Origin of the sequence: Photobacterium aquae (assembly GCF_001029445.1) — a bacterium.
Lineage (GTDB): Bacteria > Pseudomonadota > Gammaproteobacteria > Enterobacterales > Vibrionaceae > Photobacterium > Photobacterium aquae.
Window position 1 is genome coordinate 230,687 of record NZ_LDOT01000023.1, and the last position, 52,719, is coordinate 283,405.

Genomic DNA, 52,719 nt, shown 5'->3' on the forward strand with positions numbered 1-52,719 from the left:
AACACCGATCATGATCGCCATCATTGCTATATTGCTTGCGTTTAATTTAGTTGGGAAAGAGGCGGAAAAAGGGCTACTGGCAACGTGGAAGAATGACCCAAGTAACGTGGCGAGTGATTTGGTTTATATAAATCAACGCCCGTTCTCCGCCCAATTTTATTCGCAGGGCAAAGCTGAGCAAAAGAATCTGCCGCTGGAGGCAATACTTAACGAACAGCAGCGGAGTAGTTATTATGTTATTGAAAAAAATAAAGTTCCTGAAGGTTTCATTTGGGATAAACAGCGCTGTGATTTGATCTCTGAAAACCAGAAGCGCCAGTTGGTACACTGTAACCCACCATCTTCGTATGTTCAGGCTGTTTCCCGTAGTCGCTCAGAGGCGGAGCAAGAAGAATTGTGAGCCATGTCAGTTGTTGCTTTTTTGAACTGTGACGGGGTGATAATGACCTTGCAAAAAGTATGTGATTATATAAGCCGTTAATTTTTTGGCTTGGAGCACGACTATGTTTAAGGAAAAACTGGGTATTCCCAAAGATCACAAGTTGATACGCACTGATATGAAGTGGGATGAGGGAAAAAAAGTGGATGTCGATACTTTTTGGTATGACGAGAGGGATGTCAGCGATGATATTGTCGCTAAATATATCATTAAAGTGACTAAGTATATTTATCCTCCTAAAAGATCAGATGTTACGTTTCAAAAATATACGGCTGATAGTTTGAACTTGTTGGCGACGGGTGATTTACCCGCGTAATATTGTTATTAACTACATGGCTTTTCATGAAAAGAGTGGTATTCGTATCACTCTTTTGCTTTTGTTACGAATAGTTTGTGATAGCAGTCATGAAATGCGCAGAGCGTATTATTTGTTCAGTTGTATATCTTAATCATGAAGACTAATATATTGAATTGAAACCATAAATGGAGTTTAAGTTCGAGATGATTCCTCAAGATTCAACGTTACGTGTCGTGCGACCTACAGATAATTTAAATAAAATCGCTTTAATGTACAGCAAGGCGTTAGGCTTTGAGATGTTAAAGCAATTTAAGGATTATGATGGTTTTAATGGTGTAGTTCTCGGACATAAAAAGCACGCTTATCATCTAGAGTTTGTTGAAAAAATTGGTGTTGAAGCGGGTAGAGCACCCTCTACTGAGCATTTGCTGGTTTTTTATGTTGATTGCAGCAGGGTGTGGGAACGTTCTTGCCGTAATATGATTGATGCTGGTTTCACCGTGGTTGAATCTAGCAATCCATATTGGGAACAAGTCGGTAAGACATTTGAAGATATCGATGGTTATCGGGTTGTTCTACAAAACCGAGATTGGTCACTATAAACACAGTAACGTTTAATTGTGATAAAAAAACCCAAGCATGCTTGGGTTTTATTTGTTTCCGTTTAGTTGGCTGAAATAAGCTGAGCGAAACAGCAATACAAAGCCTTCTTGCGTTAGGTCTTTAGCTGTTAGGTCGGCTTCATCTAAACGACGGTAGCATTCGTCAAGCGCTCTGATCACCGCTTCTTGTTCATTGGTTTTAAGTTGTTCTGCAAACACGATAGCCTCATTTGTAAAATGTTCAATCACTTTGTTAAATCTTATTTGTAATTTACATGAGCGATATTGAACGAAGTCTGAACAGTATTCCTACGTATTGCTAATTCGAAGTAAAGTATATTCATTATTGGCGAAGACTCTGTCAGCGTACTGTAATTCTTGAACGTATGAGTGTGAATTGCGATAGGGTGCAAAAAAAAGCTATTGTGTTATTTGTTGCACCCAGAATATTGCGGTTAAGATCGTATTATTTTATCTTTATGTATTAATTCTATATTGATAATCTCCATTAATATTTATCGGTGAGATTTTCTAGTTTTTTTATAAAATCTTGTATTTGTGCTTCGTTATTGTTGTGAAATTCTGCTTTGGTTTGGTTGATAACTGAGTCTGGGTCTTCATTCATAGTGTGGAAGTGATAGGCATTATGAAAGTGGATATCTAAGCTGACATGGTCATCCGATAAGCTCACAGAGTATCCGTCATGGCTTTCTGTACATTTGATGTCATCAAGTTGCTTACCAAACTCAATTTCCTGTCCCTGAGTTTTAATCTTCTCATAGGCTGTTAGCAACATTTTGATATCAACACTATTTTTCATCTCAACCTCCGACATGCTAAGACCAGCGTCAAATGCTAGGTGGTAACCAGCTTTAAATCACAAAACAGCTTAATAGTACGCGAGTTATTTATACCTATATTAACTGTAGGTGTTTAACCGCTACCTGCAAGTGAAGTTACACAATGGTTAATCTAGATCAAGAATTTAGCATCGCTACGACTGGGATGACAGCGTGAGTCAAGGTGCGGTTGCACAAGGAAGAAGACGATTAGCTCACAAATCTGATGACGTACAGAGATTGAAGTGATAGAAATAATAATCCCTAGTTAAACGGAATTTTGACATGTTTAAGCAACTTGCAGAGGCGCAACCCGATCCTATTTTATCTTTGGGTATTGCGTATCGTGATGATCCCCGCGACTGTAAAATGGATTTGGGCATAGGTGTATACCGCAATAGTGAGGGTGTAACGCCAATCATGCGAGCGGTACAACTTGCACAGCAGCGGGTTGTTACTCATCAGACGACAAAAGCCTATGTTGGTTTATCCGGAAATGAGCAATTTAACCAAGCTATGATGGATTTGTTGCTAACCGGTACATCAGCCCATGAGCGCGCTGCCGCGGTGCAAACTCCTGGTGCAAGTGGTGCCCTGAGAATGCTCGCTGATCTTATTTATCTGGCTAAGCCCGAAACGACGGTGTGGATTTCCAATCCTAGCTATGTGAATCACAAACCTGTTATGGAGGCCGCAGGACTCCAGGTTCGTTATTATCCGTATTTTGATCCTGAGACCAAGCAGGTTGATAGCCAAGCAATGCTAGAGGTATTGGCTGAAGCGGGAGATCAGGATGTGGTCTTGCTGCATGGTTGTTGCCATAATCCGACAGGTGCAGATATTTGCTTTGAAGATTGGCAGTCAATAACTGAGTTGGCAAAGAAAAACGGATTTATGCCTTTTGTTGATATCGCGTATCAGGGATTTGGTGATGGCCTTGAGCAAGATGCTGCTGGGCTGCGCTATATGGCTGATAACATCAATGAGATGGTGATAGCCGCCTCGTGTTCTAAGAATTTTGGTCTTTATCGAGAGCGAACAGGGGTTGCTATTGTTGTGGGTGAGTCGTTGGCCGAGGCACAGAAAGCCAAGGGACGGATCCTTAATATTGCACGGTCTACATATACCATGCCGCCTGATCATGGTGCAGCACTTGTTGCTGAGGTACTGGGTGACGCTGAGCTTACGGCTGAATGGAAGAAGGAGCTGCTGGAAATGAATCAGCGGTTAATCTGTCTACGTCAGGGGTTGGTTGATACCATTAGGGCAAAAGGATCTCATCAGTTTGATTTTATAGCAAAGCACAAAGGCATGTTTTCTATTACGGGATTGACGGCAGAGCAAGTCAAGAGATTACGTGATGAATTTGGTGTATATGCAGTTAATGACGGTCGTATCAATATTGCAGGGCTACAGGAGGAGCAGTTGGACTATTTTGCAGACGCTCTTCTTGCTGTCACCCAGTCGTGACACCATAGTTATCTGTAAATGATAAGGTAGTTTCGTTTGCTAGAGATGATATGGAGTGTAGTTAATCCTTGCTCCATTTTTCGAGTAATTCTCGTAACTCTTTGGTTTGATACGGCTTGCATAAAATATCATTCATGCCTGCAGCAAAACAATCGTCACGCTCAACTCGTGTGGTACCGGCGGTTAGAGCAATAATTGGCTTGTTATAGCCCGATTTACGTAGTCTTTCTGTGGCTGTGTAGCCATCCATTATTGGCATGCGGCAGTCCATAAGGATAATGTCGAATGTTTGGTGCTCAATATAGGATAGAGCTTCTTGCCCGTGGTTGGCGATAGTGGGCTTTATTCCAAATTTGCTAAGCATCAGATTGATAATCATCTGGTTTGTTTTCAGGTCTTCCACGACAAGGATATTGAGTTTGTCGATGGGGAGGGCTGTTAGGGCCTCTTTGTCATTAACTTTGGCTTCGTGTACGTGTTTAGCCAAAGGAATTGAAACAGAGAATGTTGAACCTATTCCCATTTTGCTTTCGACAGAGATGTTACCACCCATTTGTTCGGTCAGTCGCTTGCAAATCGCCAGTCCCAGTCCGGTTCCTTCATGATTGCGTTGGCTTGAGTTGTCAACTTGGGTAAAAGGTTCGAATAAACTTACGATTTTATCCTCGGGAATACCGCAACCAGTGTCGCTTACAATGAAGCATAGTTGGTTATCTTGCCATCGTATTTTGATTGATATGGCTCCTCTTTCAGTAAATTTGATAGCATTGCTGATTAGGTTGACAAAGATTTGCTTGATACGGTCTTCATCACCGATTATCCACCGAGGAGTCTCCTTGGTGATGTCCATATTGAGTTCAAGTTGCTTCTCGTTGGCTCGATGCTGAAAGATGTCATGTAGCATCATCATCATTGTGTGACTGTCGAAGGGTTTATTAGTGAGTTCAAGCATCCCGGCATTGATTTTACTATAGTCGAGTAAATCATTGATAATTGAACGAAGTAACTCTCCGGAGTGGTTGAGAGTTGATAGTAGTCGTTGCTGGTGGCTGTTTAGGTTCGTATCCGCCATGAGTTCGGCAGTACCGAGCAATCCGTTCAATGGCGTTCGAAGCTCATGGTTTATCATCGCGAGAAAGTCGCGAGTTGATTTTTCTGACGCTTCAGCCTGTTCTCTTGCTGTAATGGCTTCTTCAAGTTTAAGTTGGCGATCAATAGAGGATCTAATCATATCGCTAAACAGTAGCATTTGCTTTCTGATTGTTTCGAGCCAAGTACCTGATGCTTTGATTCTTGTGGCCAAATAACCATGGACGATGTCGTTTTTGTCTAGAGAAAGCCATAGTATCTTTTCGTTTTCATCCCAGATTTCGCCAAGGTTTTTTAGGTTTGGTGGACTTTGCCAAATCTGTTGGCGGCCTGAGGTATGGCATACGTTTAGGCTAGCTACACTTGGGCATTCAAGCCTGATACTACACGCCCGTACAAAGCGGCTATCTACAAGTGCATTGGTGAGTTCTTCAATGAGTTGATTGTTAGGTGAGTGTTTAATAAAACGTCTGCCAAATTCCAGTAGCAAATTATCGACCTTGGCTTGGTAGGTGAGTAGTTCTGAGTCGTTTTCAGCTTTGGCTTTGACTTTTTCAAGACTTTTTTCAATGACTTTATTTGCTTCAAAGAGCTCGAGGCTTTTCGCTTCTAATAGCTTTTCCGCATTGCGTCTTGCGTTGCGCTCACGGCTAATTTTCTTTTGCAACAGCTCAATTTGACGATTATCCATAATAATCCTCAGACTAGGTTAATAGTAAACCGAACATGTTTTTTATCTGGAGAAATAGCCGTCATTGTGATGTCGATGTTTTCGTCAAAATGTTTGGCGCAGCCTTTGATAAGACCGAAGCACACATGTGACATACAGCGAGCAGATTTATAATCCATGACCATTGATGTGGCGGTGTGGGATAGAAAATCAAATTTAGGTGGAGTTGCATCGGGATAGAGTTTTTTAACTTCAGTATGGATATGCTCTTCAACTCGCTTGATAAAGCCAAAGGTGTTGTCTGGGTTGTCGTTGATCTGGGGGAGGCTATTGAGAAGGCGTATAAAGACAGCTTCGCCGTATATTTCTTGCAGTGACTCGGCAGAAATATGGGTTATTTGGGAGAGGGCTACGATCAGTTTTACGAGATCTCGGTGATCATAGCTACCGACAGCGGTGTAACTCCCTTCGTCTGCGGTATCATCAAGCATTTGTTGGCAAACTTCCAGCCCAAAGTTATCTTCAATAATATCAAGAAACTCAGTAAATATGATTCCCTTCATTAGGTATCCCTATACATATTCAACAGTAAATAAAGTATGGGAAAAAAAATAAATATGGTCAAAAAAGGACACAGAACAAGATGTCACGAAGAAAAAGCTTGATGGCTTGAGCTTACAATAAGTAGCAGGACATCTGTGATGAAAAGAGAGGGGACAGGAAAACAAACTGGTAAGAGATGGTCACTTACCAGTTCTATAAAGATCTAACCGTGATGTGATTAGGCCGCGTTTTTTTCAATATAGACGCTGGAGTGATGGCAGCGGCTAATCAACGCCTGGTGCATATCTTCAATGAGTTGAGCTTGCTGGGCAATAGGCAGAGCGTATACATCTGCGATCAAATCACCATGTTGCTCATCGTGGAAAATCATACCACAGGCTGCGGGCTTGCCGTGGTAAAAGCCGACATACAATTCAGCAGGAGATTCAGGCTCAAACATGATTTGAGTGAGGTACTCAATCATTGCTTCCTTCTCAGTCTCATCTTGCCATTGGCTTGCCAGTACAATGGAATAACGAATGGTTAGCGGGTGGCAGTCAACCGGATAGATAGTAATGGCTGATTCAGATTGAGAGGGGTGAGCCTTGGAAGTATCGAGAGTGACACATTCACGGGGCTTGGATAAGTATATCGACAGGCCTGTTTGGCTTAACGGTGTTGGGAATTGTGCCTCAGTAATGTGGCTTGCCATCCAGTGATTTTTTTTGTCTACGATATTTTCCATCTGACCATACTATCTATCGTTGTTTCCCACACCATACCCCATTTTTCCGGTAGAAGGTATGGGAAAAACAGCAATTGGTTAATTAATGACTCATTATGACCTCATCGCTGGCAACGCGATGACGGTCGCTGTAAATTCCGTCGTCCGCTCGCTTGCCACAACTGATGATCATGGTTATTTCGGCATCTTTATGCAAGCCGAGTAGCGCTTTGGCCCGTTTTGAGTCGAAACCTTCCATCGGGCAGGTGTCATATCCTTCAGCTCTCATTGCTGTCATGAAAGTCATGGCTGCTAGTGAACTACTCTTATGCAGGCAGACGCGAAGATCACTTCTTCCAACTTCACGAACCATAGGCTTCTTTATACCAATGAAAAAGCTTAATAGTTTTCGGACGAGACCAAATAGCCCCAAACGATCGTTGTTATAAACGAAAGGGATCAGTTTTTCGTAGTATTTCAGTGCGCGCTTGGCGGTGGCATCTTCTCGGCCATCGAAAGCGTGACGAATTTGTGCAGCATTGAGTTTTGCGCGACCTCGCCATTTGTGAGGTGTTACCACGAAAGCCACAAGCTCATTGGCCGTTTTGGCGGCATTTTGTCCCATGCAAATGTCCGCTAGTTGCTCGCGTTTTTTGTCTGAGATTATCCGGTGGAACTCCCATAACTGCATGTTGGAACTGTTGGGCGAAAGGAGGGCGAGCTCGAGTGAGCGCTTTACGGCATCGTGATCGAACGTGGCTTCAGGGTCATATTTACGAACAGAACGACGTGAGTGGATCAGCTCGGAATAAGCGCAAGGATGTTGTGGCATGATTGGGTCTGGTTGGTGGCTGTTGCAATGTACTATACCGAGTTTGCCAGCCTGATGCGAATAGTTGCCAGACTGATTTGGATCACGGGAATAATTGTTTCTGCTCATGGGGTATAGGCTTGTATTTCAGTGAATAGTCACTAGTGATTCACGTCACTAACAGTACGAAAAATAGTCATGTTGATACACTTTGGTTTGGCAAGTTTAGTTGTAGTTCAAATTTTATGAAACTGAATGCTTACAGTTTGGCAGATTTGGTATAAGACAAGGGGGAGTGCGTATACCTTTTAGTGATAATTTTATTAAACCATGGCGGAATACTTTCATGATGGAATATGATTTCAAAACTCATCCGTTTGTTAAATTGACTGAGGCTGTACAGCCTGAGGAGATGGCGAAAAACATGCAGACGGTACTATTGGCCGGTAAGGCATTTGAGTCGATTGCAGTTTCAAATGCCAAATATGTGCTGGATAACAGTTATCAGCAGACAGTCAGAATACTGGAAGAACTTGATCAACAATGGTTTGATGGCACGCCAGTTGAATCGTTACGATTTCCGTTTGATTTGATGGATCAGGTTACTCGCAATGCCGCCTCTCAGTGGGGAAGGATGTCGAGTGATCCATCTGCGACTAATGAGGAATTGAACCAATTTAAGCAGACTGTACAAGAGTTGGAACAGACGGTCGGCTCCCTAGAGCAAGCTATTGCTATGGCTGAAATACAGCAGCAAGATGCCGAAGAGACAGCTGATAAAGCGCATAAAGCTAAATTGACAGCACAGCGCAACAGCAGGAAGTTAAAAGTAGAGATAGAAGAGCACCAAGCTGCTTTCGAGGCTCAGAAATCCCAGCTCCAAGAATTGGAGGCATATAGCCAGTTACAGGCAGAAGAGCTTGAAACACTGCAAAATAGCCATGACATGCTAAAAGCTCAATTGGAGCAAGTGCAGACCGAGTTTGATGAATTTAAACATCAGGCTCAGCAAAATTCATCTGCACCTTCAGGAGAAGCATCAGCGTAGTTCTACTAGCGTAGTTTCACTGAAGGCACAGTAAACAAAAAAGGGAAGCCGCAGGGTATATGGTTTCTCTTTTTTATGTGTGATAATGATATTTATATTCATTATCATTTGCAGGTTGTGGCATGAAACATTTAGTACTTTTTGGAGCAAGTCGAGGATTAGGATTCGCTATTGCAAAGCATTATCGTGAACTAGGTGGCTCGGTTACCGCAATGGTCAGACAGCCTGAGTCAGCAGAGGCTTTGCAGGCTTTGGGGGTAGATGTTGTTGCGGGTGATGCTTTGTCGATTTCTGAGATAGAGCATGTCTTGTCTACGGCAGAAAAGGATAGCTGGGTGATTTCGACGATGGGAAGCTTTGGTGCAGAGTATCCTGTCGACTATACAGGGCACCGTAACCTAATTGATTCTCTTGAGCATTTTGGGATATCCCGTTTTTTGATGGTTAGCTCTCTTGGTTGTGGTGATTCATGGGCTACATTATCTGAACGTGCCAGACAAGCATTTGGTCAGGCTGTGCGAGAAAAGAGTCTTGCCGAGTCGTGGTTACAGACCAGCCAGTTAGCATTTACTATTTTGCGCCCAGGTGGATTGAAAGACGGGTCATCGACAGGGCTGGGTGAGCTTAGCCAAGGCAAAGAAGTACATGGATTGATTACCCGTGGTGAGGTGGCTCGCTTGGCCATTGAGCTACTGAATCGTTCAGAAAGTGTTGGTCAAGTTTATGCGTGTGTGGATCCGCATTATGTATAGCTTCTGGCGATGACCTTGCTAAGCCAATTTAGGAATACGTAGAGTTGACTCGGCATCACGCCGAGTTTTTATCTATATTGACAGCAAACGTTTCCGTTATTATTCTTGGCTTACACGTGTAAGCTAAAGGTTGACAGGATGATGACCGAAAAACCACGTATTATTTGGCTAAATGTGGCCATATTCTCATTGACGTTCGCTGTAGCAATTATTGGTACGCCGTTGTACGCGTATTATATCGGTTTTGACTGGGTGCAGGTTTTGGGACTCGTCATAGCATTTTGTTGCTGCGGGTTATCCATCACCGCGGGTTATCATCGGTTGTGGTCGCACAAGACTTATGAGGCGAGTAAGCCACTTCGATGGGCTTTTGCAATAGGCGGAACTTTTGCTTTGCAAAACAGCATTTTGCATTGGTCATCGGATCACCGCATCCACCATCGCCATGTTGACGATAATGATAAAGACCCTTATTCAGCTAAGCGCGGTTTTTTTTATAGCCATATTGGCTGGATGCTGCGTGAATATCAAAAAAGTCGTTACCGTGATTACACCAATTGCCGTGACTTGCAAAAGGATCCCGTTGTAGCTTGGCAACACCGTTACTATGTTCCTTTAGCTATCGTGACCAATGTGGGAATCCCACTATTGTTTGGGCTAATACATGGTGATATTTGGGGGGCTTTGTTACTTGTTGGGGTTGTACGCTTGGTGCTGAGTCATCATACAACCTTTTTTATCAATTCCTTAGCGCACCTTTGGGGTAGCCAGCCATATACAGATAAGAACACCGCTCGTGATAATGGTTTGTTGGCTTTTTTGACGTTCGGCGAGGGGTATCATAATTATCATCATATTTTTGAAAATGATTACCGTAATGGAATTTATTGGTGGCAATTTGATCCAACCAAATGGCTGATAAAATCCTGCTCTTGGGTTGGATGGACGTATAAATTGCGAACGTGCCCTGAGGACAGAATCGAGAAGGCTAAAGCGGCAATGGTACACCAGCGCTTGCAGGTTAAATTAGCTGCAATGCCAGAAAGCCAGGCGAGTTTGGCAAGGTTGGATGCTGAGTACGAAGCGCTTATTGCTAAAATTGCTGATTATTATTCCGCCAAAAAGCGTCTGCTTGAGCTGAAGAAGAAGAAAGTGCTCAAGCATTGCGAAAGTTTTGAATTGATACAACAGTACGAAGATATGAAGCAAAGATTGGATTTGCAACGTAAGGCGTGGAAAGTGCTTATCGCAAAATATGCATGATGCAAGACAGGCGTGATATGGTGTGAAATTGCTCGGGCAACCTTAGTTAGGTCGCCCGAGCATTTTTTTAAGGCTTGCTAAGATTAACATTGACGTTATGCTGACTTAATATGCATGTTGGCCCGTTAGGATCAGCCGTCTTAACATTGAGAAACCTGACGGCCGACAATCGTCAATGATGTTATTTGCCATACTCGTGCAAAGAAGGTGGAGGCACTGTGTTTAAACGTATATTGCTCATGATGCTGGCCGGTTTGATGGCGTGCTCTGCGCAAGCAGTAGAGTACCAGCGACCGGGTCAAGGTAGTAAGCTCGTGGGTATAATGGAATATTATCAAGTGAACAAGGGTGATAGCCTGCTAGATATTGCTAATAAGTACAATGTTGGCTTGTTACACCTGATGGCTTCTAACCCCGGGGTCGATCCATTTCTTCCCACGCCTGGCTCGTTGCTGCAAATTCCCATGCAGTTGATTTTGCCTGATGCAAAGCAAGAAGGGATAGTGATCAATCTGGCTGAGCTGCGCTTGTACTACTTCCCCGAGCACAGTGACCGAGTGTATGTTTTCCCTATCGGTATTGGCCGTGTAGGCCGCGAAACACCGAAGATGACGACGCGAATAAGTCAGATGATTAAGAATCCGACATGGACACCAACGGCGAATATCCGTAAGGAGTACAGCGCTAAAGGGATTGAACTGCCCGCTGTTGTACCTGCCGGTCCGGAGAATCCATTGGGTGATTATGCGATGCGACTGGCCCAAGGGGGAGGGCAGTATCTAATACATGGAACAAACAAAGACTTCGGTATCGGGATGCGAGTCAGTTCCGGTTGTATTCGAATGAATCCGTGGGATGTTGAATGGCTCTTTAGCCAAGTTTCACGAGGAACAAAAGTCAGCATCATCAACCAAGCATTGAAACAGACTGTTGAACCGGATGGTTCCATGTATGTTGAGGTTCACGAGCCGTTGTCGCGGAATGAGTCTCAGCTCGGTCAGCATAAAGTTGTTGCAGCACCGAATTCGCTAGTATCTGAAGTTGCTGGTGATATGCAGGCAAGTGCAGTATTGGATCTGGCTCTGCTTGAGCAAAACGGCGTACCTGTAAAAGTGAAATAGGTGTGTGTGCCATACAGTATTGAAAAAACGGCAGTGTAGACTGCCGTTTTTTTATTCAATGATCGTCACGCTCTTTATTGGTGCTTGTAAGCCTTTGAGGTGTTGCGGGTTGAAGTCAAGGGCTGCTTGTTCAGGAAACCGGTTAGAGAATGCTTCCTGGTCTTGTTCTGTTGCTTGGTGGTAATCAAGCTGACCCAAACCCGAAGGATATTGGGTATTCCACAATGTACTTTTGGCAACAAGGCTGGATGTTACGAATTGGCCTAAGAATGTGACTTCATTTGGCTCAACGGTAAAGTTTACACCAAGCTCCGACTCAGAGCTGGAGTAGAGTGCTCTCACACCGTTGTTTGATTTGAAACTGACGCTATAGAGCTCATAGTTACCCGCAGGGAGAGGTACAGAAAAAAGTTGTCCGCGGATTTCTTCAGAGCTGTAATCAATACCGGATTGGGTACTGGTGATGGAGAATATATGCCTGCTGGCAGTGTGCCGAAAATTGAGTGTGGTTGCGATATTGTCAGCAGTGAATGGCCAGATTCGAGAACTGGCGAGATCACCGGATAGATAGCCAATGCCTTGTGGGTTTTCTATCAGTGTGTCTGGTTTGCTTATCGTGACCCCTGTACTGCTACAACCTTGCAGAATGAAGGTAAGAAAAGCGGGAACAACGTATTTCATGGTGCATCCTGCGGTATTATCTTTTGTTATTGAATATAAAATAGAGGCTGAAGATACAATAGCCTTGAAGTAAAAAAGTGCGATTAACCCAAAAATCAACCGGCAGGGTGTTAAAATAGGGTTGATTTTGAAAGATAAGCGACAGTAATGATAATAGTACAACAATTGAAAACGATGTTTGGTTTGGGCAATCGCGACGGACTTGCATTTAAATTATTTTCTTATTTTGCGGTGAGCTTGATTATCCTCTTTGCCCTTCAAAACATTGCCGAAGCTGTCTTGGTTAAAGTTCTGTTGCAGATCCCCCAGAATATACAAAATGAGATGCGGGAGTTGGCCTATCAAGCTGATGTGATGGTACAAGATGGCGATATGGATGAGTTAGCCGATTGGGAGCGAGGTCAACGCTATACTTTGTTTGTACTTGGCCCGGATAATCAAGCGATAAGTGGCCGCGAGCTGCATCCTCATTTCGCATTCAAACTCAAATATACGCGTGATATTGATACGGTTTTTGATAATGAAGTAAACCAACCACTTATTGGCATACCATTGTCATCGGGGTATCAACTGGTTATTCAGTTTCCGCACCAATATCATCCCGCCCATAGTTTTGCTTATTATGCTTTTTTTATTAAATTGCTAATTACAATACTCATCTTATCGGTGTTTTCATGGCTACTGGCACGCTATTTACAAGCGCCTCTAGCGACATTACAGGCAGCCAGCCACCGTTTGGCGGAAGGGGACTTTTCTGTAAGGGTCGGTGATGAAGTGGGTGATACAGCCTCGGAGTTTGCACAGCTCGCTGCTAGTTTTGATCACATGGCTCATCGAATTGATTTGTTGTCTGCGCAACAGAAGCGATTGATCCGTGATGTTTCCCATGAGCTAAAGACACCATTGGCCCGGCATGACCTGGCTCTGCATTTGCTCAAACGAAAATTGCCGCTAGAACAGCATGGTCTGGTGGTGAGGCTTGAAAATGAATCAGCAGCAATGAATACGCTGGTGAGTGAAATTTTAGAGTTTAGCCGGTTGGAAAATGCTCGGCATGATTTGTCTTTGGTTCCTGTCGATGTTGCTGCGTTATGTAGTCAGTATATGATAACAGCGCGTGAGCAGGCATTACCCGGACAGAGCATTCACCTACATATTCAAAATGACAATGTCTTTGCATTGGCAGATCAGCGTCTGTTACTGCGCTCATTGAAAAATTTGGTTGAAAACGCCTGTAAATATGCCGGCGAGCAAGCCGTGGTTGAGGTTTCAGTACTACGGGGCGGGGAGCATATCGAGTTGGTGATAGAAGATAATGGCGATGGGATCCCTGAGCATGGTCTTGGAACTGTATTCGATCCGTTTACCCGTTTACAGCCGGCAAGGGATAAGCTGTCGGGGGGGAATGGCTTAGGCATGGCCATAGTAAAAGAGTCAATGAGTATCATGAAAGGCAGAGTAGAGGCTGAGAACCGTAAGTCTGGAGGACTACGAGTTACCTTGTTTTTGCTGGCAGCCCGATAGTGTATCCTGACTATGTGTATATGGGTGTACATGGTTAAAATGAAAAAGCCTCTATTGTATATAGAGGCTTTTTATTTATTTGGATTGCTTTAGCTTTTCGACATCAATGACATTTTTGAACTTGCTTGCCTTTGAGAGGATGTAGTCCACATCTGGCGGGAAGTCTTTGTTGGACTTGGCATGCTTCATCATGTCGAAAACGGTAAATTCCGTCAGGACTGCATATTGGTATGGCTGGAAGTCACCCTGTGCCTGCAAAGTAGGGTCATAATACTTATCACCCTTGCGGATAATCGCGTGGTCAATGATGGTTTCTTCACAACGATACCCCAAGACGTAACGCTCACCTTTGCCATAGATAACATTCATATAGCTATTGTAGAAGCATTCGCCTTCGGTGGCGGTGCAGCTTTCCAGCATTTCTTCGTCCATCGCCTCGACGGTGACAAAGCGCATTTTATCGGCTTTGTAATTCAGCGCAGTCAGTTGCTGATGAACGCTTTCCTGGTTTACTTCTGTCACTTGCTCTTTACCGGATTAACATAAACCCGTGAATTATACCTACCTACAGGCAAAATAGCATCCAGAGTCTATCGTCAGGAGGCATTGACGATTCTTTACATTCCTTTACGAATGCAAAGAATGTAAATTAGACTGCAAATGCTAATAGTTATCAATTATATTCCGTGTCAGTTTTTTACTTGGGAATGCAGTACATACATTCCAGCCGTGCACTTACTTATAACAATTAGTCATTGAGTGTCGGTACATTTGTTTATTGGAGTAACGGAATATGTTTACCAAAAGCCAGCTGACTTTGATGATCGGTGCCATTCTGGCCGCACCTGTCGCCCTCGCCGAGACGGCTGTATCAACCACCGATGTTGACGAGCATATGGTTGTCACCGGCCGTGACTATGGGTACAAGGCAGATACCAACACAACTGCTATGCGCATTGAAGCAACCCAGCTTGAAACACCGGGACAGGTTGCAGTGATCGACGAGCAGGTGATTGATGAGCAGCGAGCGAGCACCTTGGGTGAAGTACTTAAGAATGATTCAAGTATTTCAGAAGGTGGCAAGGGACGTAACCGTGAAACATTTACACTGCGTGGCTTTGAGCTTAGCAGTGGCGAAAGTTTCCTGCGTGATGGCAAGCAGCATTGGTCTCATTACCGTCAGCCGATTGAATTGCTTGAGCGTGTTGAGGTATTGAAAGGACCTGCTGGCTTGCTGTACGGCAAATCGGCCCCGGGTGGCTTGGTAAACATGGTTTCTAAGAAACCGACATACGAGACGCAGGTAAACGTCAGCCAGGATATCGGTTCAAATAACCGTACCCGTACGATGGCAGATATTAGCGGTTCGCTAAATGCTGATCAGACATTGCGTGCCCGTGCCGTATTGGCGAAAGAAGATTATGATTCATGGCGTAGCTACACTGATGGCAGCACACCGTCGACGAATCGTTTTGTTGGTGGTCTGTTCGTTGATTACGATGTTACCGATAACGTAACCGTATCATTTCACTATGATCGTACCAATGACGACGGCAGCGTAGATACCGGTGCCTACATCGTTGATGGTGAACCGGTATTGGGCCGAGAGCATGTTTGGGATGCACAATGGTCGAACATTGAGAACGACGTTGAGAATATAGGTGTTGATGTTGTTGCACAGCTGTCGGATGTGTGGCGTGTTGCGGCAAGTTATAACCATCAAGATTTTGAACGTCGTGATATCGAAAGCTTTTCTAAACCAGAGACATACGATCCGACCACAGGTACCTTTACTTACAATGGTTATGATCGCTGGGACAACTGGAAATTCAATACCGCGAACGTAGATTTCGTCGGAGAGTTTGATGCGCTAGGTATGTCGCACCAAATGCTGGTGGGAGCTAACTGGTTAGGGTATTACTACAAAACTCAAAGTGAGTATTTGAAAGGCTATACGGCAACAGTCGGTCAGCCAATGATCAAGCCTAGCGAGTTGCATTATTCGAATGGTCGATACAGAGAACCTACCGAGCGAGACTCATACGGTATCTATCTGCAAGATATGGTAACCATTAATGATCAGTGGCAAGTATTGGCTGGCGTGCGCTTTGATCGTAACGAGACGGATGCAGGCAACTTCAACAATGTACTGCCAAAAGCAGCCGTGATCTTCCATCCTGCCGAGAATGGTTCAATCTACGCGACATACTCAGAGAGTTTTGAGCCAAAAGATCCAATCGATGACGCACAAGATGTTAACGATGGCATGGAATTAGACCCAGTGAAAGGTATCCTATATGAAGTGGGTACGAAGTGGGAACTATTTGACGGACAGGCACTGGTTTCTGCCGCTATCTTCGATATCACTCAGGAAAACAAAGTGGTCACCGAAGATGTCAGCAATGTGAGCGGCAAAGAAAGTATTACAACGCAGGTTGGTGAGCAGAAGCATCGTGGTGCAGAATTCTCGGCAACGGGTTATGTGACAGAGAAACTAGCACTAAACGGTAGCTTTACGTATCTTGACGCAGAGATTATTGATCCGACAAACGCCACAATTGATGGTAAGCGTCCAGCGGATGTGCCGGAGTATGCTGCAAGTATTTGGTCTCGCTACTCTGTAACAAACAATACTGATGTTAATCTTGGCTTGTTCTATCAAGGTTCTCGTTTTGGCGATAGTGCCAATACGTATAAGAAGGATGCCTACACTCGTGTGGATGCAGGTGTGGCCCATACGATCAATTATGATCAGAACCTCGATGTTATTATGCGTCTGAACGTTAATAATTTGTTCGATACTGATTACCTAGCAGGTGGTAGCCAGACTAAGACGATTATCGGCGAGGGTCGCAACTACATGGCAACGGTTGAGTTCCGTTACTAAGTACCTTGAAGGGGGGAGCATGTCTCCCCTTTTTCTGTATGTCTCTACTTTAAATGATTTTTGTTTGCATTTAATGTGCTCGCCTGCTTGTTAAGCAGGGTTTCTTTGTTTTTGTCTATCTCTTCATTGGGAAGCGATTTTTTCTATCAAATGTAAAAAGAATGAATGTTAAAAAAACCAGTTTAGCTTTATTACTGCTAGGTTCGATTTCCGGGGTACAGGCAACAACCCTTGGTGAAGCGCGTAGCGTTGAAAATGCAATGAATAGCTCATCGGCTAAGAGCCAGAATAGAATTGATGCCAGCGCAGAAGCGGCCTTGTCGATGCAGGCAGAAATGGAACAGTTGCAAGAAGAAGTGAAGAATCTGACGGTCTACCGCGATCACATGGCGAACTTGGTTGCCAATCAAGAGCAGGAAGCGAGCAGCCTTGCCGATCAGATTTCAGGCATCAAAGAGACCCGTCAAGGTGTCGTACCATTGATGTACCGTATGTTGGATGGCTTGGAGGTAATTGTTGAGAATGACAAACCGATCCGTCACTCTCAGCGATTGGCGCGTATCGCCAAGCTGCAAGCAATGATGACACAGGCCGATGTCAGTGACGCGGAAAAATACCGCCGTATTCTAGAAGCCTACCAAATTGAAATGGATTACGGCACCAAGATGGGGATTTACCAAGGCGAGGTACAGCTAGACGGCGATCGCATTGAAGCCGATCTGTTATATCTCGGCCGCATTTCGTTGGTTGCCCGGAGTCTTGATGGCCACCAATTCTGGGCGTGGAATGATATGTCATCCCATTGGCAGCCGCTCGATAGTAGCTACGCCAAAGATATCAACAAAGCGTTTGCTATCGCATCCAAACAAGCGGCTCCAAGCCTGATCACCCTGCCTGTATCTGTCGACATGGAGGCGAACTAAGATGAAACTCAAAGTGCTAGCTACGGCTCTTTGCCTTGCCTCGACTGTTTTGCTGCCAGTTCAGGTCCAAGCTGACACCGCTTTGCTTGATCAGACGCGCCAAGAGCAACGAGTGCAGAAGGCCCATGACGTCCAGCGCGAAAAGGGCTTTAAGCTGACAGAAGCGGAAATTCGTTCTCAGCGAGATGCATTGTTGCGCCAACGTGATCAGCTTCAGCGCGAAACGAATGTGCTGAGTAAAAGTTTCAGTGAAAATGAAAACAAACTTGCCCGTCTTGAAGAGCAGTTGCGCTTGGAGACCGGCAGCCTGGGTGAATTGTTTGGCGTTGTACGTCAGGCCGCCAAAGAATTAGAGAGTGAAATGGCGTTTTCGGTAACCAGTATTGACCGAAATAGCCACCAGCGTGTGGTTGATGAAATTGTCGCCGCCAAAACGCTGCCGTCCTTGAATCAACTTTCCGGCCTGTGGAAAGGTATGGAAGATCAGATTCTTGCAAGTCGCGAGATGCGTAAAGTTTCTGTGCCTTTCATTAATGGTCAAGGACACCAGTCTGAAGTAACGGCATACCGTCTTGGTAGCATGGGGTTGATAGGCGAGCAAGGTTACCTTGCATGGGATGGCGATCGCAATGCGGCTAAAATCTACCTAAAGCAGCCTGAAAACGGGCCTGTTTTGGCTTCAATGGCAGCATTGGCTCAAACGGGGGTGCAGCCAGCCGTTGTTGACCCGTCGCGTGGCATTATGCTTGAGCAACTTGCTAATTCACCGAGTTTATCAGAGCGCCTTGCCCAAGGCGGGGTAGTGGGGCAAATTATCCTTGGCCTGCTGGGTATTGGTTTGATTATCGCCCTGTTCCGCGGTGTGAAATTGGCTGTTTCGCGCCAGCAGATCAACAAGCAGCTTAAGAATCCGCAGCAACCAGGGAATAACCCGTTGGGGCGAGTCTTGAGCGTATACAGCAAAGAGCAGCAGCGTAGTGTTGAAGCGCTTGAATTGCGTCTTTTGGAAACCATAGTCGACGAGCAGCAAGGGCTTGAAAAGGGCCTATCTATGCTGAAGCTTTTGGCTGCATTGGCGCCGATGCTCGGCTTGTTGGGTACGGTGACGGGGATGATCGAAACCTTCCAAGTGATCACCCAGTTCGGTAACGGCGATCCGACAATCATGGCTGGTGGTATTTCAACGGCGCTTGTTACAACTGTATTGGGCCTTGTTGCGGCGATGCCATTGTTACTGGCGCATAATATTTTGAGCACCCAGTCTGAAAATATTCGCTGTATCCTCGAGAAACAAGGGATCAGCATGGTGGCAGAGCAGGCCGAGAAAGTAGGAAAAGCCGCGTAATGGAAAACAGTCTTTATAACATCCCGCTGTTGCATACATCGATGTTTGAAGCCTGGTGGTTCTCGTTAGAGCATTTTATGAACCAAGGTGGCCAGATCCTCTGGTGGCTGGCTGCTGTGGTTGTATTTAGTTGGCTATTGGTGCTTGAGCGGGTGCTGTATCTTGGCTTTACCTATCCAAAGCAGAAAAAACAGTGGTTGGCGCAGTGGCAGGCACGGAGCGATCAAACATCATGGTATGCGCATGCCGCCCGTGATGGCTGGCTTAATCAGGCCCATTTGGCGTTGAACCAGCACTTGAACCTGATCAAGGTGTTGGTGGCCATCTGCCCGATGCTTGGTTTGTTGGGTACGGTAACCGGGATGATCTCGGTCTTTGATGTGATGGCTACGCAAGGCAGTAGCCAACCGCGCCTGATGGCCTCGGGAATTTCATTGGCTACTCTGCCGACAATGGCCGGTATGGTGGCGGCGCTGACAGGAATGTTTGTTCATTCCCGTCTATCCAAGGCATGCCTGTTGCGTGAACTTAAACTAGAAAAATTGTTAAGGAGTCAGTGATGAGACTGAGTCGTCCGTCTTCTGCCCGTGAGGATGCCCAAGTAGATTTGACATCTATGTTGGATATCGTCTTTATCATGTTGATTTTCTTTATTGTTACTAGCTCATTTGTACGTGAATCCGGCGTAGAGGTTAACCGGCCGCAAGCCAGTAATGTCGTGAGCCAGAAAGACGCCGGTATTTTTGTCGCGATCACCTCGTCGAATGATATTTATATCGACAAGCGAGTCATCGATGCCGAGCGTGTACAGGCGACCTTGGAGCACCTGTTACTGGAGCAGCCGGAGGCATCATTAGTGATACAGGCCGATGAGCATGCCTATAACGGTACTGTAGTGAAGGTCATGGATGCAGCGAAAGGCGCAGGCGTGAAGAATATTGCGCTGGCTGCGGAGAAACGCTAATGCTGCGTTTTCTTATCGCGTTGCCACTGGCTATCGTCACGGCATTGGGTTTGTTTACTTTTATGGCGTGGATGGTCGATAACGGCCATCAGCGAGCACAGGAAGAAAAACAAGCCCTGTCGTTTGACATGGTCATGGTTGAACAGGAACAAGAGATCCAACGCCGCCAGCGAGCGGTACCTGAAAAACCCGAAACGCCTGAACCACCGCCGGAAGCGGTCCCGATGACATCGCAAGCATCGGCAACGGCAAGCGTAACCCCGACAATGCCAAGTTTGAGCCTGGACACGGCCATCAGTGGTATTGCGATTAATATGCCGACGTTTTCAGATTTCGGCTCGAATCAGCAAGCCATGCCGCTGTATCGTGTCGAGCCTAAATACCCAGCCCGTGCAATGAAGCAGGGCGCTGAAGGGTATGTGGTGATGTCGTTTACTATCGACTCGCAGGGGCGTCCGAGTGATATCAAAGTGCTTGAGGCAAAACCCCGCCGTCTGTTTGAGCGTGAGGCGATGCAGGCATTGCGTAAATGGAAATATCAGCCGAAAGTGGTTGATGGGAAGGCAATCGCTCAGATTGGCCAAACGGTAAGACTGGAGTTTAAACTTCAAAAATGATCAAAGCACTGACATTACTTCTCGCACTCGCGTTGCCGTTGACCGTCTTTAGCGAGGGCGCAAAAGCGGAGCTATCGCAGTTTACGGCCAATAAGGTTCAGCGGGCCAATACCCTGCAGCAAGATGAGCGTCTGCCTGAGGCAATTGTCTTGCTGGAGGGATTGGATCCGTCACGTGATTACGACAAGGCATTTGTCCAGCGTATGCTGGGGGTATTTTATTGGCAGCAAGGCAATCACGATAAGGCTGTACGTAATCTCAGCGCGGCGGTTGCCTCTGGACTGCTTCAGGATGAGCAGGCTTGGATAACCCAAAGGATGCTGGCTGATATTCTGCTCTCAGATGAAAAGTTCAAGCAGGCACTGCCACATTATTACGCGTTGACTAAGCATATACCTGCGACCCAGAAAGCCGACGAGCTATGGCTGCGAATTGCACAGGCTCATTATCAGATTGGTGAGTGGCAACCGGTTATAAAAGCGATTGCCCAGTACGATAGGTATGAACGCAAGGCAAAAGTCCAGCCACTGACATTGAAACTGGGTTCACAACTGCAGCTAAAACATTGGAAAGGGGCCATCCCGACCCTTGATACGCTGATCGGTTTGGAGCCGAATAAAGTGGTTTGGTGGCAGCAACTGGCAGGTATTCAGCTTCAGTTGGGGCGTAGCAAGGATGCGCTGGGTACGTTAGCAATGGCCAAGCGCAAAGGCGTATCGCTAACACAGCAAGATTTGAAAACATTGGCGCAGCTGTATGCGCAGCGTGGGATCCCCGAACGCGCTGCGGAAATTTATGCGGAGCTTGATGGCGCAGCGTCAGACCCCAAATTGGTTTCTACTCAGGCCTTATATTGGCAAATGGCAAAAGAGTGGGAAAAATCAATAACGGTATGGGAACGTGCCGCCAAGCTTGATAACCAGTATCGCTGGCAATTGGCACAGCTGCTATTGCAAGAAGGGCATTATCAGCAAGCGTTGGTTCAGCTAGATAAAGTCAGGGGGAGTAAGCATAAAGCCGATGTTGAGTTAGCAAAGGTCAGGGCTTATTACAAACTGGAAGATTTTGAGCAGGCCATTGTTCATGCCAAGCGAGCTGATAACCTTCAATCGAGCTCGGCGTCTAAGAGTTGGATCAAATACTTGAGCCAAATGCGTAAAATGGACAGCTAGCCTCAAGTATTGCCTTAGTGATATTGGGTCGAAAAGCCACTGTTGAGAAACCGGATGACGGGTATCACAACTGTGGCTTTTTCTTTAATTGTGCCCTGCATGATCCCTCCTCGTATGAAACTCATCACAGTAAATTCGCTATAAGTATCGCAGCATGGGTATATAACCTATTCTTAACATGCTGACACGCCCAAGCAGTAATGCGTGAACACTAGGTTGATGCCTATGACAGTTCCCATAAGAAAAATGACTTGGAAGACGAGATGGCGGGGTATCCCGCCAGCACGCTGTTTTTATCGTTTTCTAATCGTTAGCAAGGGGGCTGTATGCCAATCAATGTTATTCGCAATGTTGCGTTCGTTGGTCAAAGTGGAGTAGGGAAAACGACACTGATCGAACGTCTTCTTTTTACCGCTCAATCAACCACCCATTTAGGCAGTGTAAAATCTGGTGATACCATCACGGATTTTGATCCTCAGTCTATTCAATACCAACACAGTATCGAAGCTACCCCAGTGAATTTGGCTTGGCAAAATCGGCGGATGAATATTATTGATACGCCGGGATTGCCAGAGTTAGTTGGGCGTTGCTTGAGCGTATATCCTGCCGTTGAAACAACAGCATTGGTACTGGATGCCAATACGCCGATAAGCCAGCTATCCGATCGCCTTTTTGCTTACGCTTGTGAGCAAAGCAAATGCCAGATGATTATCATCAACAAGATTGATCTGAATCCAGAGAAAATCGCAGAGTTAATAGCCTTGGTAACCGAGCATTTTGGCAATGCCTGCTTGCCTATTAATTTGCCAAGCCCTGATGGGATCTCAGTAGCAGATTGTTATTTCGAGCCGGCATACGATGAAGTATCGGCAATCGATACGGTTACTGATGCTCATGAGCGGCTAGTCGATCAGGTCATTGAGCTTGATGAGGATTTAATGGCACTCTATCTTGAGCAGGGATCAGCGTTAACGCCAAAGCAGCTCCATACACCTTTTGAAGAAGCGCTGAGAACCGGTCATATCGTTCCGATCTGTTTTGTTTCGGCTGAAACTGGGGCGGGAATTGAATTGCTGCTACGCACGTTGGCCGAAATTATGCCGCGTCCTGATGAAGGCAACCCTCCGCATCTGGAACAGCAGGGTAATATTGTTCGGATCGATTGTGATCAAATGGATCATGCTGTTGCCCATGTTTTCAAAGTGAGTGTGGATCCGTATCTTGGAAAGCTTGCATATATCCGAGTATTTCAAGGTGAGATCAATACAGGAGCACAGCTTTTTGTCGGCAATAGCAACAAGCCGATAAAGGTTGGCCACCTGTATCAGCTACAAGGTAAAAAACGGATGGAAATCTCTCAGGCAAGGGCTGGGGATTTCTGTGTATTGGCAAAAGTGGATGATTTGGCTTTTGATGTTGTGCTCCATGACTCTCATGATGAAGATGGTGTGGTCATGAAGGATTTGGATTTTCCCGCCCCCATGTACAGCCTTGCGGTCAGTCCGGTTAAGCGGGGTGATGAGCAGAAGCTGTCCGAGGTTTTGGGCAAGATTGCAGCGGAAGATCCGACATTGCGGGTAGAGCACCGGGTCCGAACCAATGAAACAGTATTGAGTGGTCAGGGGGAGTTTCATCTTAAGATTGCACTGGAGAAGATGGCCTCGGTGTACAAACTTGAGGTCAGTACGGCCCAGCCAAGTATTGAGTACTTTGAGACGATCACCCAGCCTGCCGAAGGGCATTATCGCCATAAGAAACAGAGTGGCGGGGCGGGGCAGTTTGGTGAAGTGCAGCTGAGAGTGCGGCCATTAGAACGCGGGATGGGATTTAGTTTCGTGAACAAAGTGGTCGGTGGGGCAATTCCTACTGCATTGATCCCTGCAGTCGAGAAAGGGGTTCGTCAGGCGTTGTCGGAAGGCGCGATTTCGGGTAACCCGATCAGGGACATAGAAGTAACGGTCTATGACGGGAAATACCATTCGGTTGACTCCAAGGAGATTGCGTTTGTTATTGCCGGTAAAAAGGCATTTCTTAACGCTGTACGTGATGCCAGCCCGATCGTTCTTGAGCCGATTGTTGAATTGAACCTGACGGTGCCTGTGAGTGCGGTAGGGGATGTGACGGGGGATCTTGCTGCCAACCGGGGATTAATTCTGGATACGCGAGCAGGGGATAATCAGCTAACCCAGATCATGGCAAAAATCCCCCAAAATGAGCTTGAGGATTACGCGCAAAAGTTGCGGGCAATGACAGGAGGTGAGGGGAGCTTTACCTTAAATATGAGCCATTTTGAAGCGGCCCCGCCGATAATTCAAACAGAGGTTTGTAACACAGCAAATAATCATTAAATGTAAAATTAACCAGCCAGTTTCTGATTTTTATTTTTGGAATCTGGCTGGTTAATATTGTGTAGCGTTAAGTCTGAATATAAGAGCAATGGTTTGATGTATTTCATATCAATGTGATTGAAGTTTTATATTGGTAATATTTTTAGTGACAACCGTTAATATGTAACTGAAGTCATATTTCATCAGTTGTAATTGAAGCAAATGTACCAGTGTCTATGCATTCCAAATAGGAATAAATCTGGCTTGGCATGAGTGATTACTTTGTACATATGTCAGTATTATTCAAAATGCTCATCTCAATTTTTTGTTTATTATAGTTAGTTATAGAATTTTATAAATTTAGTCCTCATAATTATCATGTGAAAATGATATTGAGGTTATAAGTGAACATTCGTCATGCCACTGAAGGTGATTTTGATTTTCTGTTTGATTTGAAAAAGTATGCTGAATATGGACCTATTACCGCTAATTTTGGCTGGGATGAAGGAGTCCAACGTGCGATGCATGAGCAAGAGTGGGAGGAAGCGAGGCCTGAAATCATAGAGGTTGATGGAGAGCGTGTCGGGTGCTATTTGGTGCAAGACAAACGTGATCATTGGTATTTCGCTCGCTTTTTTATAATGCCACAAATGCAGGGGAAGGGATTAGGATCAAAGATTCTGTCTATGGTGCTGGCCAAGGCCGACAAGTTGTCAATGCCTGTTGCGTTGTGTTATCTGCGAGGGAATCGAGTCGGTGAACTCTATCGACGATTCGGTTTTGAGGTGACTCAAGAAACCGTCAACTTCATTTACATGTATCGAGGTTGCATTGAGGGGCGTGAGTCACCAATCATAGAAAGTAATTCATAGATATTAGGGGGGATAAACGCAAAGTGTATTCCCCTTGATAGTCAGTAAGATTTATTCTTTTGAGGTATTTTCTGGTTGGGTTTGTGCTCGTCTAGGACTAGGTGATATCGATTGTTTGTCGTAATTCCTATCTTAATTCAAAAAAAATGTATTTTGCATGTTGTATTGATGATGTTTTTTATGGCTAATGCATATTTTTAATCATTTGTTTATTTTATATCGATTGGATTATTTACATGTATAAGCTGTTAAATATAGATTATTTGTGCTGTTGTAAAAATTAATTATATCTGGCTAATAATTTCAGTAGTCGAAGGTTAATGATCGTTATACTGCTTTCATGAGAATGTAGTTGCCAGATTCATTGCTATTTAAATTTAATTGAGGTTATTCGTTATGTTTATAAAAAGCGTTGCTTTCTCTGCAATTGTACTCTCCACATCGGTTTTTGCTGATGCCATTCCTGCTACTCATTATGCTATTGATTATGAAGGTCGTGCAGTTAAAGATTATAATTCTGGCCATGTAGGATTTAACTGGCCGGGTACTCATGTAAAAACACAGTTTACCGGAACAAACTTCTCCGTTGATATGATCGGTAATGGTGACCATTTTGATGTGCTAATTAATGGTAAAGTTACTGAGAAGTTGATAACTAATTATGGTGGGGTCACGCAAACATTTAAGTTGTTTAATAGCTCAGAGCCAACAACAGTTACTATTGAACTTGTCAAACGAACTGAAAATTATGAAGCGATGACGAAAATCATTGCTTTTGATCATGACGGGCAGCTTGAAGGAATATGGGAAAACAAGCCTCATATTTTGTTTATTGGTGATTCCATCAGTGCGGGATTCGGTAGCGAGTCAGATAAACGTGATTGTACCTGGCAGGAAATTTACGATACCTCCAATGCCCGCGTGGCGTTTCCCTATCAAACCGGCGAGGAACTGGGGACGAGCATCACCCAGATTTCCTTTTCAGGGTTAGGGTTGATCCGTAATTGGAACGGTAACCAGCCATACCATGATTTGACCTATTATGCCGATAAAGCAGGGGCTATTTTTGGTAATAAGATGGATTTTGAAGATAAGTATCCGGATCTGATTGTAGTCGAAGTCGGTACCAATGACTTCAGTACGGATCCGCAACCCCATGAGCAATGGTCGGACATAGAGGAGGTTAAGGCCGCTTGGATTGATCGGATGGTCGAGTTTGTCGGCGAACTCAAGTACCGTTACAACGATGCCAATGTTGTTCTGATGCCGCGTCCTGCTTATCCTTATGATTACATTATCCCGGCAACAGTTGAAGCGATAGATTTGCTGGAAAAGCAAGGTAAATCAGGTGTGTACAGTCATGTCTTTGTTTCTCCGCTTGAAGGTTGCGGCTGGCACCCAACGCAAACCGAGCATGCTGATATTGCGAATAAATTGAGTCAATTCATTCGCGATAACAACTTGTTGTAACACTTCATCTCATTTGATGGGCGGTGCGGCTTTGTAGCCGCATTGTCATCGCTTCCTGTCCCTGATTTCTCTATTGCATCACTCTTATTCACATTCGTAAACTTTGTAAATTTGAATGCCAATGAAAACAATTATCATTATGATGCCTTCATCTTAGAGTGGTTAATACATTGTTTTCATGGTGCTTAAAAACAAAGCAGTACAACTTTGGGCGCGACGCCTACATATCTATGTTTCTATGGCGTTGCTGCTGGTTGTGTTGTTCTTCGCAGTTACCGGCATCACGCTCAATCGTCCGGAGCTATTTGTAAAATCCCAGCCAGATATTACCTCGCAGACGTTGTCCGTACCTGAAAGTATTTTTGTTTCTGGTAACGAAGCATTTGTGCCAGATCAAGCAGTGCTATTGGCTTATTTGGCAAAGCATGCGGATTTATCAGGCACGCCTTCAGCGATGGAAGTGTTCAAAGAGGTCGAAGACGGTGAGTTGATCGAGGGTGAAATCGCAATGGATTACAAAGGCCCAGGTTTTAACGCCACTGTGTTCATAGATTTGCCTAGTCGTACCGCTGAGATTGAAGCATCCCATTACGGTGTGGTTGCAGTGCTAAATGACCTTCACAAAGGACGTAACAGTGGTGAGGTCTGGAAATGGTTTATTGATATTACCGCGGTACTCATGGTGCTGTTTGTGATGACAGGGGTGTGCTTGTTGATCCCGAAGAAGAAAACGCTTCATACCTCGATGAAGTGGATGTTCGCTGGGTCACTGGTTACCTTGCTGGTTTATTTTGTTGCTGTGCCGTAAGTAACAGCGTGTTGTAAGTAGGAATGTTATGAACACTTTCGCTAAATCTATCGTCGGCATGGCCCTTGCGCTGCCTTTGTCTTTTGCCGTGCACGCCAAGCCGCTACCAGACAGTGCGCAAATGGATATTGAGTTTGCATTGCCGAAAATCGAAACGTCGATGTATGCCCGCCCTTATGTTGCTGTCTGGATTGAAGATGCGCAGCGTAAACCTGTACGGACGGTTCAGTTGTGGGTAGGCAAAGATGAATGGCTTAAGGATTTGCGTAGCTGGTGGCGCAAAGTAGGCCGTTATGACCGTGAGTTGGTCGATGCGGTAACGTCAGCCACTCGTCCCGCTGGCGACTATCGTTTTGTGTGGGATGGCTTGGATGATAACGGCAAGCGAGTAGCGCAGGGGGAATACACCTTTTATGTGGAAGTTGTTCGTGAACATGGCGGCCGAAACTACCTGCGCCAAAAACTGACTTTGGCTGAGACCTCTTTTAGTCATCATATAGCGCCGACCGAAGAAACGGGCGATATCAACCTGCATTATTCTGTGAAGTAATTTAAAGAGACATAGTTTATGAAAAAGAACACTTTCAAAGCCGCTTCACTGGCTTGTGTGATTGTCGCTGGCCTTGCGGTATCTGCCTCGGCGAATGCTCACCCGCGTTGGATTTTGCCCTCGCATTTTACCGTGTCTAAAGAAGGCGGTGATTGGTTGACCTTTGATGTAACCGCATCACACGGTACGTTTGTTTTTGATAAGCCAGCAGGCGCTGAGACCGGTGAGATCATCATGCCGGATGGACGAGTAGAGCGACCAACGTATGTGACCCGAGGTAAGCGTCGTTCAGTATTCGATTATCACTTTGTCGAAGAAGGCACGCACAAAGTACGTGTTAACAATGTTCCTTCTTACTACACCCAATACAAAGCGGGCCGCCGTGATACGGTGAAGTGGGTGAAGGCCCACAAAGCTGAGCGTGACGAAGTGCTGCCGAAGAAATCTCGTGACGTTGTGACGCAACTTAGCTTCACGCGTGCGGAGAGTTATATCACCGTAGGTAAACCGACGAAGGAAGCCTTCAAACTGGAAGGAAAGTATCTGGAAATGGTGCCAGTGACTCATCCGGCCGATATCGTGGAAGGTGAAGATGTTCAGTTCCAGTTCTATTTCAATGGCAAGCCTCAGCAAGGCGTGACGGCTGAAATTACCCGTGAAGGGACACTGTACCGTAACCACCAAGAACAAATTGATGTTGTTAGTGATGAAAACGGCATGGTGACATTTACCCCGAATCAGGCTGGTCGCTGGTTGATGAAAGCAAACTACAAGGGTGATTTGGTCAATAATCCGCTAGCTGATCGTGCCAGCGTTAACGTTCACCTGTCTTTTGAAGCCGTGCTTCAATAATTTCGTATTGGTTAATAACGTGGGAGGTTTGCTATGCAGGCCTCCGTGCTTGCGTTGAGGTTGTAATGAAAAAGCTGATTGTTACCTTGTCTACAGTGGTAGCCCTACTGGCACCGCTATCGGCTCAAGCCCATTTCCCTTTGATGAGTTGTTGGCTTGAATCTGAAAAAGTGGTTTGCCAAGCCGGATACAGTGATGGCAGTACGGCTGTCGATTATGCGGTAGATATGTTTGACTATGACGATAACCTGATCAGTCGAGTGCAGACAGACAAGCGTTCAATCGCAGAATTTAGCCACCCGGGAACCGATTTTTACCTTGTGTTCGATGCCGGGCATGAAAATCCTGTCGAAGTTGATGTTGTCGAGATCGAAGAGAAATGATCCGCGAAGCTGTGAAGCCGGAGAATGGCAGTCAGGAAGGCAAATGGGTCGGGTTGGCTATTGTGCTGATTTTACTGTTTGCTGCCGTGGCATTGCCGTTTCACCAGTCTGAAACCGAGTCTGTTGAATTGGCAGCCCATCAGGTTGCTATTTCTGACTTGGCTCAACCGGAGCTGGCAATGCTGGCTGATATTCGCTTGGCCCATGAAGAGATCCGTAATATCTATTTGGATAATTTGTCTGAGGCGATCACATCAGAATGGCCTGAGGTCAGCGAGCTTGAAGAAATGTGGCTAGCACCATTTGTTAAGGATAAGAGCTGGCAGCATAAAGGGGAACATCTGTGGTTTGCCAATAATGATGGTGGCTATTTAGGGGTTCGCCAAGCACAGCAAGGGTCGGCATCTGTCATATTGCTTTCCTCGGGAGATGAGCCGGAAGTCTGGTTTTCTTATGCTCCGGTGACAGAAGGCCGTGCGTTGCTGCTGGCGCCGGATCTGCGGCGTACCTTACAAGATAAAGGCTGGAAACAGCTGTCAGCTGCACAATCTCACCAACAACATTCTCATTAATATCTATGGGTTCGGTTTGCTTGCCGAACCTTGTTTCGCGCCTATTCCTACCTAAGGTAGAGCAACAATGATGAAAATACATTCACTTCGCCATATTTTTGCCTCGGCACTGCTTTGCGTCTCTTCGTTTGGCGTGCAGGCTCAGGAAAAACTGACCATTGGAATCACCTTACAGCCGTATTACAGCTATGTGAAGGCGGTGGTAGGGGATAAAGCTGACATATTGCCTCTGGTCGATGCCGGGTTCAATCCTCACAATTACCAGCCTCAGCCCAACGACTTGCGACGTCTTAATCAAATGGATGTTATTGTCGTTAACGGGATAGGCCATGATGATTTTGCCTTGAAAGTGATTGCCGCGGCTAATCGTTCGGATTTGGTGGTGATTGAAGCGAATAAGGATGTTCCACTGCTGCCTGCTATGGGGCAGTCTGTCGGTGCTGGCGCGGTGAATCCCCATACTTTTGTTGGCTTGTCGACAACGATCCAGAAGGTTTACACCATTGCCAATGAAATGGCGCGTCTCGATCCGGACAATGCTCGTACCTATCGTGCCAATGCCCGTAAATATGCGGCTTCTTTCCGTAAGCTCAAGCATGAGGCGATGACGACACTTGGTGATTTGGACACTAGCGGGATGATTGTTGCGACCACCCATAATGCCTATGGCTATTTGTTACAGGAGTTCGGCGTCGATGTCGCAGCTGTTATTGAGCCTGCTCACGGGGTCGAGCCAAGTGCCAGCCAATTGCAAGAAACTATCGAGAAAATCCGCAATTCAGGCATCGATGTACTTTTTTATGAGCTCAACATGCCTAACCGTTATGTAGACACCATCGAAAAAGCCACGGGCGTGCAGCTATATCGTTTTTCTCACATGACACACGGCCCTTACGAGGACAATAAAGTAGAAAAAGAGATGAAAGATAATTTGGACACCCTCATTGAGGCAATGCAGTTTGCTGCAGCCAATAAGGCAAAGGTGGGTTAATGCAAGGTCCAAGTATCATTCTGGATAATGTCGGTTTGCAATATGGCGATAACACGATTTTGCACGGCATTAATCATACCTTTGAGGCAGGTCAGTGCCATGTGGTGATGGGGCCAAATGGTGGTGGTAAAACATCCTTGTTGCGCTCTATTCTCGGGTTGACGCCGTTTGCCGGGAATATAGATATTTGCTGGGGAAGCAAAAAGGGCAAGGTCGGCTATGTGCCGCAGAAAGCCGTGTTTGAATCCAGCCTTCCACTGACAGTGATGGATTTCATCCTGTTGAACCAAAGCCGCACACCACTGTTTTGGTCGCGCTGGCGTAATTTGTCGAAACAGCAGGCGACGGCCCTCGAGCAGCTCGATCGTGTCGGGATGGCTGAGCGAGCCGAACGTCGGATGGGGCAGTTGTCTGGCGGTGAGCAGCAGCGTGTGCTGTTTGCACAGGCACTGTTGGATAATCCTGATTTGATTGTACTTGATGAACCAACGACAGGAATGGACGAGCAAGGTGTCCGCTATTTGGAAGCGTTGATTTTAGAGCTCGTAGCCGAAGGCAAGACCCTGCTGGCGGTTCACCATGATGTGAGTGCGGTACGCCGTTTGGATGCCAAAGTCCATGTGGTCAACCGTACTTTGATCGACAGTGGCAGTGTTGCCGACGTGTTGACGCCTGAAAAAGTTGAGCGCTTGTTTAATCATTACACGAGTCAGACTGAAGTGATGGGTGAGATCGCACGGGAGCAAGCCGCATGATGGAGATGATTCGCCATTGGGCATTGATGGGCGTTGAGGCGGGGTGGTTAAGTGAGAGTTTCTCCTATGCCTTTGTGGTCAATGCCGTTGTGGCCGCTTTGCTGGTGGGGCCGCTGCTAGGTGGTTTGGGGACATTGGTTATTGCCAAGCGCCTTGCCTTCTTCTCAGAGGCTGTTGGCCATGCGGCCCTGACGGGGATCGCTCTGGGGGTGCTGTTAGGTGAGCCGCCGGAGAACCCGATTATCGGCTTGTTCTGTTTTTGTATGGTTTTTGCTCTGCTATTGCACTTTGTTCGTAATCGTACCAACGTGCCTTACGATACATTGGTTGGGGTATTCTTGGCGTTAGCCTTGGCTGTTGGTGCCGCCCTGTTAATGTATGTTGCTCGCAAAATTAACATCCATATGCTTGAAAACGTGCTGTTTGGTTCAATTTTGACTGTAACGGATCAGGATATTCTTATCCTTGGAGTAAGCTGTTTATTAATAACGCTGGTATTAATCCCGACGTTTAACCGCATCTTATTGACTTGTATCAGTCCGGATATTGCCCGTGTACGTGGCCATGCGACGCATTTTTACGATTACCTGTTTGTAATGATGATAACTTTGGTCACTATCGCTTCGGTGAAAATTATCGGTGCAGTACTGGTTGGGGCACTGTTATTGATCCCTGGTGCTACCGCTCGACTGATGACTCACAAGATGGGTGATTTTGTTCTGGTATCGGCTTTGCTGGCAACGGTAAGCTGTTTGGTCGGTACGATTTTGCCAATGGAGCTTGAACTGCCTGTGCCTTCTGGGGCCGCGATCATTATCGTATCGGCGACGTTTTTCTTGCTGGCGACCTGCTATCGCATTGTTCGTAAATAGTTTTGGTGCGAAAGGATAAATATATGACATTAAACAACACACAACACATCTCGCGCCCGGCTAGAACGAAAGCTTTTGCGTTGTTGGCAACGATGGCGCTGGCGGTGCTAGCAACGCCAGCAATGGCCAAGGATATTCTGACCGCGACACCGGTTACCTATATGTTGGCAACAGAGTTGACGCGGGGTACTGCACTGGAAACCGAGTTTCTACCCCCTAAGCGCTATGGTATGAACCGCCTGCCGAACTGGTTTGCCAGCAAAGGGGCAGAGGCAACGGTGAAAGCAGCTCAAGGTGCTCAGGCGGTCATTACGCTGTCTGCGGTGTGGCCGGCGGACCCACTCTATGTTCATGCTCGTCAGGGTAATATCCGTATTGTTGAAATTGATGCATCGCAGGCCATCTCGCCTCGTGCACAAGGGGTCGCGGCCCTGCGTTTGGCTGACGGCTCTATTTCGCCATATAGCTGGCTAAATCCTGCAAATATTACCCGTATGGCTGCCATTGTCGGGCAGGATCTTCAGAAAATTTGGCCTGAGCATGCAGATCGAATCGCTGTTAACCAGCAGGCGCTGATGCTTGAAGTCCGCCAGTTGATCAATCAGCAACAACAGGCGTTATTTGAAGCCGAGGTTGATTCGGTGATTCTACTCTCGTCAGAGCTGGAAGATTTTGCGTCAGGTAACCAACTGTTTGTTGTGGAGCGCTATACTCGCCCTGAAATTGAGTGGAGTAAGGCAGACAAGCAGGCATTTGTCGAATTGCTAAATACCGATAAAACCCTATGGTTGCTCAGTGCCAAAAAGCTGTCAGCTTCGATGAAGGCGATGTTGCCGGAAAACGTGAAGGTCATGGTGATCGACAGTGTTGACCGCTGGGGACGTGAAGGTATTGATGCCAAAGAACCGTTGCAACGTTGGGAAATTCGTCTTTAAGCGTTAATTAGTTCGTTTTGAAGCCCGGTGTATCGATAGGATACACCGGGCTTTTTGTTATGGCCGCAGATGAAAAATAGGCATTACGTGAAATCGCTATTCGGTTTACTCCATTCTCTTTCGCTAGCTCTTTTTAGAGACAATAAGTGTTTCTTATTGGAACGCCATGAGTGGTTTTGGCAGCAAAATGTCTTTGCTAGTAGCGAGTAATTCATCGTCTATTCCTAGTGCGGATATTTGTGCTTGAGGGTATCAGGTTGATTAGGCGATCGTTTTCTGTTTTGCCAATGTCCTCACGGAAAATGTCCATTAATCATGTCTATGAGATCATCCCACTTTGCTTGTTGTGTTCTGTATTTATTTATAATCAATGGTTTAGGTTAAAATTGGGTGTGTTGTTGTGTAGGGGGCATGATGTTCTCTTGATACCTGACGGCGATAGGTTGATATTCATATAGGTTTCTATTGTTAGGGCGTGTCGGTGATCACGAAATTGGCCATACTCTTTATTTTTGTTTCAGAATGAAACGGATTTTGTGTCTGTACCATTTCATTGTGAAACGGAAAAAAATGCCATTGTCATGAGGGTAACTGGCTCTAGGATGGGGCAACACCTTAGCAAATAACGTGAACAAATACGCCGAAGAGCGAATTAAAACACAATCCGAATTATAAGAGAGGGATGGCATGAAAAAGTTAATCAATCGTGTAGAAGACGTTGTGAAAGAGCAAATGGAAGGCTTGGCCTTTTCTCGCCCTGAGCTGCTAGTGAGTTATGAACCGCGCTATATGTGGCACGAACCAAAACAAAAACAAGTTGCTTTAGTGTCTGGTGGCGGCAGTGGCCATGAGCCGCTTCATGCGGGCTTTATCGGTGAGGGTATGCTGACGGGAGCTTGCCCGGGGGAAGTTTTCACTTCACCAACACCAGATCAAATGTATGAGTGCGGTCAGAAGGTTAACAGTGGCGAAGGGGTGTTGTTTGTTATTAAGAACTATACCGGTGATGTACTGAACTTTGAAACAGCCGTTGAGCTGTTACATGCTGATGGTATTCCTGTAGGAGCCGTACTTACCGATGATGATGTTGCGGTAAAAGACAGCTTGTACACAGCTGGTCGTCGAGGTGTGGCTGGCACGGTATTGGTTGAGAAAATGGTAGGCGCAGCGGCTGCGAAAGGGTACAGCCTAGAGCAATGTGAAGTATTGGCTCGCCGTATCAACGATAACTGCCGTTCATTTGGCGTGGCATTGCGGGCTTGTGTGGTGCCGGCGGCGGGGCAGCTATCTTTTGTGCTGGAAGACAATGAAGTTGAATTCGGTGTTGGTATTCATGGTGAGCCGGGTATTGAGCGCCGAGCATACGAGAATGTCGATTCGTTGGTTGATCAGATGTTTGCCGAGATCATGGAAAACACAGGCTATAGCCGCACCTTGCGTATATGGAACCGTGGGAATGGCGATTGGGATGAGGTTGAAACCCCGATTGCGGATTTTGGCAAAGACAAAGATTACGTGGTTTTGGTCAATGGGTTGGGGGCGACCCCCGCGTCTGAATTGTACGGTGTATATCGCCGTCTGGCACAAAATTGCGAGAAAGCGGGTATCCGTATTGTGCGCAATCTTGTCGGTAATTACTGTACATCCATCAATATGGAAGGTATTTCCATCACTTTGCTTCAGGCTGATGAAGAAATGCTTGAGCTATACGATGCGCCAGTAAATACAGCTGCAATGACGTGGGGTAAGTAATAATGTCTATGCAAATTGAAAAGCAGCATATCGTGACATGGCTGAATCTGTGTGCTGATACTTTTGCGCGCAATCAGGATTTTCTGACTGATTTGGACCGCGATATCGGTGATGCTGACCACGGTCTAAATATGAATCGCGGTTTTAGCAAAGTGCGAGAGAACTTGCCGAAAGTTCAAGAGCAAAATATTTCGGCCATTTTGAAAAATACCGGTATGACGTTGCTATCGAGTATTGGTGGAGCCAGCGGCCCACTGTATGGCACCTTGTTTATTCGTACTGCGGCCTCTGTGGGGGCGCGTGAAGTCTTGAGCTTTGCTGAGTTTATCGATGATTTAAAGAGCGGCGTAGATGGTGTGGTATCTCGCGGCAAGGCGGAGCAGGGCGATAAGACCATGTGCGATGTCTGGCTGCCGGTGCTGCAACACGTAAAGACAGCTCTTGAGAAAGGGACTGATGGTGAGTATTTGCTCGATGAAATGGTTGAGAGTGCCGAGAAATGTGCCATATCCACTATCGAAATGCGGGCGAAAAAAGGTCGTGCTAGTTACCTTGGTGAGCGCAGTATCGGCCATCAGGATCCGGGCGCGACATCATCAATGTTGATGATTAAAGCACTGAAACAAGCAATGACAGGGTGCTAAATCATGGTTGGCATTGTAATTGTTTCGCACAGTCTTTTACTTGCCCAAGGGGTGGCCGAATTGGCCACCCAAATGACCCAAGGGCAAGCGAATATCGCTATTGCTGCAGGTGTTGATGATCCTGATAACCCAATTGGTACCGATGCCATCGCGGTCATGGGGGCTATCGAAGAGGTTTGTGATGATGACGGCGTTGTGGTGCTGATGGATCTGGGCAGTGCGCTGCTCAGTACCGAGATGGCGCTGGAGCTGATTGCTCCTGAGCTTGCTGAAAAAGTGTCGCTGCTTGATGCTCCTATTGTGGAAGGCACGATGGCGGCATCAGTAGCAGCTGCTGCGGGGCTGTCTCGTGAGGCGGTGATTGTCGAGGCACAAACGGCTTTGGATGTGAAAAAAGAACATCTGGGTAGCGGTAACCCCACAGATAATGAGAATAACTCGCTGGATGCCGAAGAATCGGATCAACCCGTTTTGAGTTTTATGTGGCAGGTACAAAACCCACATGGTATTCATGCTCGTCCTGCAGCCGCGATTGTCCGCGCAATGGCCCGTTTTGATGCCGATACCGTGTTACTCAAAGGGGATCAGCAAGCCAGCGCCAAAAGTCTTAATAGTATTGCCAAACTTGGGGTTCGTTGCGGTGATGATATCTGTGTGCGTTCCCGTGGGCCCAAGGCACAAGAGGCCATTGATGCCTTTGCTGCTATGGCTGCCGATCATTTTGGTGAGGCTGATTTGGTCGATGCTTTTTCTTTTTTCCAAGCAGATGAAAATGTATCAAACAGCGATGCTGATACCCACCTTGTACAAAGCGAGGCTCCGGAAGGGGCATTGGCGGGTATTCGGGTCAGTGATGGCGTGGCCATTGCACCGGCCGCTATTTTTACAGTAACGATGCCCGAGGTGCCGCAGCGGGAATTTGTTGGTGAGTCGAATGAAATGGCGTCTTTGCAGCGCGCCATTGGTGATGTTGTTCAAGAATTGCAGGTGCTGTCCATTGGTGAGCACGGTGCCATTTTTGATGCGCATGCATTGATGCTAGCAGACCCGGATATCCCGATGGCATTGCAGAAAGTGGTCGCGAAAGGCGAGATTGCCGAACGCGCATGGCTGTCTGTGATGGATGATTTGGCAGCCCAGTATGCCGCAGCTGATAGCCAATACATGCGAGAGCGTGAGGCGGATGTGCGTGATATTGCCCGTCGTGTGATGGTGGCGCTAACGGGGGATAAAGGCCCGGCGATGAGCTTGGCTGAACCGGTTGTTTTACTGGCACGCGATTTGATGCCATCGGATGTCGCTGGGCTGGATAAATCGAAAGTGTTGGCTGTTTGCCTGAGTGAGGGGGGGAAAACGTCACATAGCGCGATTTTAGCCCGTGCGATGGGGATCCCCGCATTGGTTAAGGCCAAGGGGTGTTTGGAGCAAGTGAAAGCGGGCGATACCGTTATTCTTGATGGTTTTGAGGGGCTGCTATGGTTTGCGCCGGGAAAAGATGTTGAACAAGGTTTAGTGGATAAACGTCAGCAATGGCGTAACGACATTGAAACCTGCGCCACTAAAGCTCTCGCTCCCGCTATTACACACGCAGGCAAAACAGTCAGCGTATTGGCTAATATTGGTGGACCTGATGATGTTGCTCTGGCTCAAGCGTGCGGAGCAGAGGGCGTCGGGTTGTTCCGGACAGAGTTTTTGTTCCAGCAACGGGATGTGTTGCCAAGTGAGGACGAGCAGTTCCAAGTCTATTGCCAAATTGCATCAGCATTTGGTGATAAGCCGGTAACGATTCGTAGCTTGGACGTTGGCGGGGATAAACCGTTAGCGGCTTATCCAATGCCCGCAGAAGACAATCCGTTTTTGGGTCAACGGGGGGTTCGCCTGTGTCTTGCCCATCCAGATCTCTTTGCGACACAATTGCGAGCTATTTTGCGCGCGTATCAGCAGCAGCCGAATATTCAATTAATGATCCCGATGGTCGCAACGGTTGATGAAGTCCGGCAGGTGAAAGCCTTGTTAGAGCAACAGCGTCAACAGCTTGAGCTTTGTGATTCGAGTTTGCCAGTTGGTATTATGATCGAAGTGCCGGCAGCGGTGCTGAATGCCGATGCGTTGGCACAAGAGGTGGATTTCTTCTCTATTGGTACCAATGACCTTACCCAGTATGTGATGGCTGCCGATAGGGGGAACAGTGCGGTTGCTGAACTGGTAGATTATTTCCAGCCTGCAGTTATGAGTGCGATAGCACGAACATGTGCGGCAGCCCACAAGGCGGGTATCAGCGTGAGTATGTGTGGTGAAATGGCCGGAGATGTCACGGCAACTGAAACCCTACTATCGATTGGTTTAGGTAAGTTCAGTGCCAGTGCAGCTTTGTTGCCAGCATTAAAAGAAGCCATTCGGCGTTGTTAGCCAATTGTCTTGTCTATCTATTTACCGAAAAGCCCTCATATGAGGGCTTTTATATTTTCCAGCTACTGCAATTTTTTTGGGGGAACAGCATTAGCGCATTTTGTCAGCTAACCCATACTTGTCGATTTTTCGCCAGAGCGTGGTGCGGCCTATCGCGAGTGCTTTTGCAATGTCGCACATTTTGCCATCGTATACTTTCCATGCATTGATAATTGCTTTTTTCTCCAATTCTTCGAGTGTTTGCATGGGAACACTATGCAATGGGCCGCTCTCAGAATTTTGCATGATATGGTCCGGAATATCTTTTAGCTGAACGTGGTTTGAGCTGCGATTGAGAAGTATGCGTTCCATCCTGCTCTTGAGTTCAGGATCGTTGCCGGGCCATTCAAAAGCGAGCAGGGTATCCATGACAATAGGATCAATATGAATCGTGACATGGTGGCGTTTTTCGTAATCGGTAACGATACGCTCAATATGCAGGGCAATATCATCCTTGCGCTCGCGCAGTGGTGGGATGGTAAGTTCGTGGTTTGCAATGGCGTAATAAAGTTGGCGGCTGAAAGAACCTTGTGCCACATAAGCGCTTAAATCGGATGACGTACTAGTAATTAATTGGAAATTAACAGGAATGAGCCGCTGGCTATCACTCCGGCTCATTAATCCTGTTTTTAGTATTTTAAGCAGGGCTGATTGGAGTTCTTGGCTGAGATACTCGACTTTTTCCAGTAACAAGGTACCCCCGTGGGCAAGCTCGAATTTGGAGGGGAGGCCGTTATCGGCATCATAGCCCAAAAGTTCGCGGTTCATATTTTCATCGTTTATCGCCCGGCAGTTAACGGTAATAAAAGGGCCGGTTTGAAATTCACATTCGTTATGAATTGCCATTGCCAGTGACGCTTTTCCCACCCCTTCTTCGCCACAGAGCAGTATGGGGGATTTGGATTTGACCGCGCGCTTGGCGACGGTTATCAAGTGTTTCATCGGCTTAGAGCGAGCCGCCAGCGTGGCAAAGGTATATTTTGCACTTCCCCCAATTTGCTGTTGTGCGAGTTGGCGAATTTTGTTGATGGGATGAATAAATAAAAGGGTTGAGCCATCTTGCAACTGGCTTACAGACAAAATAGCTTCGATAAATTCGCTATTAATCTCAACGGTCGTTAGCTTGTGGCAGATATTTTCGTTTTGCTCGAAGCTCGCCAAAATATTGGGCGCAAAGCGGATCGTATCGAAAATATTTTTATCTATAACATTGATGGCATTGAGCTGGAAAAGTACTTCGGCTTGCTGGCTTACCATGATGATACGCTGGTTGGCATCCCACGCAATTAGACCATCGTCCACATTGGCCATGGTAGCATTATGCATGGCGATCATCCGGTTCATATTCTCTTGTTCGAAATGTAATTGCAGTTGAAGTGAGATCTCTCTGGCACAAGACACCGCAATGACACAGTGTTCGCGACGGTATTCGGTGGCCATTTTTATTAATGCCATGGTACCCCGTAACTTGCCCAATGAATCAAAAATGGGGGCCGCACACACACCGAACGGATGTAAATGTTGATTGAAGTGTTGCGCTGCGAAGACCTCTGCGGGCTGGTGGCTGTCAATGCACAAGCTAACAGCGTTCGTCCCTATTTTTCCTTCAGAAAGAAATCCACCATCGGTAATACCTAGGCTATCGAGTTTTTCGATGAGTGTTGAATGGCCGGTGCGTTTGACGATACAGCCATTATCATCGGTAACCAGCAAGGCAATAGGGTCGTGATGAAGTAAGTCAAAAGTGTCTTCAACGACAGTGACCGCACAATCGATAAGCGTTTGGTTACGCTTGATGAGTGAGCTGAGAGTATGACCTGAGGCGATATGTGGGGGAGACCAGTGAATAGCGCTACATTGATTGGCACAGCGTTGCCATGAGGCATAGTATGGGGAGGTTTCAAACTCAGGGGAAACCCAACGGTGTTTTTGGAAGAAATCCCAACGATGTTGGCCAGAAGCGATACAGTAGGTAGATGACATAGATACAAACGGGTAGAAACAATAGGCTATTCTATCGTGAGGCTATGGGACTCGGTGTGACCGTGATCCCATATGCCCTGTACTAATCCGTTATTGTGAATTCGACATCCAGGAAAGGATAATGGTTGTAGAGTTCATCATGGATTGCATGTTTCAATGCAACCAGTGTACAAGTCTCGGTGGAACCGAGTTTGCTGGCGGATAGCGAGGCGATAGCCAGAAAGCTGCTGCCTGTCTTGGAAATGAAGATATCTTCGGCGCTAATGGCGTACTTTCTTAAATGTACTTCAATTGTTTGCTCGATTCGTGAGTAATCATCCCCTTGTGATAATCGTCCGCCAGCCATTTCAATAAAGGCTTGTTTCACAATGCCTAGCGGTTGTTTGATCATCAGGCAGGCGAGGAGGAGCACCATAATGGCATCACCAATGTAGAGCAAAAAGGAAAAAGGACCATCTGCTGATACATAACCAATAATGATCAATATACATCCGGTTCCTGCCGACATAACACCATCGACTAGCGATGCGCTCTTGTCTGTTTTTAGCATGGCGCTGATCCCGCCTGTTTTTTCGGCTTGTCGGTGGTAGAAGAAAGCAAGACCAAAGCAAATAGTTACCATCGCGATGGAATAGAGCAGAATAGGGCCGGTATTCAGTTGTGGTAAGTCATCGCCTGCAAGGTAGCTGCCTATTTTGGAAAGGTTGCTGGTAATGGCGGTAATAATCACCCCGGTGATCAGTAACCCTTTCGCCATTGAATACAAAGACTCGGCGGCAAACAGGCCAAACGGGAAAGTACTGGTGCGGGTGGCCTTGACGGCAGTGATGTTAATGGCGGCCAGTGATGATAGGAACAGGATAAATGAAAAATTCCCGTCGAGAAGGAGGGCTTCCGAACCCGAAAGGTGAAATGCGGCCCAGCCAGACAGAGCCATAAAAAGGTTTGCGGCAGCACCGACTTTCAGTGATTTTTTTTCAACGGTGAGCAATGTGTTGTTTGGCTGTATCATGGTCATATCACTCCTTGATGCATATCGTTTTATTTTGCATTCATCGGAGTACAAAGTATACCCATGTGATTTTAATCTAGGGGCTTATTTTCCACCCCGCCACTTTATTATTCCGCCTGTGTTTGTTTCTCAGCACAATATTGTTGTGCTTCCATAAGGTTAGGTCTAGGATCGGTCGTTGATCGTATTTATGAGTTAGTTACAAGCCCGCATGCAAATTAAACCTTACTCGACAGGTCGATTTTTCGCCCACTTGGATGCGCAGTCGGAAGATTTCAGTCGCGCGATTTTTCAATGCCGCAAGTTTACCCGCCATCTTCGAGCCGGTGACGATATTCTTACCCAAGGTCAGGAACTTGATTACTTGCATATAGTCCCAACGGGGCGCGTTTCCATGAATATTTCAGCGGTTAACGGCCGACGTTTCCAATTGGGCGAGGTTGAATGCGATTATCAGGTATTTGGCGAGATGGAATATTTCACAGGGACAGACTGCCAGTGGAGTGTGGTGGCTGAACAGCCGTTGGCTGTTGAGGCAATTTGCCTACAATCTCTGACTGAGTTGCTGACTCGGACTCCGGCATTTAGCTTGTTTTTTGCCAGTGCGTTAGCGGTGGATTACCAAGATTCATTGGATATTTATACTAACCGTTTACTGCATCCTATCACTTATAATATTGCCTATGATTTGCTGCGGCGATCCAAGGAAAAGTCCATGTTGGGGGCATTTGATAAAGCGGGTATGGAAGCTGAACGTTTTGGAACAACAAGCCGAGTCTACCGTAGGGCGGTGAAAGATTTGATCGATCGGGGTCTGATCACCAAACAAGGTAATGAAATTACGGTTGTTGACAGGGTAGGGCTTAAAGCCTTTGTCGAGCATTGTGATAACTAACCGATCAAGCCAATAATAGAATTTCATAAGTAAGGTATAGATCACACCTTTCCGGATAAAACGCTTGAAAAATGGGAGCGGGCTTTGAATCGTAGCTGTGGGATAGCTAGAATCTATGGCCTTTTGTAAATGGATGTGTCCGCAATTATGTCCCGAACCCCCGATTTCCCAGAATTCCACCCCGAGCAGTCGATTCTAGAGCGTAAAAATATCTCATTATCGTCAAGGGTCTATTTTGTCCACGCGATGAGTTTCATGGCATTGGGGCTATTTTCCTCGTTGCTTATCGGTTCTATCCTTAACACCATCGGGATAAAGTTCGGGATCACGTTGTTTACCGAAACATTGTGGCCGCTTGCCAAGCAGATGACAGGCCCGGCTATCGCCGTAGCGACGGCTTATGCGTTACAGGCTCCGCCGTTAGTATTGTTTTCTGTTACCACAGTCGGTGCCGCAGGGGCAGCGCTTGGGGGACCGGTTGGGGCATTTGTTGCAGCCTTGATAGCGACCGAGTGCGGTAAGCTGGTGGCTAATGAAACTAAGGTCGATATTTTGGTGACCCCCGCAGTGACTATTGGCGTGGGTGTTTGGATCGGCACTTTTATAGGTCCCTATATTGGCGAGATGATGTATTCGCTGGGTGATCTGATTATGTCGGCAACCCGTTTGCAACCCTTGTTGATGGGGGTGACGGTTTCCGTTTTGATGGGGATGGCGCTGACTCTGCCCATTAGTAGTGCTGCTATTGCAATTATGCTCAGTTTGAACGGTTTGGCTGCCGGTGCTGCTACTGTTGGTTGCTGTGTTCAAATGGTCGGGTTCGCGGTGATGAGTTTTCGCGAAAATCGCTGGGCTGGCTTGGTTGCCCAAGGACTTGGTACATCGATGCTACAAATGCCCAATATCGTCAGAAATTATCGGATTTGGATTCCGACGATTCTCACCTCTGCGATTCTAGGGCCGATTGCAATCATGGTGTTTGAGTTGAAAAACACGCCGTTGGGTGCCGGAATGGGGACATCGGGGTTAGTTGGGCAGATTCAGTCGATAGTAGCTTTGGAAGAAGCAGGTTGGCACAACAGCGAAATATACACGGTTATTTTGCTGATGCACTTTGTCCTGCCGGCTTTATTAACATTATGTTTTTCAGAGTTATTGCGTAAAATTGGCTGGATAAAACCAGGTGATTTGGCCCTGAATTTGCCGGATAGGTAACTTGGTAACAAAACAGATCCTAGATCATATTCAGACTAGGCTTAACCTGATATAAACCTGACAAAGTCATGTTAGAGTTAAGGTTGTTCCGGACTCTTATAAACCAAATGGATAGCTATGGTATTTTCTAAACACTCTTTCTTGGCTGGGATGGTATTGGGTGGTGTAGTGGCATCAGGTGTGTGGATTATGCTTCCTGGCCCAACACAGGCTGAGTACGATGCGCTTCAGCAAACATTGACAAACGTTCAGGCAGAGAATAATGCCCTAGCGACGCAATACCGCCAGTATGAAACGGATGCAGCTCAGCGTCACGAACTATTATTGGCACAATTGGCCTTGCAATCAGATGCGATAGCCGCTCAGAAGGAAGCGTTTGAAAAGCAGATAGCAGCCCTGCAAACCGAACAGAAGACATTGGTCGTCACCAAGAAAAAGTTGGATACTCAAGTTGAAAAACTAACAACGACGGCGGTGCAGCAGAAAAAAGTGCTGGATAACTCAAAAGAGTTGTATCAACAGCAATTGCTTTTGCAAAAGCAGCTTGCGCTTTCAGAAGCGGATGTCAAGAAGGCCCAGCGAACTGCTGAAGAGTTCAAGCAGGCGTGTGATGAGTTTAAATCTGGTACAAGCTGGAATTGGGTCTCGCAGGCAGATTGTGACAAATATGAAGCCAAGCTAAATAAAGTCAAAGAGGCGAAAAGCAAGCAGGTTGATTTGCAAACAGAGCTTGAAGCCCTTAATAAGAAAATCGATATTGAGCTACCTAGGCCAACTAGCTGATACACAGTAATCATAATCATTGTAACAGGCGGGAGATCATATCCCGCCTTTTTTGTGGAGAAGAAATGCCATGGGCAACATACTTGCCGATCTTCCTCAGTGTTTACCGAATGAATGTTTTGAAGATATTGTCACTGCTGGCCATGTTCGTATCGAACGGATCATTTCCAAGGGCCATACAACTGCGGAGGGTGATTGGTACGATCAAGAAGAGCATGAGTGGGTGATGGTGGTGAGAGGACGAGCGCGGATCCTTTTTGAAGAGGGACGAGAAGTGACTCTGGCTGAAGGGGATTATATTAATATACCAGCCCACCAACGGCATCGGGTCAGTTGGACTGATCCCGAGGCAGAAACAATTTGGCTGGCGGTCTTTTACCGTTAACAGTTCTATTCATGTCGCTATTATGCGTTGCACAGCTTGGCGGTTATTCATCCCGCCAAGCTCAGTGTTATACCAATCGATTATGATTTTGTGGGGAATGAGTAAGTGGCAGCGAGTGCTGTCGGATAGCCACGCAGAACAGCCAGCGCCTTTGCCTTTTCTTCAATGGCAAGTTCATCGAAGGATAATGCCACAGGGAACTGTTGCTCTCGTTCATTGCTATCAGCGCTATCCTCAATCCAGCCTTGGGCAACAAAATGGCGGATCAGCCCGTCGGCAGCAGAAAGTGCCGAGGAGCCCTTCACGATTTCGGTACGTGCATAGCCGTTACCGTCAAACGAAATATCCGCTGCACGGAGCGTGACGTCAGAGCCTGGAATTTGCTGGGCGCCAAATAGCGGCTCACCGCTTGGCATTGCACTTTGATAGGCCGGTACAAACTGCGACATATGCTCTATGGCACGTTGTGAGCGCATGTCTGCTTCTGTTTTTTGCCATCCGTGACGAAGTTTTTCGGTGAATGTCGTATCCAGCTCCGGTTGGGCGGAGAGCTTGCTACTGCTGACTAAACCGTTTTTAAACAGGGTTATGTCGTTTGTCATGCCGTGGAGTTGGAAATAGCCATCCGGGTAGGGGGTCAATTGTGCCATGCCTTGTGGAGTACTGCGTTCCCCGTGGAAAATTACTTCGGGCCAAACAGCGTTACAGTCGGGCCAGCGGGTAACATAAGCAGCTTTGAATTCGACCAGCCTCTGGCGCTGCAGATTGGCATAATTATCGATAGTACCTGTTTGGTAGCCGCAAGCATTGACGATGAAATCTACCGGCATTTCTTGGGTAATATGGTCTTGAGCCGTAGGATCATAATATTGGTAATGAATGTTCCAGCCACCATTGCCTGTCTGTTCTAAATTTGTCACCTTGGTGGATGTAAACACTTCACTGCTTGCCAGTTGCTCAAGGGCGAGCGAAGCGGAGGCTGCCAATCGGAAAATACTCCAGCCGTATTCTTGGACGAGGATCAGCGGGAATTTGAATTTATCCAGATCGATATGTTTCGCAACAGGGATCATCCAATCATCCAGTGTTGCTGGGGCAGACGGTATTTCTCGACGGGCAAGGTTGCAGAGTTTCTCTTTGCTATAAAGAGTGAAGTACTGCTCTGGCTCCCCGATCATCTTGTTGGCAATATTTTCATTGACCATTTGTTGATAGGTATTGCGCAATAACTCAAGGCGAGGGATCAGATCTGAAGGCTCGCCATGATCATGGCTTGGCACTGCGATAACCGTTGGTCGAACATTCACGGTATGCGGGAATACACGCAAGCTATCAATAGACTGTTTCAGCAGCGTGACGCATTGTTCATTTGAAATTTCGCGGTATAGATTACCGCCGGCATGGAGATGGCAGATTGGCGGTCCGTTGACCAGTGATGTTCCTTCTTCGAACAGGGCTACATTGATCCCTTGTTCAGCAAGGCGAAGAGCGATCGTCGAGCCAGCGATCCCCCCGCCAATGACACCCACTTTCAATCGTGATGGCGTGGTTGTAATCGGTAAACCATGATTTTTCATAAAGACCAATTTGTTATTCAATTCCAGCATCGTTATACGCCGATTTTACTTGGGTTGGTTCATATTGGAAACGAAAAAGGGAATGCTTTTTATGCACTCAATAGCCAGATGCCTAAGGCGCAATGTGCTGTTGGGTGAATATGTTTCAGTGCGATATTTTGCAAGACCGCAGGAGAATCAACTGATATTATCTATACCTAAGCCTTTCACAGGCATAAAAAATATAACAAGAAGCGAGAGAAAATGTCAGCATCGATTTTGATTTGTGATGACTCGGCGTTAGCTAGGAAGCAGATGGCAAGGGCGCTGCCATCCTCACTGGATGCCACGGTAACGTTTGCGGCAAACGGTGTTGAAGCAATGGCGTTACTTGAGAAGCAGAAGTTTGATCTGATGTTTCTTGATTTGACCATGCCAGAAATGGATGGTTACGAAACGCTTGCTGCGATCCGCGAGCGACAGATTGCGATTAAAGTTATTGTCGTTTCAGGGGATATTCAACCACAGGCTCAGGCTCGGGTTAAATCCCTTGGTGCTCTGGAGTTTTTGAAAAAACCAGTCGACAAGGCGGAGCTGAAAACCTGGCTTAATACCTATTTGGTTAGCCCGTCGAGTTTTAGTCTCGACACGGTTATCCAGCGAGTGGTAACACCAACCCTACGCCGTCGGGATATTTACTTAGAAGTTGCGAACGTTGCCATTGGTCGTGCCGCTGACTCTTTGGCCCGTCATTTCAATGTGTTCGTAAACCTGCCACTGCCAAATGTTAATGTATTTGAAGTCAGCGAACTGCATATGACAATGCGCCATCTGGCGAGCAATGGTTCGATGTCGGGAGTTTGTCAGGGTTTTAGCGGAGAAGGCATTGCCGGTGAAGCCTTGGTATTGCTCAGTGACTCGAGTGTTGCTGACTTGATGGGCTTGATGAAATACCCTGCTGTAGACGGTGTGGATATTGAGCTTGAATTGCTGATGGACGTCAGTAATATTTTGGTCGGTTCGTTCTTGAAAGGTTTGGGCCAGCAGGCTGAAGTAAAATTCTATCAAAGTCACCCAGTTGTGTTGGGTCAGCATAGCCCGATTGATCGTATGATAGATAAAACCGCAGGTAATTGGCGTCGTACGATGACATTCGAGGTAAGTTACGGTATCGAGGGGACTGGCATCAAGTGCGATATGCTGTTGATGTTCGTCGATGAGTCGCTGCCGTTGCTGGACAATAAATTAGCCTACTTGATGGATGAGGATTAAGTCATGCTGTCATTACCTGCTGAGTTTGAGCAGTTTCACTGGATGGTAGATATGGTCCAGCATGTGGATATGGGTCTGATCGTCCTTGACCGTGAATATACAATCCATGTTTGGAACGGGTTTATGACCCACCACAGTGGCAAGCAATCGCATGAAGTGTTGGGTAAGTGCTTCTTTGATGTATTTCCTGAGGTTCCAAGGCCTTGGTTTGAAGCGAAGTCTAAACCCGTTTTTAATCTTGGTTGCCGTAGCTTTCTGATTTGGCGTCAGCGGCCATACCTGTTTAAGTGTCGTAATGTCCGTCCTATTACCCAGCAGGCTCCGTTCATGTACCAGAACGTTACACTTAACCCGATGACATCACCTCGAGGAGATGTGGAATATATGTTCCTGTCGGTAGACGACGTAACCTCTGAAGCTATGCTGGAATTACACAAAGGTTAGTCTGTTTATGCCTTGCTGCATCTTGGCATAACAGGTTCGTATTTAAAAAAGCAGGAATAGCCGGTTATTCTTGCTTTTTATCATTCTCGATGCACATTTCCGTACTAGGTGGGTGTTGAATATCCCAAAGTCCCTCATATTTCCTATTTCGTTTGCCTTTTGTTATTGCCCATTGTTTTACTTTGAAAAAATAATTGTAATTATTTTGTATGACGTCTTAAATTTGTTCTAATACTTATGTGGGATGTTGTTATCATAAACTTGGTTTTAAAGTGGTAACGTACATTGTAAGTAGTGGCAAAAATAACAATAAGGGACGTAAATCATGACAAAATTACTCAAAGTGCTTCCATTGGCCTTGTTGGTGTCTGGTGCGGTTCAGGCTGCAACAGATAACCCGTGGTATGTTGGTGCTCGAGTCGGCGGAACAAGTTTCAGTAGCCTGGACGGGGTAATCGAGAATGTAGATGCGGAAAAAGATGACTGGGGGGGCGGTGCCTTTATTGGTTATAACTTTACCCCGTGGTTTGCCCTAGAAGGTGGCTATACGTATTTAGGCCAACTTGATTTCGCCAATGATGGCTATGAAGTTCAGGCATTGGATCTCGTTGGTAAGTTTACTTACGAGGTCTCAAAAGAGTTTGATATCTATGCCAAGTTGGGTGCTGCAGGGTTCGATGTTGATAATGGCGTGATCAACGAAGACGATACCGGGGTGTCTGGTACTGCTGGCGTCGGTCTTGAATACTACTTCAGCAACAATCTGTCAGCACGTCTTGAATATCAATACTACAACCAAGTTGGTGATACCCAGATCCCAGGCGAGACGGATGTACATTTCTATGGTGTCGGTCTGGTTTACCACTGGGGTGCTCCAGCGCCACTTCCTGTTGTTGAGCCGAAACCTGAGCCTGTTGTTGAGCCAGAGCCTGTGCCACAAATTGTGAAGGTTCCTTCGGTTGGTGCAATTTTGCCATTTGCGTTTGATAGTGATGCGCTAAGTCAGGCTGATATTGAGATGCTCCAGCCAGTTGCGCAGCAGTTGGTGAATTACCCGCAGACTAGCCTGTATGTAGTGGGCCACTCTGATAGCCGAGGCCGTGAAGCCTATAACCAGAAGCTTTCTGAAGAGCGTGCGCAAGCTGTAGCTGGTTATGTATCTAACCAGTTTGGTATTGATAAGAGCCGCATCGTTGTACAAGGCAAGGGCGAGTTAGAGCCTGTTGCGCCGAATGATACAGAGGAAGGTCGCGCGAAAAACCGTCGTGTAGAAGTGTTTGTTCCGGGTTTTGAAGTCGAGCAATAAGTATTTCGTAATCATCGACATATAAAAAAACAGGCCAATTGGCCTGTTTTTTTTATGCTGTTTTATTATGGATATTAATGTCGATCTTATGCAGCAGTATTTTGTTGGGCAGTTTGTGCTTTTGCTTCAGCGGCTTTGCATGCCGCAGCTGTAAAGATGACATCAGTTGAACTGTTAAGCGCCGTTTCGGCTGAGTCTTGGATGACACCGATAATGAAGCCAACTGCAACAACTTGCATCGCCACATCGTTCGGCACACCAAAGAGGCTACAGGCGAGAGGGATCAGTAGTAGCGAACCACCAGCAACGCCCGATGCACCACAAGCAGAAACCGCAGCGACAATACTCAGGAGTATGGCTGTTGCAAGGTCGACCTCAATTCCGAGAGTGTGTACGGCTGCCAGTGACAGAATAGTGATCGTGATAGCCGCGCCACCCATATTGATGGTTGCCCCTAGCGGGATAGACACTGAATAGGTGTCTTCATGAAGATCCAGCTTTTTGCACAGTTCCATGTTTACCGGGATATTTGCAGCTGAACTACGGGTAAAGAAGGCGGTGATGCCACTCTCACGTAGGCAGCGAAGTACCAGCGGGTATGGGTTCTCGCGAGTTTTGAAGAAAACGATCGCAGGGTTAACGACAAAGGCAAGAGTAAGCATACAGCCTAATAGTACAGCCAGTAAGTGACCGTAGCCGATCAGCGCATCGAAGCCAGTTTGGGCGAAGGTGTTGGCAACGAGGCCGAAAATACCAATTGGGGCCAGGCGAATAATGAAACGGACGATGAGCGTGATACCGTTGGATACGTCATGGAATATCTGCTTGGTTGCATCGCTGGCTTGGTGAAGTGATAGGCCCAGCGCAATAGCCCATGCCAAAATCCCGATGAAATTACCGGTCATTAGTGCATTTACTGGGTTGTCGACAACGTTCAGCAGTAGTGTATTGATGACTTCGGCGATGCCTTCAGGCGGGGTAGCCCCTTCCGCGCTCGTTACCAGAGTTAGAGTGGTTGGGAAAAGGAAACTCATGGTTACTGCGGTCAATGACGCCATTAATGTACCGAATAGGTAAAGCACAATAATGGGCTTCATATTGGTATGTGCGCCTTTTTTCTGGTTGGCAATAGATGATGCAACCAGAATGAAGACCAGTATCGGTGCAACAGCTTTTAATGCACTGACGAACAGGTTACCAAGGAATCCAACTTTGACAGCGGCTTCACTTGAGAAGAGTGCAAGCAGAACACCAGCAATAATACCAAAGAGTATTTGGATTACGAGGCTGCCGTTCGCGACTCGGGCTAGAAAGGGTTGTGTTTGATTCATATTACATCCTGCAGATTTTAATAGTTATTGACCGTCTCCAACATCAGCCTGTCCACAGGTGGCAAGAGACGGTGCGGGAAGAGTGAAATCTTGCCCGCGTCACATTTTGTAACAGGAATTTTGGCATAATTCCATACCATATCAATATAAACTTTTGTGCAACCATCATTTAACATTCCATTTCTCTAGAGATGGAAACGTTTGGCTTATGCTGAGAGCACAAAAAATCAGATGTTAACAATGGTAAAAAACAAGGATGTGGGGTTGTTAAAAAGCCCACATGAGTGGGCTTTCAGAGTGAGATAAAATTCAGTGATAGCGCCAAATAGTTAAATACTTTTTAAGTATCACTGCATTTTTATACATTTACAGTTCTAATTACTCTGGTTCAATGGGGGTCAGTGCTGGTTTCTTATCTGTTTGACTCCGTAGTGGCTCTTTCTCAATGGTTTCCAGTAGAGACAGCAGTGTTTTTTGAGCATCTTTAACACTTTCATCTTTTTTGCCGTTCTCTGTACTTTGCTTGGCTGCATAGGAGCTCGCCATGATTGCCGAGATGAGTTTACGAACCTGTTGTTCCTGCGGATGATTGGGTTGAGCCTGTTGCCACTTTTTCATGTGGTATTGCAGCTGGATGTTATCGTTAGCTTTGATAGCCTGACGCATTCCTGCCAGTGGTGATGGAATAGCCTTATCAGTGCCGGGGATCAACACTGTGGTACTAGCGATCAAAGCAAGGCGTTTGTTACGTTCATTGATGAACAGCCAGATGGTCAATAACCATAATCCTGCGAAAATACCCGTTGCCCAAATCCATACCGGGTTGTTGGCGGTTTCTGCCGTTTGCGGAGTTGGCGTAGGCTGCGGGTTCGCTGTGGTGTTTGGAGCAAGATTGACAGGTGCTGCTGTATTGTTATCGATAGTTGATGGGTTATCGCCCGGCATAACGGTGAGCGAGAGTCCATCAACCTTGCTGGTTTGTTGTTTGTCGTTGGCCGTATCCCACCAATTAATAGCCAGTGATGGTAGTGTTAAGGTGCCATCTTGGCGTGGAATGATGACCTGTTTTAGGGTCATTGTTGTATAACCTTGATCCGAACCGTAGACAGGTTTTTCACTGTAAACCCGAACCGATGATGGATAGGTCAGGTTTAGGTTCGGTAGACGGCTCTGTTCGATATTTTTTACCCTGAGGGTAAGGATTCGGGTGATAGGTTCGCCGACTTTGACGCTATTGGTTGTTGGTTGCCATTGCTGGGAAAGTTGGAGATCTTCGGTAGGTAGCCAAACACCTTGGTAACCGGCTGGTTTGTTTTTTACATGTAGCACTTCTTGTTCGGCTGCTTTGTTAAACGGCAAACGCAGGGTCGAGCCAAATCCTCGGCTACCTTTGATGATAGTACCGGAGAACTCCGCCCCGTGCAGGGTAATATTGCCTGCGCTGGTTGGTGTAATTTGGTATTTGCGAATAACAACAAGGTAACGCTTACCGTTAAGGACGGTCTCGACTTGGCGATCTTCCCCAAGTTGATGGACCTCTAATCCGTCACCGGATGGTGCCGTAAGCGAGGCTTGCCGTATTTGCTCTCCTAGTTGGACGCGTACCGTATATTCGGCGCTTTCACCAAGGTACAGGCTTGATTTATCAAGGTCTGCCATCACTTTTATATCAGGTGTTGCTGTATTTGTTTGCCCGTCACTGGCTGTTTTAAGTGATGTGATTGTAATTGGATCTGTGCTTGAAGCGCCAATACGAAAGCTCGGAATCGTAAATTCGCCAATTTCTTTGGTGGCTAATGCCACCGTCCATTCTGTGCTGCGACTTACCGTTCCGTTGATGATTTGGGTGCCGCTACTTGCTGATGGCGTACCGATGTTGAAATGCTCTTTTAATACCGAGAGATCGAGAGCATTGGTATTAACGTTGTCATCGATAGATACCTGTAATTGAAATACCTCATGGACGCCAACGACATTCTTGCTGACGGTGGCAACCGCTTGAGCTGCATAAGTGGCCGAGGTGAAAAATAAGCCCATGAAAGTGGCTAAACACAGCATAGCGTGCTTGAGCTGGAGGGGCATAATGGATGCAAAATTTCGGGTATTCATTATCACATTACCATGAGTTATCAGTTTGATTTGGTGCTCGTCTTTCTCGGGCTTGCAGAATCATCTGCGCACGGATAAGGGCACTGGTATCATCTGGGATTTGTTCCAGTTTTTTGAGTACGGGATTGCTAGCTTGAATCGCCTCATTCCCAGTCTTTGAATCAGAAGCCGCCAATGCTGATGCGGTATCATCCTCTTTGTTACCGGGACGGCCATTGTCCTTGGTGACAGTGGCGGTAGTGTTGTCGGACTTTTCGTCGCTTTGCTTAACCGCTCCCTGTTGCTGCTGGCCTTGCTGCGACTGACTATTGCTGTCTTGTTGCTGCTGGCCTTGCTGCGACTGATTATTGCTGTCTTGTTGCTGCTGGCCTTGCTGCGACTGACTGTTGCTGTCTTGTTGCTGCTGGCCTTGCTG

The 52,719-nt window shown here is 46.4% G+C and carries 51 protein-coding genes and 1 pseudogene (1 of these 52 running past the window's edge); 38 read left to right on the plus strand and 14 right to left on the minus strand.

The features are described from left to right. The 3 genes from ABT56_RS16385 to ABT56_RS16395 all read left to right on the plus strand — a co-directional run. A protein-coding gene (locus ABT56_RS16385; protein WP_047879961.1) for an ArnT family glycosyltransferase crosses the window boundary here: on the plus strand, positions 1-400 show its final stretch. Its footprint begins 1,091 nt before the window's first position; 400 of the gene's 1,491 nt are visible here — the last part of the coding sequence; its start codon lies beyond the left edge, outside the window; its stop codon occupies positions 398-400. A gap of 103 nt (positions 401-503) precedes the next feature. After that, on the plus strand, positions 504-755 hold the full coding sequence (locus ABT56_RS16390) for a hypothetical protein (protein ID WP_047879962.1): 252 nt from the start codon (positions 504-506) through the stop codon (positions 753-755). 167 nt (positions 756-922) lie between these two features. Then, a complete protein-coding gene (locus ABT56_RS16395; protein ID WP_240478335.1) occupies positions 923-1,339 on the plus strand; it encodes a VOC family protein in 417 nt (138 codons plus the stop codon). A 48-nt stretch (positions 1,340-1,387) separates the two neighbouring features. On the opposite strand, the gene ABT56_RS24240 is transcribed toward ABT56_RS16395, so the two are convergent. Together ABT56_RS24240 and ABT56_RS16405 are read right to left on the minus strand one after the other, a co-directional pair. Continuing rightward, complete coding sequence (locus tag ABT56_RS24240; RefSeq protein ID WP_169753942.1) at positions 1,388-1,558, minus strand: hypothetical protein; 171 nt, start codon at positions 1,556-1,558, stop codon at positions 1,388-1,390. A 289-nt stretch (positions 1,559-1,847) separates the two neighbouring features. Then, complete coding sequence (locus tag ABT56_RS16405) at positions 1,848-2,159, minus strand: DUF3081 family protein (protein WP_047879964.1); 312 nt, start codon at positions 2,157-2,159, stop codon at positions 1,848-1,850. Between the two features lie 304 nt (positions 2,160-2,463). Here ABT56_RS16405 and ABT56_RS16410 point away from each other — a divergent pair, with 304 nt between their 5' ends. Continuing rightward, a complete protein-coding gene (locus ABT56_RS16410) occupies positions 2,464-3,648 on the plus strand; it encodes an amino acid aminotransferase (protein WP_047879965.1) in 1,185 nt (394 codons plus the stop codon). 61 nt (positions 3,649-3,709) lie between these two features. Here the strand turns inward: ABT56_RS16410 and ABT56_RS16415 are convergent, their stop codons facing one another. From ABT56_RS16415 to ABT56_RS16430, 4 genes are all read right to left on the minus strand, one after another. Then, complete coding sequence (locus tag ABT56_RS16415) at positions 3,710-5,428, minus strand: ATP-binding protein (protein ID WP_047879966.1); 1,719 nt, start codon at positions 5,426-5,428, stop codon at positions 3,710-3,712. 8 nt (positions 5,429-5,436) lie between these two features. Beyond that, positions 5,437-5,970 (minus strand): heme NO-binding domain-containing protein, encoded by a 534-nt coding sequence (locus tag ABT56_RS16420; protein WP_047879967.1) that lies wholly within the window; start codon positions 5,968-5,970, stop codon positions 5,437-5,439. Between the two features lie 218 nt (positions 5,971-6,188). Then, a complete protein-coding gene (locus tag ABT56_RS16425; RefSeq protein ID WP_047879968.1) occupies positions 6,189-6,695 on the minus strand; it encodes a hypothetical protein in 507 nt (168 codons plus the stop codon). A gap of 82 nt (positions 6,696-6,777) precedes the next feature. Continuing rightward, the gene (locus tag ABT56_RS16430; RefSeq protein ID WP_047880029.1) at positions 6,778-7,506 is read right to left on the minus strand and encodes a nitroreductase family protein; all 729 of its coding nucleotides are present in this window, start codon (positions 7,504-7,506) and stop codon (positions 6,778-6,780) included. 325 nt (positions 7,507-7,831) lie between these two features. Between ABT56_RS16430 and ABT56_RS16435 the strand changes: the two genes are divergently transcribed. The 4 genes from ABT56_RS16435 to ABT56_RS16450 all read left to right on the plus strand — a co-directional run bounded on the left by ABT56_RS16435 (position 7,832) and on the right by ABT56_RS16450 (position 11,669). After that, entirely contained in the window at positions 7,832-8,533 is a 702-nt protein-coding gene (locus tag ABT56_RS16435; protein WP_047879969.1) for a hypothetical protein, read from the plus strand. A 122-nt stretch (positions 8,534-8,655) separates the two neighbouring features. After that, a complete protein-coding gene (locus ABT56_RS16440; RefSeq protein ID WP_047879970.1) occupies positions 8,656-9,285 on the plus strand; it encodes an SDR family oxidoreductase in 630 nt (209 codons plus the stop codon). Positions 9,286-9,423: 138 nt separating this feature from the next. Then, a complete protein-coding gene (locus ABT56_RS16445; RefSeq protein ID WP_047879971.1) occupies positions 9,424-10,548 on the plus strand; it encodes an acyl-CoA desaturase in 1,125 nt (374 codons plus the stop codon). A gap of 239 nt (positions 10,549-10,787) precedes the next feature. Continuing rightward, positions 10,788-11,669, plus strand: a complete 882-nt coding sequence (locus tag ABT56_RS16450) for a L,D-transpeptidase family protein (RefSeq protein WP_047879972.1) — start codon at positions 10,788-10,790, stop codon at positions 11,667-11,669. Between the two features lie 51 nt (positions 11,670-11,720). Here ABT56_RS16450 and ABT56_RS16455 read toward each other — a convergent pair whose 3' ends face one another. Further along, positions 11,721-12,350 (minus strand): hypothetical protein, encoded by a 630-nt coding sequence (locus ABT56_RS16455; RefSeq protein ID WP_047879973.1) that lies wholly within the window; start codon positions 12,348-12,350, stop codon positions 11,721-11,723. A 147-nt stretch (positions 12,351-12,497) separates the two neighbouring features. Between ABT56_RS16455 and ABT56_RS16460 the strand changes: the two genes are divergently transcribed. Next, positions 12,498-13,874, plus strand: a complete 1,377-nt coding sequence (locus ABT56_RS16460; protein WP_047879974.1) for a HAMP domain-containing sensor histidine kinase — start codon at positions 12,498-12,500, stop codon at positions 13,872-13,874. Between the two features lie 75 nt (positions 13,875-13,949). Here the strand turns inward: ABT56_RS16460 and ABT56_RS16465 are convergent, their stop codons facing one another. Continuing rightward, entirely contained in the window at positions 13,950-14,396 is a 447-nt protein-coding gene (locus tag ABT56_RS16465; protein WP_047879975.1) for a hypothetical protein, read from the minus strand. Between the two features lie 271 nt (positions 14,397-14,667). Between ABT56_RS16465 and ABT56_RS16470 the strand changes: the two genes are divergently transcribed. From ABT56_RS16470 to ptsP, 22 genes are all read left to right on the plus strand, one after another. Further along, entirely contained in the window at positions 14,668-16,761 is a 2,094-nt protein-coding gene (locus tag ABT56_RS16470; RefSeq protein WP_047879976.1) for a TonB-dependent siderophore receptor, read from the plus strand. 161 nt (positions 16,762-16,922) lie between these two features. Then, positions 16,923-17,684, plus strand: a complete 762-nt coding sequence (locus tag ABT56_RS16475; RefSeq protein WP_047879977.1) for a DUF3450 domain-containing protein — start codon at positions 16,923-16,925, stop codon at positions 17,682-17,684. Between the two features lies 1 nt (position 17,685). Next, positions 17,686-19,029: a MotA/TolQ/ExbB proton channel family protein gene (locus ABT56_RS16480; RefSeq protein WP_047879978.1), complete on the plus strand. Its 1,344-nt coding sequence runs from the start codon at positions 17,686-17,688 to the stop codon at positions 19,027-19,029. Beyond that, positions 19,029-19,589 carry a MotA/TolQ/ExbB proton channel family protein gene (locus tag ABT56_RS16485; protein ID WP_420835131.1) on the plus strand — a complete coding sequence of 187 codons (561 nt, stop codon included), beginning with the start codon at positions 19,029-19,031 and terminating at the stop codon, positions 19,587-19,589. The genes ABT56_RS16480 and ABT56_RS16485 overlap by 1 nt, the downstream gene beginning before the upstream one ends. Next, positions 19,589-19,993, plus strand: coding sequence for an ExbD/TolR family protein (locus tag ABT56_RS16490; protein WP_047879979.1), 405 nt, complete (start codon positions 19,589-19,591; stop codon positions 19,991-19,993). The genes ABT56_RS16485 and ABT56_RS16490 overlap by 1 nt, the downstream gene beginning before the upstream one ends. After that, the gene (locus tag ABT56_RS16495) at positions 19,993-20,610 is read left to right on the plus strand and encodes an energy transducer TonB (protein WP_047879980.1); all 618 of its coding nucleotides are present in this window, start codon (positions 19,993-19,995) and stop codon (positions 20,608-20,610) included. Before ABT56_RS16490 ends, ABT56_RS16495 begins: the two co-directional genes overlap by 1 nt. Then, positions 20,607-21,782, plus strand: coding sequence for a tetratricopeptide repeat protein (locus ABT56_RS16500; RefSeq protein ID WP_047879981.1), 1,176 nt, complete (start codon positions 20,607-20,609; stop codon positions 21,780-21,782). The genes ABT56_RS16495 and ABT56_RS16500 overlap by 4 nt, the downstream gene beginning before the upstream one ends. Positions 21,783-22,108: 326 nt before the next feature. Then, positions 22,109-24,130 (plus strand): elongation factor G, encoded by a 2,022-nt coding sequence (gene fusA, locus ABT56_RS16505; RefSeq protein ID WP_047879982.1) that lies wholly within the window; start codon positions 22,109-22,111, stop codon positions 24,128-24,130. 383 nt (positions 24,131-24,513) lie between these two features. After that, positions 24,514-24,981 carry a GNAT family N-acetyltransferase gene (locus tag ABT56_RS16510; RefSeq protein WP_047879983.1) on the plus strand — a complete coding sequence of 156 codons (468 nt, stop codon included), beginning with the start codon at positions 24,514-24,516 and terminating at the stop codon, positions 24,979-24,981. Between the two features lie 396 nt (positions 24,982-25,377). After that, the gene (locus tag ABT56_RS16515; protein WP_047879984.1) at positions 25,378-26,451 is read left to right on the plus strand and encodes an SGNH/GDSL hydrolase family protein; all 1,074 of its coding nucleotides are present in this window, start codon (positions 25,378-25,380) and stop codon (positions 26,449-26,451) included. A gap of 178 nt (positions 26,452-26,629) precedes the next feature. Next, positions 26,630-27,259, plus strand: coding sequence for a PepSY-associated TM helix domain-containing protein (locus ABT56_RS16520; protein ID WP_047879985.1), 630 nt, complete (start codon positions 26,630-26,632; stop codon positions 27,257-27,259). A 28-nt stretch (positions 27,260-27,287) separates the two neighbouring features. Further along, positions 27,288-27,809 (plus strand): DUF2271 domain-containing protein, encoded by a 522-nt coding sequence (locus tag ABT56_RS16525; protein ID WP_047879986.1) that lies wholly within the window; start codon positions 27,288-27,290, stop codon positions 27,807-27,809. Between the two features lie 18 nt (positions 27,810-27,827). Beyond that, complete coding sequence (locus tag ABT56_RS16530) at positions 27,828-28,661, plus strand: DUF4198 domain-containing protein (protein WP_047879987.1); 834 nt, start codon at positions 27,828-27,830, stop codon at positions 28,659-28,661. Positions 28,662-28,726: 65 nt separating this feature from the next. Then, a complete protein-coding gene (locus ABT56_RS16535) occupies positions 28,727-29,044 on the plus strand; it encodes a hypothetical protein (RefSeq protein WP_047879988.1) in 318 nt (105 codons plus the stop codon). After that, a complete protein-coding gene (locus ABT56_RS16540) occupies positions 29,041-29,616 on the plus strand; it encodes a DUF6162 family protein (RefSeq protein WP_047879989.1) in 576 nt (191 codons plus the stop codon). The genes ABT56_RS16535 and ABT56_RS16540 overlap by 4 nt, the downstream gene beginning before the upstream one ends. A 67-nt stretch (positions 29,617-29,683) precedes the next feature. After that, positions 29,684-30,607 (plus strand): metal ABC transporter solute-binding protein, Zn/Mn family, encoded by a 924-nt coding sequence (locus ABT56_RS16545; RefSeq protein ID WP_047879990.1) that lies wholly within the window; start codon positions 29,684-29,686, stop codon positions 30,605-30,607. Continuing rightward, a complete protein-coding gene (locus ABT56_RS16550) occupies positions 30,607-31,362 on the plus strand; it encodes a metal ABC transporter ATP-binding protein (RefSeq protein ID WP_047879991.1) in 756 nt (251 codons plus the stop codon). Before ABT56_RS16545 ends, ABT56_RS16550 begins: the two co-directional genes overlap by 1 nt. Next, a complete protein-coding gene (locus tag ABT56_RS16555) occupies positions 31,362-32,234 on the plus strand; it encodes a metal ABC transporter permease (protein WP_047880031.1) in 873 nt (290 codons plus the stop codon). Before ABT56_RS16550 ends, ABT56_RS16555 begins: the two co-directional genes overlap by 1 nt. A gap of 23 nt (positions 32,235-32,257) precedes the next feature. Continuing rightward, positions 32,258-33,169, plus strand: a complete 912-nt coding sequence (locus tag ABT56_RS16560) for a metal ABC transporter solute-binding protein, Zn/Mn family (protein ID WP_205626097.1) — start codon at positions 32,258-32,260, stop codon at positions 33,167-33,169. A 687-nt stretch (positions 33,170-33,856) separates the two neighbouring features. Continuing rightward, complete coding sequence (gene dhaK, locus ABT56_RS16565) at positions 33,857-34,921, plus strand: dihydroxyacetone kinase subunit DhaK (RefSeq protein WP_047879992.1); 1,065 nt, start codon at positions 33,857-33,859, stop codon at positions 34,919-34,921. A 2-nt stretch (positions 34,922-34,923) separates the two neighbouring features. Further along, positions 34,924-35,565 carry a dihydroxyacetone kinase subunit DhaL gene (dhaL, locus tag ABT56_RS16570; RefSeq protein ID WP_240478336.1) on the plus strand — a complete coding sequence of 214 codons (642 nt, stop codon included), beginning with the start codon at positions 34,924-34,926 and terminating at the stop codon, positions 35,563-35,565. Positions 35,566-35,568: 3 nt separating this feature from the next. Next, the gene (ptsP, locus tag ABT56_RS16575) at positions 35,569-37,974 is read left to right on the plus strand and encodes a phosphoenolpyruvate--protein phosphotransferase (RefSeq protein WP_047879993.1); all 2,406 of its coding nucleotides are present in this window, start codon (positions 35,569-35,571) and stop codon (positions 37,972-37,974) included. 90 nt (positions 37,975-38,064) lie between these two features. Here the strand turns inward: ptsP and dhaR are convergent, their stop codons facing one another. Both dhaR and ABT56_RS16585 read right to left on the minus strand, forming a co-directional pair. After that, complete coding sequence (gene dhaR / locus ABT56_RS16580) at positions 38,065-39,996, minus strand: dihydroxyacetone kinase operon transcriptional regulator DhaR (protein WP_047879994.1); 1,932 nt, start codon at positions 39,994-39,996, stop codon at positions 38,065-38,067. An 82-nt stretch (positions 39,997-40,078) separates the two neighbouring features. Further along, positions 40,079-41,014: a cation efflux transmembrane domain-containing protein gene (locus ABT56_RS16585; RefSeq protein WP_240478337.1), complete on the minus strand. Its 936-nt coding sequence runs from the start codon at positions 41,012-41,014 to the stop codon at positions 40,079-40,081. Between the two features lie 205 nt (positions 41,015-41,219). On the opposite strand from ABT56_RS16585, the gene ABT56_RS16590 reads away from it, so the two are divergent. The 4 genes from ABT56_RS16590 (at position 41,220) to ABT56_RS16605 (ending at position 44,286) form a co-directional block, all read left to right on the plus strand. Next, positions 41,220-41,903, plus strand: a complete 684-nt coding sequence (locus ABT56_RS16590) for a Crp/Fnr family transcriptional regulator (RefSeq protein WP_047879995.1) — start codon at positions 41,220-41,222, stop codon at positions 41,901-41,903. 147 nt (positions 41,904-42,050) lie between these two features. Further along, entirely contained in the window at positions 42,051-43,118 is a 1,068-nt protein-coding gene (locus ABT56_RS16595) for a PTS sugar transporter subunit IIC (protein ID WP_047879996.1), read from the plus strand. Between the two features lie 117 nt (positions 43,119-43,235). Beyond that, complete coding sequence (locus tag ABT56_RS16600) at positions 43,236-43,901, plus strand: hypothetical protein (protein ID WP_047879997.1); 666 nt, start codon at positions 43,236-43,238, stop codon at positions 43,899-43,901. A gap of 70 nt (positions 43,902-43,971) precedes the next feature. Beyond that, positions 43,972-44,286, plus strand: a complete 315-nt coding sequence (locus ABT56_RS16605) for a cupin domain-containing protein (protein ID WP_047879998.1) — start codon at positions 43,972-43,974, stop codon at positions 44,284-44,286. Positions 44,287-44,366: 80 nt separating this feature from the next. Here the strand turns inward: ABT56_RS16605 and ABT56_RS16610 are convergent, their stop codons facing one another. Continuing rightward, positions 44,367-45,863, minus strand: coding sequence for an FAD-dependent oxidoreductase (locus tag ABT56_RS16610; RefSeq protein ID WP_047880035.1), 1,497 nt, complete (start codon positions 45,861-45,863; stop codon positions 44,367-44,369). Between the two features lie 243 nt (positions 45,864-46,106). Between ABT56_RS16610 and ABT56_RS16615 the strand changes: the two genes are divergently transcribed. The 3 genes from ABT56_RS16615 (at position 46,107) to ABT56_RS16625 (ending at position 48,864) form a co-directional block, all read left to right on the plus strand. Beyond that, positions 46,107-47,114 carry a response regulator gene (locus tag ABT56_RS16615; RefSeq protein WP_047879999.1) on the plus strand — a complete coding sequence of 336 codons (1,008 nt, stop codon included), beginning with the start codon at positions 46,107-46,109 and terminating at the stop codon, positions 47,112-47,114. A 3-nt stretch (positions 47,115-47,117) separates the two neighbouring features. Then, complete coding sequence (locus ABT56_RS16620) at positions 47,118-47,558, plus strand: PAS domain-containing protein (RefSeq protein ID WP_047880000.1); 441 nt, start codon at positions 47,118-47,120, stop codon at positions 47,556-47,558. 325 nt (positions 47,559-47,883) lie between these two features. Further along, a complete protein-coding gene (locus ABT56_RS16625; protein ID WP_047880001.1) occupies positions 47,884-48,864 on the plus strand; it encodes an outer membrane beta-barrel protein in 981 nt (326 codons plus the stop codon). A gap of 86 nt (positions 48,865-48,950) precedes the next feature. On the opposite strand, the gene sstT is transcribed toward ABT56_RS16625, so the two are convergent. The 3 genes and pseudogenes from sstT to ABT56_RS24245 all read right to left on the minus strand — a co-directional run. Beyond that, positions 48,951-50,195 carry a serine/threonine transporter SstT gene (gene sstT / locus ABT56_RS16630; protein ID WP_047880002.1) on the minus strand — a complete coding sequence of 415 codons (1,245 nt, stop codon included), beginning with the start codon at positions 50,193-50,195 and terminating at the stop codon, positions 48,951-48,953. A gap of 378 nt (positions 50,196-50,573) precedes the next feature. Continuing rightward, a complete protein-coding gene (locus ABT56_RS16635) occupies positions 50,574-52,304 on the minus strand; it encodes a BatD family protein (RefSeq protein ID WP_047880003.1) in 1,731 nt (576 codons plus the stop codon). 7 nt (positions 52,305-52,311) lie between these two features. Further along, a pseudogene (locus ABT56_RS24245) lies at positions 52,312-52,719 on the minus strand (hypothetical protein); the annotation flags it as partial.

Bases quoted from the DNA above. Each gene is read 5' to 3' on its own strand.
- ABT56_RS16410 (WP_047879965.1), top strand. From the start codon at position 2,464: ATGTTTAAGCAACTTGCAGAGGCGCAACCCGATCCTATTTTATCTTTG.
- ABT56_RS16500 (WP_047879981.1), top strand. From the start codon at position 20,607: ATGATCAAAGCACTGACATTACTTCTCGCACTCGCGTTGCCGTTGACC.
- ABT56_RS16590 (WP_047879995.1), top strand. From the start codon at position 41,220: ATGCAAATTAAACCTTACTCGACAGGTCGATTTTTCGCCCACTTGGAT.
- ABT56_RS16585 (WP_240478337.1), bottom strand. From the start codon at position 41,014: ATGACCATGATACAGCCAAACAACACATTGCTCACCGTTGAAAAAAAA.
- ABT56_RS16540 (WP_047879989.1), top strand. From the start codon at position 29,041: ATGATCCGCGAAGCTGTGAAGCCGGAGAATGGCAGTCAGGAAGGCAAA.
- ABT56_RS16620 (WP_047880000.1), top strand. From the start codon at position 47,118: ATGCTGTCATTACCTGCTGAGTTTGAGCAGTTTCACTGGATGGTAGAT.
- ABT56_RS16430 (WP_047880029.1), bottom strand. From the start codon at position 7,506: ATGCCACAACATCCTTGCGCTTATTCCGAGCTGATCCACTCACGTCGT.
- ABT56_RS16560 (WP_205626097.1), top strand. From the start codon at position 32,258: ATGACATTAAACAACACACAACACATCTCGCGCCCGGCTAGAACGAAA.
- ABT56_RS16610 (WP_047880035.1), bottom strand. From the start codon at position 45,863: ATGAAAAATCATGGTTTACCGATTACAACCACGCCATCACGATTGAAA.
- ABT56_RS16600 (WP_047879997.1), top strand. From the start codon at position 43,236: ATGGTATTTTCTAAACACTCTTTCTTGGCTGGGATGGTATTGGGTGGT.
- dhaK (WP_047879992.1), top strand. From the start codon at position 33,857: ATGAAAAAGTTAATCAATCGTGTAGAAGACGTTGTGAAAGAGCAAATG.
- ABT56_RS16460 (WP_047879974.1), top strand. From the start codon at position 12,498: ATGATAATAGTACAACAATTGAAAACGATGTTTGGTTTGGGCAATCGC.
- ABT56_RS16635 (WP_047880003.1), bottom strand. From the start codon at position 52,304: ATGAATACCCGAAATTTTGCATCCATTATGCCCCTCCAGCTCAAGCAC.
- ABT56_RS16530 (WP_047879987.1), top strand. From the start codon at position 27,828: ATGAAAAAGAACACTTTCAAAGCCGCTTCACTGGCTTGTGTGATTGTC.
- ABT56_RS16395 (WP_240478335.1), top strand. From the start codon at position 923: ATGGAGTTTAAGTTCGAGATGATTCCTCAAGATTCAACGTTACGTGTC.
- ABT56_RS16615 (WP_047879999.1), top strand. From the start codon at position 46,107: ATGTCAGCATCGATTTTGATTTGTGATGACTCGGCGTTAGCTAGGAAG.
- ABT56_RS16440 (WP_047879970.1), top strand. From the start codon at position 8,656: ATGAAACATTTAGTACTTTTTGGAGCAAGTCGAGGATTAGGATTCGCT.
- ABT56_RS16455 (WP_047879973.1), bottom strand. From the start codon at position 12,350: ATGAAATACGTTGTTCCCGCTTTTCTTACCTTCATTCTGCAAGGTTGT.
- ABT56_RS16475 (WP_047879977.1), top strand. From the start codon at position 16,923: ATGAATGTTAAAAAAACCAGTTTAGCTTTATTACTGCTAGGTTCGATT.
- dhaR (WP_047879994.1), bottom strand. From the start codon at position 39,996: ATGTCATCTACCTACTGTATCGCTTCTGGCCAACATCGTTGGGATTTC.
- dhaL (WP_240478336.1), top strand. From the start codon at position 34,924: ATGTCTATGCAAATTGAAAAGCAGCATATCGTGACATGGCTGAATCTG.
- ABT56_RS16425 (WP_047879968.1), bottom strand. From the start codon at position 6,695: ATGGAAAATATCGTAGACAAAAAAAATCACTGGATGGCAAGCCACATT.
- ABT56_RS16545 (WP_047879990.1), top strand. From the start codon at position 29,684: ATGATGAAAATACATTCACTTCGCCATATTTTTGCCTCGGCACTGCTT.
- ABT56_RS16390 (WP_047879962.1), top strand. From the start codon at position 504: ATGTTTAAGGAAAAACTGGGTATTCCCAAAGATCACAAGTTGATACGC.
- ptsP (WP_047879993.1), top strand. From the start codon at position 35,569: ATGGTTGGCATTGTAATTGTTTCGCACAGTCTTTTACTTGCCCAAGGG.
- fusA (WP_047879982.1), top strand. From the start codon at position 22,109: ATGCCAATCAATGTTATTCGCAATGTTGCGTTCGTTGGTCAAAGTGGA.
- ABT56_RS16490 (WP_047879979.1), top strand. From the start codon at position 19,589: ATGAGACTGAGTCGTCCGTCTTCTGCCCGTGAGGATGCCCAAGTAGAT.
- ABT56_RS16405 (WP_047879964.1), bottom strand. From the start codon at position 2,159: ATGAAAAATAGTGTTGATATCAAAATGTTGCTAACAGCCTATGAGAAG.
- ABT56_RS16445 (WP_047879971.1), top strand. From the start codon at position 9,424: ATGATGACCGAAAAACCACGTATTATTTGGCTAAATGTGGCCATATTC.
- ABT56_RS16420 (WP_047879967.1), bottom strand. From the start codon at position 5,970: ATGAAGGGAATCATATTTACTGAGTTTCTTGATATTATTGAAGATAAC.
- ABT56_RS16515 (WP_047879984.1), top strand. From the start codon at position 25,378: ATGTTTATAAAAAGCGTTGCTTTCTCTGCAATTGTACTCTCCACATCG.
- ABT56_RS16480 (WP_047879978.1), top strand. From the start codon at position 17,686: ATGAAACTCAAAGTGCTAGCTACGGCTCTTTGCCTTGCCTCGACTGTT.
- ABT56_RS16525 (WP_047879986.1), top strand. From the start codon at position 27,288: ATGAACACTTTCGCTAAATCTATCGTCGGCATGGCCCTTGCGCTGCCT.
- sstT (WP_047880002.1), bottom strand. From the start codon at position 50,195: ATGAATCAAACACAACCCTTTCTAGCCCGAGTCGCGAACGGCAGCCTC.
- ABT56_RS16550 (WP_047879991.1), top strand. From the start codon at position 30,607: ATGCAAGGTCCAAGTATCATTCTGGATAATGTCGGTTTGCAATATGGC.
- ABT56_RS16495 (WP_047879980.1), top strand. From the start codon at position 19,993: ATGCTGCGTTTTCTTATCGCGTTGCCACTGGCTATCGTCACGGCATTG.
- ABT56_RS16555 (WP_047880031.1), top strand. From the start codon at position 31,362: ATGGAGATGATTCGCCATTGGGCATTGATGGGCGTTGAGGCGGGGTGG.
- ABT56_RS16625 (WP_047880001.1), top strand. From the start codon at position 47,884: ATGACAAAATTACTCAAAGTGCTTCCATTGGCCTTGTTGGTGTCTGGT.
- ABT56_RS16450 (WP_047879972.1), top strand. From the start codon at position 10,788: ATGATGCTGGCCGGTTTGATGGCGTGCTCTGCGCAAGCAGTAGAGTAC.
- ABT56_RS16485 (WP_420835131.1), top strand. From the start codon at position 19,029: ATGGAAAACAGTCTTTATAACATCCCGCTGTTGCATACATCGATGTTT.
- ABT56_RS16595 (WP_047879996.1), top strand. From the start codon at position 42,051: ATGTCCCGAACCCCCGATTTCCCAGAATTCCACCCCGAGCAGTCGATT.
- ABT56_RS16415 (WP_047879966.1), bottom strand. From the start codon at position 5,428: ATGGATAATCGTCAAATTGAGCTGTTGCAAAAGAAAATTAGCCGTGAG.
- ABT56_RS16605 (WP_047879998.1), top strand. From the start codon at position 43,972: ATGGGCAACATACTTGCCGATCTTCCTCAGTGTTTACCGAATGAATGT.
- ABT56_RS16535 (WP_047879988.1), top strand. From the start codon at position 28,727: ATGAAAAAGCTGATTGTTACCTTGTCTACAGTGGTAGCCCTACTGGCA.
- ABT56_RS16520 (WP_047879985.1), top strand. From the start codon at position 26,630: ATGGTGCTTAAAAACAAAGCAGTACAACTTTGGGCGCGACGCCTACAT.
- ABT56_RS16470 (WP_047879976.1), top strand. From the start codon at position 14,668: ATGTTTACCAAAAGCCAGCTGACTTTGATGATCGGTGCCATTCTGGCC.
- ABT56_RS16435 (WP_047879969.1), top strand. From the start codon at position 7,832: ATGATGGAATATGATTTCAAAACTCATCCGTTTGTTAAATTGACTGAG.